At 40.8% G+C, this 57,671-nt stretch carries 53 protein-coding genes and 2 tRNA genes (1 of these 55 running past the window's edge); 29 read left to right on the top strand and 26 right to left on the bottom strand.

Annotated elements, in window-relative coordinates; translation table 11 throughout:
• From MB09_RS13585 to MB09_RS13565, 5 genes are all read right to left on the bottom strand, one after another.
• A protein-coding gene (locus MB09_RS13585) for a SulP family inorganic anion transporter (RefSeq protein WP_045081471.1) crosses the window boundary here: on the bottom strand, positions 1-1,003 show its 5' portion. It extends 614 nt beyond the left edge of the window; the window shows 1,003 of its 1,617 coding nt (coding positions 1-1,003); its start codon is at positions 1,001-1,003; the stop codon falls past the left edge of the window.
• A gap of 77 nt (positions 1,004-1,080) precedes the next feature.
• Positions 1,081-2,958 (bottom strand): mechanosensitive ion channel family protein, encoded by a 1,878-nt coding sequence (locus tag MB09_RS13580; protein WP_045081470.1) that lies wholly within the window; start codon positions 2,956-2,958, stop codon positions 1,081-1,083.
• Positions 2,959-2,999: 41 nt separating this feature from the next.
• A complete protein-coding gene (locus MB09_RS13575; protein WP_045081469.1) occupies positions 3,000-4,595 on the bottom strand; it encodes a phytoene desaturase family protein in 1,596 nt (531 codons plus the stop codon).
• A 117-nt stretch (positions 4,596-4,712) separates the two neighbouring features.
• Positions 4,713-5,108, bottom strand: a complete 396-nt coding sequence (locus MB09_RS13570) for a PUR family DNA/RNA-binding protein (protein WP_045081468.1) — start codon at positions 5,106-5,108, stop codon at positions 4,713-4,715.
• A 66-nt stretch (positions 5,109-5,174) separates the two neighbouring features.
• Positions 5,175-6,932 (bottom strand): ABC transporter ATP-binding protein, encoded by a 1,758-nt coding sequence (locus MB09_RS13565; RefSeq protein ID WP_045081467.1) that lies wholly within the window; start codon positions 6,930-6,932, stop codon positions 5,175-5,177.
• A gap of 184 nt (positions 6,933-7,116) precedes the next feature.
• On the opposite strand from MB09_RS13565, the gene MB09_RS13560 reads away from it, so the two are divergent.
• The 4 genes from MB09_RS13560 (at position 7,117) to yajC (ending at position 10,100) form a co-directional block, all read left to right on the top strand.
• Positions 7,117-8,214 (top strand): Leu/Phe/Val dehydrogenase, encoded by a 1,098-nt coding sequence (locus tag MB09_RS13560; RefSeq protein WP_045081466.1) that lies wholly within the window; start codon positions 7,117-7,119, stop codon positions 8,212-8,214.
• An 85-nt stretch (positions 8,215-8,299) separates the two neighbouring features.
• Positions 8,300-9,244, top strand: coding sequence for a transcription antitermination factor NusB (gene nusB / locus MB09_RS13555; protein WP_045081465.1), 945 nt, complete (start codon positions 8,300-8,302; stop codon positions 9,242-9,244).
• A gap of 54 nt (positions 9,245-9,298) precedes the next feature.
• A complete protein-coding gene (locus tag MB09_RS13550) occupies positions 9,299-9,781 on the top strand; it encodes a DUF1573 domain-containing protein (RefSeq protein ID WP_045081464.1) in 483 nt (160 codons plus the stop codon).
• 28 nt (positions 9,782-9,809) lie between these two features.
• Positions 9,810-10,100, top strand: a complete 291-nt coding sequence (yajC, locus tag MB09_RS13545; RefSeq protein ID WP_045081463.1) for a preprotein translocase subunit YajC — start codon at positions 9,810-9,812, stop codon at positions 10,098-10,100.
• Between the two features lie 82 nt (positions 10,101-10,182).
• On the opposite strand, the gene pepT is transcribed toward yajC, so the two are convergent.
• Positions 10,183-11,445 (bottom strand): peptidase T, encoded by a 1,263-nt coding sequence (gene pepT, locus MB09_RS13540; protein ID WP_045081462.1) that lies wholly within the window; start codon positions 11,443-11,445, stop codon positions 10,183-10,185.
• Positions 11,446-11,530: 85 nt separating this feature from the next.
• On the opposite strand from pepT, the gene MB09_RS13535 reads away from it, so the two are divergent.
• The 10 genes from MB09_RS13535 (at position 11,531) to guaB (ending at position 24,205) form a co-directional block, all read left to right on the top strand.
• A complete protein-coding gene (locus MB09_RS13535; protein ID WP_045081461.1) occupies positions 11,531-12,589 on the top strand; it encodes a quinone-dependent dihydroorotate dehydrogenase in 1,059 nt (352 codons plus the stop codon).
• 84 nt (positions 12,590-12,673) lie between these two features.
• Positions 12,674-13,288 carry a LysE family translocator gene (locus tag MB09_RS13530; RefSeq protein ID WP_045081460.1) on the top strand — a complete coding sequence of 205 codons (615 nt, stop codon included), beginning with the start codon at positions 12,674-12,676 and terminating at the stop codon, positions 13,286-13,288.
• A gap of 64 nt (positions 13,289-13,352) precedes the next feature.
• Positions 13,353-14,216 carry a hydroxymethylglutaryl-CoA lyase gene (locus tag MB09_RS13525; RefSeq protein WP_045081459.1) on the top strand — a complete coding sequence of 288 codons (864 nt, stop codon included), beginning with the start codon at positions 13,353-13,355 and terminating at the stop codon, positions 14,214-14,216.
• Positions 14,217-15,758 carry a bifunctional metallophosphatase/5'-nucleotidase gene (locus tag MB09_RS13520; RefSeq protein WP_052671404.1) on the top strand — a complete coding sequence of 514 codons (1,542 nt, stop codon included), beginning with the start codon at positions 14,217-14,219 and terminating at the stop codon, positions 15,756-15,758.
• A complete protein-coding gene (locus MB09_RS13515; protein WP_045081458.1) occupies positions 15,759-16,241 on the top strand; it encodes a heme-binding domain-containing protein in 483 nt (160 codons plus the stop codon).
• 115 nt (positions 16,242-16,356) lie between these two features.
• Positions 16,357-17,577 carry a DUF4856 domain-containing protein gene (locus MB09_RS13510; protein WP_045081457.1) on the top strand — a complete coding sequence of 407 codons (1,221 nt, stop codon included), beginning with the start codon at positions 16,357-16,359 and terminating at the stop codon, positions 17,575-17,577.
• Positions 17,578-17,646: 69 nt separating this feature from the next.
• Positions 17,647-18,768: an imelysin family protein gene (locus MB09_RS13505; protein WP_045081456.1), complete on the top strand. Its 1,122-nt coding sequence runs from the start codon at positions 17,647-17,649 to the stop codon at positions 18,766-18,768.
• A complete protein-coding gene (locus tag MB09_RS13500) occupies positions 18,768-20,132 on the top strand; it encodes an HTTM domain-containing protein (protein ID WP_045081455.1) in 1,365 nt (454 codons plus the stop codon). The genes MB09_RS13505 and MB09_RS13500 overlap by 1 nt, the downstream gene beginning before the upstream one ends.
• A 9-nt stretch (positions 20,133-20,141) precedes the next feature.
• Complete coding sequence (locus tag MB09_RS13495) at positions 20,142-22,574, top strand: TonB-dependent receptor (RefSeq protein WP_045081454.1); 2,433 nt, start codon at positions 20,142-20,144, stop codon at positions 22,572-22,574.
• A gap of 158 nt (positions 22,575-22,732) precedes the next feature.
• Positions 22,733-24,205, top strand: coding sequence for an IMP dehydrogenase (gene guaB, locus MB09_RS13490; protein WP_045081453.1), 1,473 nt, complete (start codon positions 22,733-22,735; stop codon positions 24,203-24,205).
• 263 nt (positions 24,206-24,468) lie between these two features.
• Here guaB and MB09_RS13485 read toward each other — a convergent pair whose 3' ends face one another.
• The 3 genes from MB09_RS13485 to MB09_RS13475 form a co-directional block, all read right to left on the bottom strand.
• Positions 24,469-24,984, bottom strand: coding sequence for an OmpH family outer membrane protein (locus tag MB09_RS13485; RefSeq protein ID WP_045081452.1), 516 nt, complete (start codon positions 24,982-24,984; stop codon positions 24,469-24,471).
• A 70-nt stretch (positions 24,985-25,054) separates the two neighbouring features.
• Entirely contained in the window at positions 25,055-25,498 is a 444-nt protein-coding gene (locus tag MB09_RS13480; RefSeq protein ID WP_045081451.1) for a DinB family protein, read from the bottom strand.
• Positions 25,495-25,737, bottom strand: coding sequence for a hypothetical protein (locus MB09_RS13475; protein ID WP_045081450.1), 243 nt, complete (start codon positions 25,735-25,737; stop codon positions 25,495-25,497). The genes MB09_RS13480 and MB09_RS13475 overlap by 4 nt, the downstream gene beginning before the upstream one ends.
• 206 nt (positions 25,738-25,943) lie before the next feature.
• On the opposite strand from MB09_RS13475, the gene MB09_RS13470 reads away from it, so the two are divergent.
• The 6 genes from MB09_RS13470 to MB09_RS13445 all read left to right on the top strand — a co-directional run bounded on the left by MB09_RS13470 (position 25,944) and on the right by MB09_RS13445 (position 34,261).
• Positions 25,944-27,902: a peptidylprolyl isomerase gene (locus tag MB09_RS13470; protein ID WP_045081449.1), complete on the top strand. Its 1,959-nt coding sequence runs from the start codon at positions 25,944-25,946 to the stop codon at positions 27,900-27,902.
• Positions 27,903-27,970: 68 nt separating this feature from the next.
• Positions 27,971-28,756 (top strand): peptidyl-prolyl cis-trans isomerase, encoded by a 786-nt coding sequence (locus MB09_RS13465; RefSeq protein ID WP_240484842.1) that lies wholly within the window; start codon positions 27,971-27,973, stop codon positions 28,754-28,756.
• The gene (locus tag MB09_RS13460) at positions 28,713-30,185 is read left to right on the top strand and encodes a peptidylprolyl isomerase (protein WP_045081447.1); all 1,473 of its coding nucleotides are present in this window, start codon (positions 28,713-28,715) and stop codon (positions 30,183-30,185) included. The genes MB09_RS13465 and MB09_RS13460 overlap by 44 nt, the downstream gene beginning before the upstream one ends.
• A 13-nt stretch (positions 30,186-30,198) precedes the next feature.
• Positions 30,199-31,152, top strand: coding sequence for an AAA family ATPase (locus MB09_RS13455; protein ID WP_045081446.1), 954 nt, complete (start codon positions 30,199-30,201; stop codon positions 31,150-31,152).
• Between the two features lie 211 nt (positions 31,153-31,363).
• The gene (locus MB09_RS13450) at positions 31,364-33,628 is read left to right on the top strand and encodes an aconitate hydratase (RefSeq protein ID WP_045081445.1); all 2,265 of its coding nucleotides are present in this window, start codon (positions 31,364-31,366) and stop codon (positions 33,626-33,628) included.
• Between the two features lie 72 nt (positions 33,629-33,700).
• Positions 33,701-34,261 carry a TlpA family protein disulfide reductase gene (locus tag MB09_RS13445; RefSeq protein WP_045081506.1) on the top strand — a complete coding sequence of 187 codons (561 nt, stop codon included), beginning with the start codon at positions 33,701-33,703 and terminating at the stop codon, positions 34,259-34,261.
• Positions 34,262-34,271: 10 nt separating this feature from the next.
• Here MB09_RS13445 and MB09_RS13440 read toward each other — a convergent pair whose 3' ends face one another.
• The 6 genes from MB09_RS13440 to MB09_RS13415 all read right to left on the bottom strand — a co-directional run bounded on the left by MB09_RS13440 (position 34,272) and on the right by MB09_RS13415 (position 39,556).
• A complete protein-coding gene (locus tag MB09_RS13440) occupies positions 34,272-34,856 on the bottom strand; it encodes an SET domain-containing protein (RefSeq protein ID WP_045081444.1) in 585 nt (194 codons plus the stop codon).
• Positions 34,857-34,976: 120 nt separating this feature from the next.
• Positions 34,977-35,681 (bottom strand): lycopene cyclase domain-containing protein, encoded by a 705-nt coding sequence (locus tag MB09_RS13435; protein WP_045081443.1) that lies wholly within the window; start codon positions 35,679-35,681, stop codon positions 34,977-34,979.
• Between the two features lie 3 nt (positions 35,682-35,684).
• Positions 35,685-36,134 (bottom strand): sterol desaturase family protein, encoded by a 450-nt coding sequence (locus MB09_RS13430; RefSeq protein ID WP_045081442.1) that lies wholly within the window; start codon positions 36,132-36,134, stop codon positions 35,685-35,687.
• Between the two features lie 78 nt (positions 36,135-36,212).
• On the bottom strand, positions 36,213-37,055 hold the full coding sequence (locus MB09_RS13425; protein ID WP_045081441.1) for a phytoene/squalene synthase family protein: 843 nt from the start codon (positions 37,053-37,055) through the stop codon (positions 36,213-36,215).
• Complete coding sequence (locus MB09_RS13420; protein WP_045081440.1) at positions 37,052-38,515, bottom strand: phytoene desaturase family protein; 1,464 nt, start codon at positions 38,513-38,515, stop codon at positions 37,052-37,054. Before MB09_RS13420 ends, MB09_RS13425 begins: the two co-directional genes overlap by 4 nt.
• 141 nt (positions 38,516-38,656) lie before the next feature.
• Entirely contained in the window at positions 38,657-39,556 is a 900-nt protein-coding gene (locus MB09_RS13415) for a MerR family transcriptional regulator (protein ID WP_052671402.1), read from the bottom strand.
• A 356-nt stretch (positions 39,557-39,912) separates the two neighbouring features.
• Between MB09_RS13415 and MB09_RS13410 the strand changes: the two genes are divergently transcribed.
• Positions 39,913-40,383 (top strand): c-type cytochrome, encoded by a 471-nt coding sequence (locus MB09_RS13410; RefSeq protein ID WP_045081438.1) that lies wholly within the window; start codon positions 39,913-39,915, stop codon positions 40,381-40,383.
• A gap of 101 nt (positions 40,384-40,484) precedes the next feature.
• On the opposite strand, the gene MB09_RS13405 is transcribed toward MB09_RS13410, so the two are convergent.
• Positions 40,485-40,567, bottom strand: a tRNA-Leu gene (locus MB09_RS13405).
• 69 nt (positions 40,568-40,636) lie between these two features.
• A tRNA-Lys gene (locus tag MB09_RS13400) sits at positions 40,637-40,709 on the bottom strand.
• A 204-nt stretch (positions 40,710-40,913) separates the two neighbouring features.
• Here MB09_RS13400 and MB09_RS13395 point away from each other — a divergent pair.
• Positions 40,914-41,435 carry a shikimate kinase gene (locus MB09_RS13395; protein ID WP_045081437.1) on the top strand — a complete coding sequence of 174 codons (522 nt, stop codon included), beginning with the start codon at positions 40,914-40,916 and terminating at the stop codon, positions 41,433-41,435.
• Here MB09_RS13395 and MB09_RS13390 read toward each other — a convergent pair.
• Positions 41,427-41,930 (bottom strand): phosphoribosyltransferase family protein, encoded by a 504-nt coding sequence (locus MB09_RS13390; RefSeq protein WP_045081436.1) that lies wholly within the window; start codon positions 41,928-41,930, stop codon positions 41,427-41,429. The two genes, MB09_RS13395 and MB09_RS13390, sit on opposite strands and share 9 nt — an antisense overlap.
• 23 nt (positions 41,931-41,953) lie before the next feature.
• The gene (locus MB09_RS13385; protein WP_045081435.1) at positions 41,954-42,340 is read right to left on the bottom strand and encodes an RNA-binding S4 domain-containing protein; all 387 of its coding nucleotides are present in this window, start codon (positions 42,338-42,340) and stop codon (positions 41,954-41,956) included.
• A 77-nt stretch (positions 42,341-42,417) separates the two neighbouring features.
• Here MB09_RS13385 and MB09_RS13380 point away from each other — a divergent pair, with 77 nt between their 5' ends.
• Positions 42,418-43,341, top strand: a complete 924-nt coding sequence (locus tag MB09_RS13380; protein ID WP_240484840.1) for an FKBP-type peptidyl-prolyl cis-trans isomerase — start codon at positions 42,418-42,420, stop codon at positions 43,339-43,341.
• A gap of 86 nt (positions 43,342-43,427) precedes the next feature.
• Here the strand turns inward: MB09_RS13380 and MB09_RS13375 are convergent, their stop codons facing one another.
• Both MB09_RS13375 and MB09_RS13370 read right to left on the bottom strand, forming a co-directional pair.
• A complete protein-coding gene (locus MB09_RS13375; RefSeq protein WP_045081505.1) occupies positions 43,428-44,381 on the bottom strand; it encodes a transketolase family protein in 954 nt (317 codons plus the stop codon).
• Positions 44,382-44,398: 17 nt separating this feature from the next.
• Positions 44,399-45,244 (bottom strand): transketolase, encoded by an 846-nt coding sequence (locus MB09_RS13370; RefSeq protein WP_045081433.1) that lies wholly within the window; start codon positions 45,242-45,244, stop codon positions 44,399-44,401.
• A gap of 307 nt (positions 45,245-45,551) precedes the next feature.
• On the opposite strand from MB09_RS13370, the gene tgt reads away from it, so the two are divergent.
• The 6 genes from tgt to MB09_RS13340 all read left to right on the top strand — a co-directional run bounded on the left by tgt (position 45,552) and on the right by MB09_RS13340 (position 52,737).
• Complete coding sequence (tgt, locus tag MB09_RS13365) at positions 45,552-46,682, top strand: tRNA guanosine(34) transglycosylase Tgt (RefSeq protein WP_045081432.1); 1,131 nt, start codon at positions 45,552-45,554, stop codon at positions 46,680-46,682.
• Position 46,683: 1 nt separating this feature from the next.
• On the top strand, positions 46,684-47,763 hold the full coding sequence (locus MB09_RS13360; RefSeq protein WP_045081431.1) for an LptF/LptG family permease: 1,080 nt from the start codon (positions 46,684-46,686) through the stop codon (positions 47,761-47,763).
• On the top strand, positions 47,750-48,652 hold the full coding sequence (locus MB09_RS13355; protein WP_045081430.1) for a DMT family transporter: 903 nt from the start codon (positions 47,750-47,752) through the stop codon (positions 48,650-48,652). The genes MB09_RS13360 and MB09_RS13355 overlap by 14 nt, the downstream gene beginning before the upstream one ends.
• A 51-nt stretch (positions 48,653-48,703) precedes the next feature.
• Positions 48,704-49,657 carry an acetyl-CoA carboxylase carboxyltransferase subunit alpha gene (locus MB09_RS13350; RefSeq protein ID WP_045081429.1) on the top strand — a complete coding sequence of 318 codons (954 nt, stop codon included), beginning with the start codon at positions 48,704-48,706 and terminating at the stop codon, positions 49,655-49,657.
• A 168-nt stretch (positions 49,658-49,825) separates the two neighbouring features.
• Positions 49,826-51,379 carry a replicative DNA helicase gene (dnaB, locus tag MB09_RS13345; RefSeq protein ID WP_045081428.1) on the top strand — a complete coding sequence of 518 codons (1,554 nt, stop codon included), beginning with the start codon at positions 49,826-49,828 and terminating at the stop codon, positions 51,377-51,379.
• Between the two features lie 98 nt (positions 51,380-51,477).
• Positions 51,478-52,737, top strand: coding sequence for an asparagine synthetase B (locus tag MB09_RS13340; RefSeq protein ID WP_084709141.1), 1,260 nt, complete (start codon positions 51,478-51,480; stop codon positions 52,735-52,737).
• Between the two features lie 34 nt (positions 52,738-52,771).
• Here MB09_RS13340 and MB09_RS15630 read toward each other — a convergent pair whose 3' ends face one another.
• The 5 genes from MB09_RS15630 to thrS all read right to left on the bottom strand — a co-directional run bounded on the left by MB09_RS15630 (position 52,772) and on the right by thrS (position 57,050).
• The gene (locus MB09_RS15630) at positions 52,772-53,719 is read right to left on the bottom strand and encodes an OmpA family protein (RefSeq protein WP_084709133.1); all 948 of its coding nucleotides are present in this window, start codon (positions 53,717-53,719) and stop codon (positions 52,772-52,774) included.
• 108 nt (positions 53,720-53,827) lie between these two features.
• Entirely contained in the window at positions 53,828-54,172 is a 345-nt protein-coding gene (rplT, locus tag MB09_RS13325; protein WP_045081426.1) for a 50S ribosomal protein L20, read from the bottom strand.
• A gap of 96 nt (positions 54,173-54,268) precedes the next feature.
• Positions 54,269-54,466: a 50S ribosomal protein L35 gene (gene rpmI, locus MB09_RS13320; protein ID WP_045081425.1), complete on the bottom strand. Its 198-nt coding sequence runs from the start codon at positions 54,464-54,466 to the stop codon at positions 54,269-54,271.
• Between the two features lie 66 nt (positions 54,467-54,532).
• Complete coding sequence (gene infC, locus MB09_RS13315; RefSeq protein ID WP_076692462.1) at positions 54,533-55,045, bottom strand: translation initiation factor IF-3; 513 nt, start codon at positions 55,043-55,045, stop codon at positions 54,533-54,535.
• A gap of 58 nt (positions 55,046-55,103) precedes the next feature.
• The gene (gene thrS, locus MB09_RS13310; RefSeq protein ID WP_045081423.1) at positions 55,104-57,050 is read right to left on the bottom strand and encodes a threonine--tRNA ligase; all 1,947 of its coding nucleotides are present in this window, start codon (positions 57,048-57,050) and stop codon (positions 55,104-55,106) included.
• Positions 57,051-57,671 lie beyond the last annotated feature (621 nt).

Below are 57,671 nucleotides of genomic sequence, written 5' to 3'. Positions count from 1 at the left end.
CAATGGCCGCCGTTGCTCCAGAAAGCCTTCCGCGACCGCCAGAGCTCACGTTGATAATGGATTGCCCAATCATGGCACAACCGCCCATCCCACCGAAAAGTCCGTTTAGTATGTTCGCCCCGCCTTGGGCCACACACTCGCGATTGCCGCTGCCCCGGGTTTCGGTCATTTCATCAATTAAATTCAGCGTCATCAACGATTCAATCAAACCAACCGCTGCCAATAAAAATGCTGTGGAAAGTATCAAGTCCCAATGGCCGGTAAGGGTATCGATAAACGTAAAAATCTGGGTCTGGAAAACGGGCAGGGAACCTTTTAAACCGCTTCCGCCGCCGTCGCGAATAAAGGAGCCAACGGTGCTCACGTCAAGATTTCCGAAGATGGTTATACACGCCACGATAATAATGGCGATTAAGGCGGCCGGAAGTTTTTTGGTAAGTTTCGGCAAGCCGAACATAATGCCCATCGTTAGCCCGACCAATGCCAGCATCACCCACAAATCCGGTCCTGTAAGCCATTGTGGCACGGTGCCACGGCTTTCCTTAAATAGCCCTAATTGCGAAAGAAAAATTACAATTGCCAATCCGTTTACAAACCCCATCATTACAGGATGTGGAATGAGCCGAACAAATTTTCCCAATCTAAAAACCCCGGCCATAATTTGAATGGCGCCCACAAAAAGAAGCGTGATAAAAAGCCACTGCAAGCCTAAGTATTCCACGGGTTCAGCCAAGGATAGGCCTACTTCGTTTCCTTTTTGGATTAAATGGACCATCACTACCGCCATTGCGCCCGTGGCTCCGGAAATCATTCCCGGACGACCCCCGAAGAGGGCGGTTACTATTCCCATAATAAAGGCGCCGTAAAGCCCTACTAAGGGGTCAATGCCCGCAACAAAGGCAAAGGCAACAGCCTCGGGCACCAAAGCCAAGGCTACGGTAAGGCCAGAAAGTATATCGTTTTTTGGGTTTTGTGTGAAGGATAAAAGGTATTTTGCAAGCATTTGGTTTTTTTTAAAGGCGGCAAATATACGGTTTTCAAAATAGACGAGCCTTTCTATTGTTCAGTGGAAGAAAGTAGTTACGCTCCGTCTGTTTTTTTTGTCTTCACATTAAAACTGGGCGCTTTATAATCCTTCGGTCTATAGCTTGAGGGAATGGTGGTCTCATTGCCATCGCGTGCGGCACGATAATGCGGAGACATAATCTCAATACCACGCTCGTTAAAAACATCCTGAATATTTTGATGGAGTACCGAATAAATAAGACCCTGTCTATTTGCTTCGCGTACGTGGGCGTGAATTTCATAGGCTACATAAAAATCATCCAGACTGGTCTGAAAAACAAAAGGGGAGGGTTCCTTTAAAACAAGCTCGGTCCGTAGGGCAGCATCTATTAAAGCGGTATGTACATCCTGCCACGGAACGTCGTAACCAATGGTAACCGTGCTATGTATTATTAGCCCTTTTTCCTGTGCGTCACTGCTGTAGTTTATGGTATGGCTGTTCATAACAGTGGAATTTGGAATGGAGATAATTTCGTTGAAAGGAGTTCTAATACGAGTTACCAGAACTGATTTCTCAATCACGTCGCCCGATACATCGCCAATTTTCACCCTGTCGCCAATTGTAAAAAGACGCATATAGGTCAAAATCAAGCCAGCGATAATGTTGGACAATGAACCTGCCGAGCCGAAGGTAAACAGAAAACCCAAAAACACGGAAACCCCTTGAAATACGGGAGAATCACTTCCGGGTAAATAGGGGAATAAAACAACGAACATAAAGGCAATCAGCAGAATTCGTACTATTTGATAGGTAGGTTCCGCCCAATCGGGATAAAAACCGTTGATTTGAAGATTGCCGCGGGCTATTTCGTCCTTTAAGAAACGTATTCCCCGTTGAATATATCTGAAAACCAAGACAATTACAATTATCGTAATAAGATTGGGCAGGTAATTCCAAAACGACGTCAATATGCCTTTTACCGGATTGAGAATGTAACCGATAAGGGTGCCGGCAAAATGCTCGGTCCAAGGAAATATGCCAAATAGAATGGGAAGCGCAATGTATATAGCCGTAATTATGACAATCCATTTCAGAATTCGGTTCAGTATTAAGAGAGCGTTTATCTGTCTTTTGGCATCAAACAGGGTGTAATTTTTTATTTGCACTCCTTTGATTCTTTTGTCTTCCTGCAGTTCAATTTTTATTGCCGTCCAAGCAAAAAACTTTGAAATATACTTGACCAGAGCGGCAATAATCAGCAATACCAAAATTGCCAGCCCTATTTTTTTAGCAAGGTTGAAAAAGTTGGTTTCATCCTTATATTTTAAAACGGCCGCACTTATTTTATCCTTGTATTCTTTGGCCAGGGCCTCTTTTGTGGTGTCGTTCCACAAGGCATCGTTCTCAATAAGCGTCATTATGGTTTGATCGCCAAAAACGATATCCAACTCGTTTTCAGACTTTTGGATTTCAAGGGACGTTTCATCAAAATTGAGATTATCGGTAAGCTTGTCTATACGCCTGTTTATAGCTTCTGCCCGGTCCTTGGGTGAAAAACTGCCCAATTTTGAGTAAAGCACGAATAGGGTATCGTTGAAAAATCCAAAAACCGGAAAGCCTTTGGTAACCTTTTTTAAAGAGTCAATTTTTATCTTTTTGTCTTCAAGCCGTCTTATTTCCTTTTCATTCAGGGCAATAAGCTGTGCCTGCAACTCTTCTTTTTTAAGGTTGTCCGTGGTTTTTAGGGCACTCAGTTCGGCCTCAAGCTCACTTTTTTTGATGGAATCGGCTACTCGCTGGCGTTCTATCTCAGCCAAGCGTTTGTTATAGTTTTCCAATAGCACGATATTCAGAGAATCCGCTTTTACCGAGGTAGTGTCTTCTTGGGAAAAACCAAAAGATGCGGAGAAAGCAATTGCCAGAATAGCCAGACCAATTTTTAAGCGTTCCATAGGCTGAAATTTTGGGCTAAAAGTAATTAAAAACTAATTGATTATTGCCTGCTTTTAATTTCCCGAAAAATTTTCCACGAACCAAACTTCAAAATGGCGGTTGCGCACAACAAACCGGAAAGCATCGCGCCCGCCACACCAACTAAGGTAATATCCTGGCCTGCTAAGAAAAGGCCTTTTATTTTAGTTTTCGGTCTTAAAAATGGAAGCGCAAATCGTTCTGGCGAATGTGCCAAACCGTAAATTTCGCCACTTTTATAATTGGTGAAATTTTCGGTGGAAAGCGGGGTTGAAACTTCGGAAGCCACAATGGTTCCTTCAATCTGTGGAAAAAACTTGTAGAGCACCTTAAGCATTTCGGTTTCAAAATTCTTTTTTAGTTGAAGGTATTCCTCGCCGCGTTTCATCCAGTTTGAATCTTTATAATCTTCAAACCAATCCATATTTCCCACGGAAATTGCTTGGATTGTCGCCGTCCCCGGATTTTGGGTTTCCCAATTGGGGTCTTTTGCGGAAGGAAAGGAGATGTATGCAAAATTTTCCGGCGCATTTTCCAAAGTAGCTTTGTCAAAAATTGCGTCAATGCCGTCGTGTTTGTAATACCAAAGATTGTGTTTCGGAAGGTTGAGGGCCTCGCTTGATTTGTTCAGCCCAAGATATAAACAGATGTGGGCGCTGGCAGGTTGCACATTTTTTAGATTGAAATTGCAAACATTTCTGTCAGTTTCAGAAAGCAAATGATTGAAGGTGTTGTTTACGCCCACATTGCTTATCACGCTTTGGCAGGGAATAAATTTTTCGCCAAGCTCGATTCCTTTTACCTTATGGTTTTCGGTAACGATTTTGGTGACATCGGCGTTTATAAAAATTTTGCCGCCGTGCGCTGTAAAGACTTCCAAAGTTTTTTCACAAATTTGGTCGGCGCCGCCGATAGGGTAGTAGCCGCCTTCCAAAAAATGTCCAATCACCATCGCATGTGCCGCAAAACTGCTATTTTTTGGCGACAGTCCGTAATTGCCACATTGGGCGCAGAGTACGGCAATCAACCGCTCGTTTTTGGTGAGTTCGTTCAAAACCTCCCAAGTGGTTTTTTGGGAAAATCTGGCATATCGTTTTCTGAAAATCCAACCGACCGATTTACTGAACCACGGCTCAAAAATTTTTTCGAAGAAGAAGGCACCGCCGCGCTTGTTTGTTTTTTCAATCAGGGAAAGATAGCTGTCAATTGCCATTTCCTCTTTGGGAAAATAGGCGAGAAATTGTTTTCTGAAATTTTCCTTTCCGGCTTTAAAAAGATATTCCGTGCCATCAATATTTGCCACATCGTACACTTCGCCCATCGTTTCCCACTGCAAATTTCCATCCGTCAAAAAGTCGAAAAAACCGCGTAATGAAGACCCTTCTGCCATATTGCCCACGTAATGCACGCCAACATCCCACTGAAAGCCATCCTTGCGTTTAAAGCTGTGTGTGAAACCGCCGGGGACGTAGTGGCGTTCAAAAATTGCCACTTTTTTTCCGGCCTTTGCAAGCCAGGTTGCAACGGTGAGCCCGCCCATTCCGCTTCCAATCACAATATGGTCCAGCCCCGAAAAATCCAGATTTGGTTTGTAGGGTTGGTACAGCTTGTTTACCATAAAAGTAGCTGGGAAAAAGTTTTATTCCTGAAAAATAAGCAAAGTATTTGAGCTTCTGAAATAAAAAACCGGCAGCGGTTTTTGACCGTGCCGGTTCTATTTTTAAAAGTTTGAAACTTATATATCGTCAAATTCAATATCGGTAAAGTTGCTGGTGTCCGGTTGCCCGTTTTCTGAAGCCTTTTCAGCATTGGCCGCAACGTCATCGGTTTCTTTTTTATAATCTTTTTGGTGACGCTCGCTTATAACCTCTTCACCTTTTTCGTCGATTACGTAATTTATCATTTCCTCAAGGTTGTCCTTAAACTCGCTGAAATCCTCTTTGTAAAGATAAATTTTGTGCTTTTTGTAATGGTAGGAACCATCATCATTTGTAAATTTTTTGCTTTCGGTAATGGTAAGGTAGAAATCGCCTGCCTTTGTGGACCTTACGTCAAAAAAATAGGTGCGTCTTCCCGCGCGCATTACTTTTGAAAAAATCTCTTCTTGCTCCATCGTATAGTGGTCACTCATAATTTCTGTTTTTTGCTAACGTTTTGCCAAAAATCCAAAAAAAATCCAAACCAGCCAAAGTAAAATTTACATTTCTTTTTCCAAAAGTTGTTTTGCGTAAAGTTCCTTGTAGTAGCCTTCGCTGTTCACCAATTTATTGTGCGTGCCCTGCTGTATGATTTTTCCGTCTTCCAGCACAATTATTTTATCGGCATTTTTTACCGAAGATATACGGTGGCTCACGATAATCGTGGTTTTGTTTTCTGAAATTTTATGGAGGTTTTGGAGTATTTCTTCTTCAGTTTCCGTATCAACCGCTGACAGGCAATCGTCAAAAAGAAGTATCTGTGGGTCTTTAATAATGGCGCGGGCAATGGAAACGCGTTGTTTTTGGCCGCCGCTCAAGGTAATGCCGCGCTCGCCCAACACGGTGTCGTACCCTTTGGCAAAGCCGATGATGTTTTTATGCACGGCGGCGTTCTTGGCAGCTTCAATCACCTCTTCTTCCGAAGCGTCCTCTTTCCCAAAGCGAATGTTGTTGCGAAGCGTATCGCTGAAAAGAAAAGCATCTTGGGGCACGTAGCCAATGCTATTGCGCAAATCCTCCAAATTTAACTGACGGATGGGCGTATTGTCTATTTTCAGCATCCCTTCCTCCACATCGTAAAGCCTTCCTATCAATTCCAAAATCGTCGATTTTCCCGAACCTGTGTTTCCAACAATCGCCGAAGTTTCACCGGGTTTTACCGTAAAGGAGACATCCTTTAGCGCCGTAATCCCTGTGTCTGGATAGGTAAATGATAAATGGTCGAATTCAATATTTCCCCCAATCGGAGTATTTTCTGCCACCAAATTTTCGATGGAAGGTTCAGTCTCCAAAAATTCGTTGATTCGTTTTTGTGAAGCCTCTGCCTGTTGCACCATGGAAGTAACCCAGCCAACCACGGCAACGGGCCAGGTGAGCATATTCACATATATCAAAAATTCAACAATGGTTCCAAATTCGGCAATCTGGCCGTTTATATAACGAGTTCCGCCTATATAAATTACGAGTATATTGCTAATGCCGATAAGTAAAATCATCAGAGGAAAAAACAGAGCCTGCACCTTTGCGAGGTCTATGTTCTTCACTTTGCTGCCCTCGGCGAGTTCTTCAAAATTGGCGTTGGTACGTGGCTCTATTCCGTAGGCCTTTATTACCGCAATCCCGCTAAAACTTTCCTGTGTGAAGGTGGTGAGTTTTGAAAGATACTGCTGTACAATGGTTGTGCGTTGATTGATAAGCACACTCAACCTATAAATTGCAAGTGAAAGAATAGGCAATGGCGCTATTGCATATAAAGTTAAGATGGGAGCCTTGTAAAACATATAGCTGATTACAACCACGAAAAGCGTTAAGGTAGTAATGCTATACATTAGCGCTGGGCCCACGTACATTCGTACTTTGGAAACGTCCTCGCTTATGCGGTTCATCAAATCGCCCGTGCGGTTTTGTTTGTAAAAGCCGAGGGAAAGTTTTTCGTAATGTTTAAAAATTTCATTCTTAAGGTCATATTCCACGTAGCGGGAAACCACAATAAAGGTCTGCCGCATCATAAATGTGAAAAATGCCGAGAGCAGGGCCGCGCCAAGAAGTAGAAGTATATTTATGAGCAGTTCGTGCTTTACAACGGCAATGTCGGTAATTTCACCATTCATATACTGCTTTACCGCCGTTACGGAATCGCCCACTTTCATAGGGACGACCAATTTAAAAACGGTAGCGATGATAGTTATAAAAACGCCCAAGAGCAGGCGTCCTTTATATTTCAGAAAATATTTATTTAGATATTTTAATTCTTTCATGTACTCTTTTGAGTTATTGGGTTACTGGGCTGTTAATGTGTTCAAGTTTAAATAACCCAATAACTTAGTAACGTATTAACTATTCAAAAATTCTTAATTTAACGACCATTGCTTTGTGGAATTGACAACAATAAGTTACTTTTGCACCGCCATTTTATAGGATGGTTAAAATAATTTAAAAGCTATGGTAACTGAAGTAATTAAAACAAGCGAACTTCATAAAGTTGACCCCGTTTTCGGGCAAATGTCCTTTGACAATCACGAGCAAATCGTTTTTTGCAACGACAAAGATACTGGTTTAAAAGCAATAATTGGTATCCACAATACGGTTTTGGGACCTGCCTTGGGCGGCACCAGAATGTGGAACTATACCAGCGAGTGGGAAGCACTGAACGATGTTTTGCGCCTGTCGCGCGGAATGACCTATAAGAGTGCAATCACTGGCCTAAACTTGGGCGGCGGAAAGGCTGTCTTGATAGGCGATGCGAAAACACAGAAAACCCCGGAATTGATGCTGAAGTTCGGCGAGTTTGTTCACTCCCTTGGCGGAAAATATATTACTGCCGAAGATGTGGGAATGGCAACTTCAGATATGGACTTGGTGCGCACGGTTACGCCATACGTTACCGGAATTTCAGAATCCAAAGGAGGCGCCGGCAATCCTTCCCCGATAACCGCGTATGGTGTTTTTATGGGAATGAAGGCTGCCGCAAAGTATAAATTTGGAAGCGATATCCTGGAAGATAAGGTTATTTATGTGCAGGGAATCGGAAACGTGGGGGAAGCCCTGGTGGAAAACCTGAGCAATGAAGGTGCGAAAGTATATGTTTCAGACATTAACCAAGAACGCTTGGAGGAGGTACGCGATAAATACAGCGTGAATATCTACGGAGGCGACAACATTTATGCGGAAGAAATGGACATCTATGCGCCTTGTGCCTTGGGTGCTACCATTAATGATTTCACCATTAATCAGTTGAACACAAAAATTATAGCAGGTGCCGCAAACAACCAACTTGCCGAAGAGCAAAAGCACGGAAAGATGCTTCGCGAAAAGGGAATAGTTTACGCTCCTGACTTTTTGATTAACGCGGGTGGAATAATAAACGTTTACGCAGAACTTGAAAATTATGACCGAAAGGAAATAATGCGCAAGACGGAAAATATATACAACACCACGCTTGAAATCTTGAAAAAAGCCGATGCCGATAATATTACAACGCATCAAGCGGCATTCAATGTGGCACAGGCCAGAATTGATGCAAGAAAAAACGAAAAATAGGTTTCCATTTTTTTAAAACACTATCTTTGCAGCGCACAGGAATTTTCTTGTGCGTTGTTTCTTTAAACCAGTTCTTTCAAAAAATATGCTTACAAGAAGACATATCCGAGTAAAAGTTTTGCAATCCGTTTACGCCTACAGCCAGCGTGCAAACCCGAATATAGATTCGCAGGAAAAATTTTTGATGCACAGTATAGATCAAATGCAGGATTTATACTTGTTGATGTTGCAGATGCTATTGGCTCTTCGCGAACAAGCGGAAAGTTTTCTTGCCAGATCGCAAAAAAAGCATCTTGCCACTGCTATTGAAAAGAACCCCAGCCGTACTTTTGTTGACAATAAGTTATTGCAGCTTATAGCTTCAAATTCTACCTTCAATGATGTTATAGCGAAAAAGAAGCTAGACTATTGGGCGATGGATAGTGAGTATGTAAGCATTATCTTAAACGAGCTTCGGCAGTTGGAGTGGTATGAAACTTACCTTTCAAAAAAGGAAACCACTTATAAGGAGGATCAGGATTTTATTATAAAGGTGTTTAAGGAGGTGATCGCTCCCAATGACAAACTTTATGAATATTTGGAAGACAAGCGTTTGACGTGGATTGATGATTTCCCATTGGTGAATACCGCCATAGTTAAAATGCTCAATAATCTTTCGGAAAAAAATGCTTCCGAACTCTTGGTGCCGGATCTTTATAAGAATAGCGAAGATCGCGATTACGCCCTGCAACTTTTCAGAAAAGTAATCCTCAATGAGGACAAATTGAACGCCCAGATTGAAGGCAAGACCCCAAACTGGGACCAAGATAGAATTGCCGATATAGATTTAATAATCCTAAAAATGGGCATTGCGGAATTTTTATTCTTTCCGTCCATTCCCGTTAGGGCCACAATTAATGAATATTTGGAAGTTTCCAAAGAATATTCCACTCCTAAAAGCAGCATATTCGTCAACGGTATTTTGGACAAAATAGTTAAGGAATTTGAGGAAAATGGCAAACTTAATAAAATTGGCCGCGGGCTTCAATAAAAGCAAAAAAATACATACTTTTGGCGTGCTAAAAACATAAAAATCTTAATTATCATGAAAAAATCAGTTTTAATAGTAGCAATACTATCTGTTTTTGCCTTTTCTTCTTGTAAAGACAATGCCGCAGACAAAGTAAACGAGGAAAACATAGCCACTGCAGAGGCACGCGATGCCGAATCTGGTAAGTTTCCTGTAATTTCCTTCGAAGAAAGCCAGTTCGACTTTGGAACTATAGACCAAGGTACCAACGTAGAGCACGTATTTAAATTTAAGAACACGGGCGAAGCACCCTTGATGATTGTAAACGCAAAAAGTAGCTGTGGTTGTACCGTACCACAATATCCAAAAGAACCAGTTGCTCCTGGAGAAACAGGTGAATTGTTGGTGAAATTCAACGGTAGCGGACAAAACCAAGTAAGCAAGACCGTAACGCTTACCACAAATACTAAAGCAGGTACCGAAACCTTGACAATCAAAGCGTTCGTAAACCCTAAAAATGGCGCTGCACAAGCACCCGTAAAAACCCCAACTTCCTAATCTTAACTTTTAGGAATAAAAAATTGCTATGGAACAAATTCAAAGTTTTTTACCTATAATATTATTGTTTTTGGTGATGTATCTCTTTTTGATACGTCCCCAAATGAAAAAGGCCAAACAGGAAAAACAGTTTGCCGCCCAATTGAAGAAAGGCGATAAAGTGATAACCACTGGCGGAATACACGGTAAAGTGCTAGAGCTTTATGAAGATGGTACCTGCCTTATTGAATGCGGCGCCGGAAAAATAAAGTTTGAAAGAGCTGCCATTTCTATGGAAAGAACGGCAAAACTTAACGCCCCCGTAAAAGAGAAGAAATAGCAATAAAAATTATAAATTGAAAGCACCAAAATCCAAGTATCGATTTGGAATTTGGTGCTTTTTTATTTTTGCAATTTACCAATTACTCTTCCTCTTTCTTGAATTTTGAAAGATCCTGCGCCGTAATTTGGGCAATATTCACAATTACCTCCACGGCTTTTTGCATACTTTCCACAGGTACATATTCATACCTGCCGTGAAAGTTGTGGCCGCCCGCAAAAATGTTCGGGCATGGAAGCCCCATAAAACTTAGCTGCGAACCGTCCGTTCCACCGCGAATGGGTTTGATGATAGGTTCAATACCCGCTTGCTCCATGGCTTGTTTTGCAATTTTCACAATGTGCATAACCGGCTCAATCTTTTCGCGCATATTGAAATATTGGTCTTTTATTTCAACAGTTACCACTTCCATTTCGTGCTGCTCGTTCAGGTCGTCAGCAATTTTTTGCATCATATCCTTTCGGGCCTCAAAATGCTTACGGTCGTGGTCGCGAATTATGTATTGAATTTTAGTTTCATCAACCGTTCCTTTAATGCCATGCAGGTGAAAAAAGCCTTCCCGCCCTTCGGTATGCTCAGGGGTTTCCAGCCTTGGGAGCGAATTGATATAGTCCGTAGCGATGTACATACTGTTTATCATTTTTCCCTTGGCATAACCGGGATGCACAATTTTTCCCTTTACGGTAACCGTTGCCCCGGCTGCGTTGAAGTTTTCATATTCCAGTTCGCCCACTTGGCTGCCGTCCATGGTGTAGGCCCAATCTGCGCCGAATTTTTTCACATCAAATTTATGCGCACCACGGCCTATTTCCTCATCGGGCGTGAAGCCTACTCGGATTTTGCCGTGCTTAATCTCGGGATGGTTTATAAGATATTCCATTGCGGAAACTATTTCGGTAATTCCAGCTTTATCGTCAGCGCCCAAAAGCGTAGTGCCATCTGTTGTAATGAGGGTCTGGCCTTTGTAAAGCAATAAATCTTCAAAATAATCTGGAGAAAGAACGATATCCTGTTCTTTGTTCAGCAGAATATCCTTTCCATTGTAGTTTTCAACTATTTGCGGTTTTACATTAGCGCCAGTAAAATCTGGCGAAGTATCAAAGTGTGAAACGAAACCAATAACAGGAACAGGATGTGAAACATTGGCGGGCAAAGTAGCCATTATATAGGCGTTTTCGTCAATGGTTACGTCTTCCATTCCAATCTGCTTGAGTTCTTCGGCAAGTTTATTGGCGAGGTCCCATTGTTTTTTGGTGCTGGGCGTGGTATCGCTGTTTGGATCGCTTTCGGTATCTATGGTTACGTAGCTTTTGAAGCGGTCAATAAGGTGTTGTTTTTCAATCATAGCTTTTCTTTTACAATGCAAAATAAAGCATATTCAAAATAACAAATACATAGATTAGTGTATTTTTGTACCACATTTTTCAACCATGTACAAAACCATCATCCGTCCCATTTTTTTCATCTTTGATCCTGAAAAAATTCACCATTTCACTTTTTCACTGATTCGGTTTTTCCATAAAATTGGCTTCGGAAGTATTTTTAAAAGTATTTATAAAATTGAAGACCCAAAACTGGAGCGCGAACTTTTTGGATTGAAATTTCCAAACCCAGTGGGGCTTGCCGCGGGTTTTGACAAAGATGCGAAGCTTTACAAAGAACTTTCAAATTTCGGTTTCGGTTTTATTGAAATAGGAACCGTCACCCCAAAACCCCAACCGGGCAATGAAAAGCCGCGTTTGTTTCGTTTGAAAGAAGATTCCGCAATTATTAACCGAATGGGTTTTAACAATGGCGGGGTGGAAGAAGCGGTTGAAAGATTGAAGGCAAATTGTCATCCTGAGCCCTTCGACTCCGCTCAGGAAAGGCTGCATCGAAGGGTTTTAATAGGCGGAAATATTGGGAAGAATAAATTTACGCCCAATGAAGAAGCCGTAAACGACTACATTATCTGTTTTGAGGCGCTTTTTGATTATGTGGATTATTTTGTGGTAAACGTAAGTTCACCCAATACGCCAAACCTGCGCGCTTTGCAAGAAAAGAAGCCGTTGACCGATTTGTTGCAAACGCTTCAGGATAGAAATAATTCAAAAGAAAAACGCAAACCAATTCTTTTAAAAATAGCGCCAGATTTGACCGATGAACAGCTTTTGGACATCATTGAAATTGTTGAAACCACGAAAATTGATGGTGTTATTGCAACCAACACCACAATTTCCCGCGAAGGAATTACTTCCGAAAACAAAAAGGAAATGGGCGGTTTAAGTGGAAAGCCTTTAAATAAAAGAGCTACGGATGTAATTCGTTTTCTTTCGGAAAAAGGCAACCGTGCATTCCCCATTATTGGCGTGGGTGGGATTCATTCCGCCGAAGATGCTTTGGAAAAACTAAATGCCGGCGCAAGCTTGGTGCAGCTTTATACGGGTTTTATTTACGAAGGTCCTGGGTTGGTTAAGCAAATAAACAAAGCGATACTGAAAAGGACGTAGGACGGTCCCCTCCCGACCTTCCGCCGCGGCGGAGAGGAGATTGATCCAGTTTTTTTCAAACCGTCCTGTTTCAAACCGTCATTTATGCTCGAAACATTAATTTCTTTTTCAATCGCCACTTTAGCGCTCGCCATCTCACCGGGACCGGACAATATTTATGTGCTTACGCAATCCTTGGCCAATGGTACCAAAAGCGGCATTGCAACCACCGCAGGATTGATAAGTGGCTGCATAGTCCACACTACTCTTTTGGCATTCGGCATTTCTGCGATTATAATGACTTCCGATGAAATTTTTTACGGAATAAAAATTTTGGGAGCTTGTTATTTGCTCTACTTGGCGTACAAAGTCTATAAAAGTGACGAGCATATTTCAATAGCTGAAAACGCTCCGAAAAAAACGTATGCACAACTTTTTAAAACAGGAGTAATCATGAATCTGGTAAACCCAAAAGTGATGATTTTCTTTTTGGCGTTTTTCCCTGGTTTTCTTTGGAATGAAGATGGAAACACCGTGCTGCAATTTTACATTTTGGGAATAACTTTTATGATGGTTTCTTTTATAACTTTCAGTAGCATAGCCCTCGCGGCGGGCAAGATTTCATCTTTAATCTCCGAATGGAAAAGTATGGGAATTGTTTTAAAGTGGCTTCAGATAGTTGTTTTTGTGGGCATTGCCATTTTTATCTTGCTGCCCTAATTCCATAATTCTTTTTTAAAATTGAAAGATTCCTGCCTTCGCAAGAATTCATATCTTTGGGGCAATGCAGCAAGTAAAAATAATAGAATGTCCGCGCGATGCCATGCAAGGCATCAAAACCTGGATTCCCACGGAACAGAAAGTGAAGTATATACAATCGCTCTTGCGCTGTGGTTTTGACACCATAGATTTTGGGAGTTTTGTTTCGCCAAAGGCGATTCCGCAGATGCAGGACACTGCCGAAGTACTTTCAAAATTGGACCTATCCACCACAAAAAGTAAACTACTTGCCATAATCGCCAATCTGCGGGGTGCAGAAGATGCCGTAAAGCACCCTGAAATTGATTATTTGGGATACCCTTTTTCTATTTCGGAAAACTTCCAAATGCGCAATACGCACAAAACAATTGCCGAATCCTTGGTAATACTTCAGGAAATTTTAAACCTTGCTTATAAAAATAATAAGGAGGTAGTTGCCTATTTAAGTATGGGCTTCGGAAATCCGTATGGCGATCCCTGGAATGTGGATATTGTAGGGGAGTGGACGGAGAAGCTTTCCACAATGGGGGTGAGGATACTTTCCCTTAGCGATACCGTGGGATCATCTACACCTGATATTATTTCATATTTATTTGCTAACTTGATCCCCAAATATCCCCACATAGAATTTGGCGCGCACTTGCACACCACTCCTCAAGCCTGGCACGAAAAAATTGATGCAGCCTATAAGTCTGGTTGCAGAAGATTTGATGGCGCCATTCAAGGCTTTGGCGGTTGCCCAATGGCGAAAGATGAATTAACGGGAAATATGCCAACCGAAAAGATGCTCAGCTATTTTACTGCTGAAAAGGTTTCGAGCAACATCAACCCCATGTCTTTTGAGAGCGCGCACAATGAAGCAACTAAAATTTTTACAAAATATCATTAAATGAGAAAGTTTTTACTTTTAGCTGTAGTGGGCTATTTTTTTTCGAGCTGCGAAATTTTTCAACAAGTATATCCTGAAGACCCCATAAAAGGGGCGGGTGCCATTACCCTCAAAATTATTCAGATAAATGATGTGTATGAAATTGCGCCATTAAATGGGGGTGAATATGGTGGATTGGCCCGAGTGGCCCATATTCGCGATTCTATAAAGGATAGATTTCCAAATACGTATTTATTTTTGGCCGGCGACTTTTTAAACCCCTCCCTAATAGGCACGCTAAAGGTGGATGGTGAACGCGTAAACGGAAAGCAAATGATAGATGTGCTGAATGCGATGGACATCGATCTGGTTACTTTCGGCAACCATGAGTTTGATCTCAGCGAGCAGGATTTGCAAAAGCGATTGAATGAATCCAACTTTACCTGGACAACGGCAAATGTGCGCCATGTTACGGAGAAAGGGCTAGTGCCTTTTGCCACTAAGTGGGAATATTCTACCGTACCCACCTCAGATTTTTCCACCTTTAACGCAATTGATGCCGATGGCAATAAAATGAAATTTGGAGTATTTGGCGTAACCCTTCCCTCCAATCCAAAAGATTATGTTTCCTATGGCGATATTTATGAGAATGCGGAACGGGCCTATGATTTGGCGATTAAAAAAGCTGATTTTGTAGTAGGGCTTACCCATGTTTCGTTAGAGGAAGATATTGAAATAGCCCGAAGATTAAGATCGTTACCCTTAATAATGGGAGGGCATGAGCATTATAATATGCTTGAGAAAGAAGGTAGAACTATAATAGCAAAAGCAGACGCCAACGCAAAAAGTGTTTATGTGCATACCCTAATCTACAATCTCCGAACCAAATATCTCCACATCAATTCTGAATTGATGATGGTTACAGATAAGATAGCATCGTCGGCCAAAGTAGAACGGGTGGTTAGCAAATGGACAGATCTTGTAAACACACGGTTAAAGGAAGTAGTGGAGAATCCCCAGGAGGTAATATATAGAGCTACCTCGCCCTTAGACGGTACCGATAAAGCCAATAGAAGCAAGCAGACCAATGTAGGGGAATTAATTACCCGGGCAATGGCCTATTCCTACGGGAATAAGGTTGATGGCGCTTTGGTGAACGGCGGTTCCATAAGAATAGACGACAGATTGGTAGGCGATATAACCAGTATCGATATATTTAGAGTACTTCCTTTTGGCGGAAGCGTACTAAAAGTAGATTTAAAGGGAAATTTATTAAAGGAAGTTTTGGAATACGGCAAAATGCAAAGCGGTGAAGGGGCCTATCTTCAACGATATAACTTTTCGCAGGATGCCGATGGCACGTGGTTGGTTGGCGGTAAATCCATTAGTGACAACAAAACCTATACGGTTGCCTTTAGTGATTTTCTGTTGAAAGGTTTGGATATTCCCTTTTTAACGCCCCAGAACAAAGGGATTGTAAAAATCTATGAACCCGAGGATAATGAAACTGCGGCAGATATTCGCAAAGCAATCATTTTCTATTTAAATTCGCAGAAAAAATAAATGTTGAAAAGAGTAATAAAAATCGTATTAATAGTAGCCCTTATTGCTTTAGTGGCCATTCAATTTATTCGTCCCGACAAGAATACGGGCGGTTATGAAAGTGTCGCACTTTTTGAGCGGGAAACTACGCCTAGCGCCGAAGTGGCATTAATTTTAAAGGAAACTTGTTATGATTGCCACAGCGACCAGACGCAATATCCCTGGTATTCCGAAATTGCACCATTTTCCTTGTGGTTGGATGAACATATTGAGCATGGAAAGGAACATTTCAATGTTTCTGCCTGGAGTACATATTCCATCAAAAAAAAGGAGCACAAGTTAGAAGAACTTGTTGAAATGGTCGAGGATGGTGAAATGCCTTTAGAGTCTTACGCTATAATCCATGGAGGTCTATCTGACGAAGAAAAGAAACTACTACTGCAATGGGCAGGCGTGGCTCGGCTTAAATACAAACACCAACTGGAGGTTTCTACGAATAAATAATTATTCCGAAGTTTATTTAAATTTGTTCTAAATAAACTTGTGAGGTTTATTTTTGACTATTATTTTTGCGGCTGAAAAACCAATCTATTTTAATTCAGTCTAAATAATATTTTAAATGAAAAATTTAATTCTCACCACATCAATTCTATCAGTGGCCCTGTTTGCTTCCTGCTCTTCAGACGATGATCAGCCTATAGTTCAGAACACGGTTGAGGCGCCGGCAACCTATAACTTTATGCGAGGAACGGAATCAACGGTTAGTTTTGATGGCCAAACCACCAGGATTTTAATGGCGCAGGAGACGGCAAATGCATTTACAGATTTTGAAAACACTACGGAAGCCTCATTGCTGGCAATGTACAATCACCAAGCGGGAAACGCTGATTTTAGCGAAGCAGATTTGAATGCATCTGATAAAAATCTTAGAAGCAAGACCGCGGCGTCTTATGATTATTTCTTTATGAATACTTCTGAAAGCGCTGCCATTAAAGCCACCTTCGAAGCATATATATCCTCCCAAATCAACGAGGTGTTTCCAAATAAAATGATAGCCGCAACTCCTGGCGTAGCAGGACAAATTGCTGATGGCACCAGAACGCGCTACGTAAATGCCAAAGGATTGGAATACAATCAGGCCTTCGCAAAAAGCCTTTTGGGCGCTGTTATGGCAGACCAAATGCTGAACAATTATCTAAGTGTCGCGGTGCTTGATGAGGGTAATAATCGCGAAGACAATAATAACGACATTACCGAAGAAAACAAACCTTACACCACTATGGAGCACAAGTGGGATGAGGCATACGGTTACCTTTATGGAACTTCTGCAAATCCTGAAAACCCGAATTTAACCATTGGCGAGGACGACAAATTCTTGAATGAATACGTGGGCCGTGTAAATGATGACCCGGATTTTTCCACTATTGCCGCTGAAATATTTGATGCTTTTAAATTGGGCCGCGCCGCAATTGTTGCAAAAAATTATGAAGTTCGTGATGAGCAAGTTGCAATCATCCGCGAAAAGATTTCTGAAGTAATTGCCGTTCGTGGTATTTATTACCTACAGGCCGGTAAAAATAAAATTGTTGACGGCGATCGTCAGGGCGCTTTCCACGCCTTATCGGAAGCTTATGGTTTTGTTTACAGTTTACGTTTTACAAGAATGTCTGATAATAACACACCATTATTTACAAAAAATGAGGTTGATACCCTATTGAATATGTTGATGGATTCTTCCGACAATGGATTTTGGGATATTACTCCAGAAACCTTGGACACAGTGTCTGAAGCTATGGCGGCAAAGTTCGACTTTACCGTAGCCCAAGCAGGAAGTTTATAATTTAGTTACATTAGTTTCCAATCGGTCGGTATTTCTGGCCGATTGTTGTTTTAATAAAAATCGATTAAGATGAAGTTTTTAAAATTTGGAATTTTTTTGGCTCTTGTGGCTGCCACTATTACTGCTTGTTCAAGCGATAGCGATGGCCCGGAAGAAACCGATGATGCTTTTGACCGTGGCGCAATGCTCGCCAACTGGGCAGATAATATCATCATTCCCGCATATACCAGTTTCAATTCCAAAGTAGGGGAAATGGAAGCCGCAACAAGTGCATTCACCGCAACTCCAACCGTGGAAAACCTGCAAGCGCTGCGTACAGTTTGGAAAGAAGCTTATGTGTCTTTCCAGAATGTTTTAATGTTTGAAATAGGAAAGGCTGAGGAAGTACGTTTCCGAAATCGTTTGAACGTTTATCCTACAAACGTTTCTCAAATAGAAGACTTCATCGCAACGGGAAATTATGATTTTGCATTGCCTTCCACCATCGATAAACAAGGCTTTCCTGCGTTGGATTATATGCTGAATGGCCTTGCTGAAACCGATGCTGAAATAGTGGTTTTTTATACTTCAAATCCTAATGCCGAAGGCTATAAAAATTATTTAACCACACTTTCCCAAACTATAAAAACTTTGAGTAACGAGGTGCTTACAAGCTGGACGGCCGGTTATCGCGATGCGTTTGTGGCAAACACAAGCTCATCAGCTTCCGGTGCTGTTGATAAACTTACAAATGATTACATCTTCTATTTTGAAAAAGCGCTTCGGGCTGGAAAAGTAGGTATTCCTGCTGGTGTTTTTTCAAACGGAACTTTGCCACAAAACGTAGAGGCATTTTATAAAAAAGATATTTCAAAAGAACTTTTATTGGAAGCCATCAATGCCAGTGTAAATTTCTTTAATGGGAAAAGTTTTAACGGAAATTCCAACGGAGCAAGCTTCAAAACATATTTGGATTATCTGAACACTATCAAAAACGGTGAAAATCTAAGTGCTTTGATAAACAATCAATTCACGGTCGCAAAAAATAAGGCAAACGAGCTAAATGCAAATTTTGTGGAACAAATAGAAACTGACAATTCAAAAATGCTCGCTACATACGATGAATTGCAGCGCATCGTAGTTTTGTTAAAAGTAGATATGATCCAAGCGCTGGACGTGACCATAGATTACGTTGACGCTGACGGCGACTAATGTTTACAGCAATCCAAAAATATTTTCAAAAGAACACACAGGCCGCGCCACTCGCGGTCTTTCGTGTTCTTTTTGGTTTTATGATGTTTTTGGGAATAGTGCGATTTTGGGCGAATGGATGGATTGAAAAATTATACATACAACCGAAATTTTTCTTTAGCTATTACGGTTTTGAATGGGTAAAACCAATAGGAAATTACACCTATATAATTTTTGCAATTTGTGGAATTGCCGCCCTCTTTGTGGCTTTGGGCTATAAATATCGTGTAGCTATTATCGTCTTCTTTTTAAGCTTCACCTATATTGAGTTGATGGATAAAACCACGTATCTCAACCATTATTATTTTATTAGCTGCGTTGCGTTTTTGATGATTTTTCTTCCTGCAAACGTTTATTTTTCAGTGGATGCTTATAAAAACCCGAGGAAGGCTTTTCAAATGGTTCCAAAATGGACTATAGATAGCATCAAACTAATATTGGGCATTGTCTATTTTTATGCAGGTTTGGCAAAACTGAACAGCGATTGGCTCTTTAATGCTATGCCTTTAAAAATTTGGCTTCCCTCAAAATACGATCTTCCTTTTCTGGGAGATTTAATGCAGCAACCCTGGGTACATTACACTTTTAGTTGGAGCGGCGCCCTGTATGATTTGGCTATTCCTTTTTTATTGCTTTACAGGCGTACGCGTTGGTTTGCTTTTGCATTGGTCGTAACTTTTCACGTAATGACGCGGGTTTTGTTCCCTATTGGGATGTTTCCGTATATAATGATCGTGAGCACACTTATCTTTTTTGACACGGGCTTTCACAGAAAAGTAATCCGTTTTATTTCAAAATTATTGCGAATTTATTATTCCAAAATGGTCGCTCTTTCGCAAACAAGGAAATACCGTTTCAAAAGAAATATTGCCTTGCCGATTCTTGCCGTGTTTTTTATGATTCAGCTATTGTTTCCGTGGCGCTATTTGGCGTACCCCAACGAGCTTTTTTGGACAGAGGAAGGCTACCGTTTTTCGTGGCGTGTTATGTTGATGGAGAAAGCGGGCTATGCACAATTCAAAATAAAAAATACCGAAACGGGTGAGCAATTTCTAGTGGACAATACAGACTTTTTGACGCCTTTCCAAGAAAAACAGATGAGCACCCAACCCGATTTTATATTGGAATACGCACATTTTTTGGGTGAACATTTTGAGGCGCAAGGCCACGAAAATGTAGCTGTTTACGCTGAAAGCTATGTAGCACTCAACGGAAGATTGAGTCAGCCTTACGTTGACCCAAATGTAGATTTGATGAAACAACGGGAATCCTTCCGAAGAAAGAATTGGATTCTGCCATTTAACGATACCATTAAAGGACTTTAAAATACTACAATGTTGAAAAACGCCCTATTTCTAATCTTTCTTTTTGTAAACCTTTCCGTGTTTGCACAATTTTCCGTTTCGGGAAAAGTGGTTTCAAGTGAAACCAAAACGCCGATAGCTTACGCCGAAGTTTATATTTTGGATCTCGGAAAATCTAAGGTAAGCGACGAAGCGGGAAATTTTGAATTTTCTGATATTCCCGCGGGAACCTATGAATTTGCGGTTTTCAATCTGGAATATGAAGTATTGAAAAAGCAGTTCACAATTTCAGAAAATACAACGATAAACTTCGAATTGGAAATGCTCGGCGAACAGCTTTCCGAAGTACTGATCACAAAACGTAAAGAGGAAATTTTCGCTTTGCGGAATTTAAAACAGGTGGAAGGCACAGCCATTTACGCCGGAAAAAAAAGCGAAGTGGTAGTGATGGACAACCTGACTACAAATACTGCCACCAACAATGCAAGACAGATTTATGCACAGGTTGTAGGCTTGAATATTTATGAAAACAACGATGGCGGTTTACAGTTGAACATTGGCGGTCGCGGCTTGAACCCAAACAGAACCGCGAACTTTAACACACGGCAAAATGGTTATGATATTTCAGCAGATGTTTTGGGTTATCCCGAAAGTTACTACACCCCGCCCGCCGATGCCATTAGCGAGATTGAAGTGGTTCGTGGCGCGGCTTCGCTTCAGTACGGAACGCAGTTTGGCGGATTGATAAATTTTAAGTTGCACCAACCCAATCCGAAGAAAAAAATAGAATGGATTTCCCGACAATCCTTAGGTTCGTATGAACTTTTCAATAGTTTCAACAGCCTAAGCGGCACCGTGGGGAAGTTTGGCTATTACGCGTATTACAACTTTAAAACGGGCGATGATTTCAGGCCCAATTCTGAATTTGATTCGCACAACGCCTACGCCCATTTGGAGTATAATTTTTCAGAAAAAACAACTCTCGCTTTTGAAATGAGTTACTTAAACTATTTGGCGCAACAGCCGGGTGGACTTACCGATAGGCAATTTGAGGAAGATCCAACTTTCAGCAACCGGACACGAAACTGGTTTAAGGTAGATTGGAAACTCTATTCGCTGCGTTTGGACCACAGTTTTTCTGAAAAGACTGATTTCAGCCTAAACCTTTTTGCCCTCGACGCGTATAGAAAATCTGTTGGTTTCCGGGAAAACAGGGTTTCGCAGCAGGATGATTTGGATGCGCCGCGTGAATTGATTTCAGGAAATTTCAACAATTGGGGCGCGGAGGCTAGACTTTTAACGCACTATAATCTATTTGGAAAAGAGAATGTGGTGCTTTTTGGCGGAAAGTATTACCAATCAAACAATAGCGAACGCCAAGGGCCGGGAACCAACGATAGTGACGCCAATTTTGAATTCGCATCTTCTGAATATCCCAACTACCCGCGCCAAAGTGATTTTGAGTTTCCGAATTTAAATTTTGCTGCTTTTGGAGAAAATATTTTCAACATTTCGTCCAAGTTTTCGGTTACGCCCGGTTTTCGGTTTGAATATATAAAAACGCAGAGCGAAGGGGAATACAAAAAAATAAATTTTGACATTGCAGGCAATCCTATCTTGAACGAGAACATTGCCGATAACCGCGAATTTGACCGAGCTTTTGTGTTATTGGGAGTAGGGTTGAGTTATAAACCCTTAAAGTCGTTGGAAATTTATGGGAACGTCAGCCAAAACTACCGTTCGGTTACTTTTAATGATATTAGAATAACCAATCCGTCATTAGTAGTTGATCCAAACATTACCGATGAGCAAGGTTACACTTTTGATTTGGGCGCACGCGGACGGTTTGGTAAATATCTTTCGTATGACATCGGTGGTTTTTTCTTAAGCTATCAGGATAGGTTAGGGGTTATCGTGCGCGAGGTGAGCGATATTCAAGAGGAACGCTTCCGCGGAAATATTGGAGATGCGGTTACCTATGGTTTGGAAAGTTTTGTGGATTGGAACATTATGGAAACTTTTTCGGCGAATAGATATTTGAGGATGAATTATTTCGTGAACCTGGCATTAACCGATAGCGAATACACTTCATCCGAAGAGAATAATGTGGAAGGCAAAAAAGTGGAATTTATTCCTGCTATAAACTTAAAAACCGGACTTGGCTTCGGTTATAAAAACTTTTTGGGAAGTCTGCAATACACTTATTTGAGCAAGCAATTTACCGATGCCACCAACAGTGAGCGCGATTTTGAAAGTCAGAGTGGCATCGTGGGCGAAATTCCGGCTTATGATATTTTGGATCTATCCTTGGCATATACTTTTGGCCGTTTTAAGTTGGAAAGTGGAATCAACAATGTTTTAAACAACAGTTATTTTACGCGCCGCGCTACTGGGTATCCCGGGCCGGGAATTCTTCCCAGCCAGCCGCGTACTTGGTATGCTACGCTTCAGATAAAGTTATAATTGAAAATGGCTGCGAGATTTTTGAACATATCTCTATATTTTTAATAGCTGCAGGATAATTCACAATTCTTAATTCAAAATTCTGAATTAAAAGATGTACATTTGCACGCAATTAATCCATAACCACTTTCGCTCTTTCGGAAGTTAAATTAATTGCAATGACCGCACACGACAACAAAATTCTTGGGGAAGGCCTTACTTACGACGACGTACTTTTAGTGCCTGCCTATTCCGAAGTTTTACCCCGCGAAGTTTCCATCGCCACAAAATTTTCACGAAATATTACTTTGAACGTTCCCATTGTGTCCGCCGCTATGGATACGGTTACGGAAAGCGCCATGGCCATTGCTATTGCTCGGGAAGGAGGTATTGGGGTGCTTCACAAAAACATGACCATTGAACAGCAGGCTGCCGAAGTACGGAAAGTGAAACGAGCTGAAAGCGGCATGATAATAGATCCGGTTACGCTGAAAAAAGGCAGCACCGTGGGCGATGCGCAAAAAACGATGCGTGAGTACAGCATCGGGGGTATTCCAATTACTGATGATGCGGGGAAACTTATAGGAATTGTCACCAACCGCGACCTCCGTTTTGAAAAAGACCTAAAACGTCCTTTGAGCGAGGTAATGACTTCCGAAAACTTGGTTACCGTGGCGCAGGGCACTTCTTTAAAGGAAGCGGAGATTATTCTTCAACAGAACAAAATTGAAAAACTACCTGTAGTGAGCGATGACGGAAAATTGTTGGGGCTTATTACATTTAGGGATATTACAAAACTTACCCAAAAACCTATTGCCAACAAAGATAAGTATGGAAGACTACGCGTGGCTGCGGCCCTTGGCGTAACACCCGATGCAGTGCAAAGAGCGGAGGCTTTGGTACACGCTCAGATTGACGCCGTAATTATCGATACTGCTCACGGACACACTAAGGGCGTGGTTGAGGTTTTGAGACAGGTAAAACAAAAATTCCCAGATCTCGATGTAATAGTGGGAAACATCGCTACCCCAGAAGCAGCTAAATATTTAGTTGATGCTGGTGCCGATGCCGTGAAAGTAGGTATTGGACCGGGTTCAATTTGTACAACTCGTGTGGTTGCTGGAGTAGGGTTTCCACAGTTTTCTGCGGTGCTGGAAGTTGCGGCGGCTTTAAAGGGAAGCGGAGTTCCCGTGATAGCCGATGGAGGTATTCGATACACGGGCGATATTCCCAAGGCGATTGCCGCGGGAGCCGATTGTGTAATGCTCGGTTCATTATTGGCCGGAACGAAGGAATCTCCAGGTGAGACTATAATTTATGAAGGAAGAAAATTCAAATCCTACCGCGGAATGGGTTCCGTGGAAGCAATGAAACAGGGTTCCAAAGATCGTTATTTTCAGGATGTGGAAGACGATATCAAAAAATTGGTTCCCGAAGGCATTGTGGGCCGTGTGCCGTACAAAGGTGAGTTGGTGGAAAGTATGACGCAGTTCATTGGTGGCTTGCGGGCCGGAATGGGATATTGCGGGGCCAAGGATATTGAGACCTTAAAGGAAAACGGGAAGTTTGTGAAAATTACCTTTTCCGGAATTGCCGAAAGTCATCCGCACGACGTAACTATTACAAAGGAAGCGCCTAATTACAGTAGATAGTTGGATAATCAGATATTTTTATAAAGCACCGATTTATGGTGCTTTATTGTTTTAAGGTAGATACCAACGCTTCAAAATAATTGATTATTTTTTCAAGGTCGGAGGTATTTTTCTTCCTCAATTCTGCTTTGTATAAAATTTGCTGGTTTTCGCAACTAATTTTGGAAGCGGGAACTCTTCAAATATACTTTTTTGATTAAATAGAAGCATAAAAAAACGTGAGATTTAAAACCTCACGTTTGTCTATAAGTCAATAAAAATTTCTATTCACCTTCCGCTTCGGCAGTTATTGTGATGCCAAGTTCTGAGAGGATGGGAAGGGTAAGATCATAATTGGGATCTAGGTAAACTAATTCCGGAGTAGTTTCCATCACCTGGGTATAGCCTTGTGCCTTTACAACTTTATCCAGGGCTTCGCCTATTTTTTTATAGAGCGGACTCAGGTATTCCTGTTGCTTTATTTCCATTAGTTTGGCACCGTTCTGCTGAAATTTTTGGATGTCGGCGTCCAAGGCTATGAGCTCCGTCTGTTTGGTCTTTTTTTCCTCTGGGGTAAGGGAGGCCTCATTTTTCTTATAAGCCTCTGCAAGTTTTTTGTACTCGTCCACTTTTTTGTTCAAGTCTAAATCCAGTTGTGCTCCGTAGGTTTCCATTTGGGTCTTAACGGTTTCCATTTCTGGCATTTTTGACAGGATGTAATCAATATCAACAGCGCCCACTTTGCTTTGGGCGAAAGCGGAAATGCTTAAAAGGAATACGGCAATCTTCAGAAATTTCATTTTGCTTTATTTTTAAATAATTTAGGAGAGCAATATTACTATAAATATTGCAAATATACAGGCAGTTGGCCTATCGTTTGTAAAAAATATAGTCGGTAACCAAGGGTGGCACCCCTTCCTGTTTTAAAAGATTTACAATCTGACCACGATGATAAGTGCTGTGGTTAATTATGTGGAAGAGAATTTCGGAAACGCTATTCACAAAGGTTTGGCCTTTGGTATTTTGATAGCTAATTTTTTCGTCAAAATCTTCTTTCTCGATAATTTGAAGACTTTGGCTAAAATTTTCAGTCTCAACCTCCTGTAATTGATTTAGGGCTAGCGCTCCCCAGACGGAAAAACTCGGCGAGCTTCCCGATATTCTGTGGTTCCAAATGTGGTGGGCGTTCAGGGTGTGGCAGATTAAAACACCTGCTCGCCCCGTAAAAAGGGATGGATTGTCCTGCACTGCTGAAATGACCGACAGGTTGCTATGGTGCGTATATTGAAAAGTATCTTGAAAAAACGTTTTCATCCCCCGTCAAATAACTGCCCGCGAGTGGGCTTGAGTGTTTGTCTCAAGGTGTCCATTAACTTTTTTTCCACCACCATATAGGCGATATGGTGCATTGGGGTTAATTCTTCCGCTCCCGTAAAGCTGTGCTGCAGGTGCTCGGCCTCGGCATATTCGTTTAAATGTTTGGCGTGGTGCTGGGCAATGTGTTTCGCATTCGGTCCGTGAAAATCCCAAATTAGTTTTATTCTTTCAGGCATTTAAATAGCGTTTGAAGGAACTGTCGTCCCAAATTTTGACTTGTGGCTTGCCGGTTTTTAAACCTTCGGCAAGATACGGGTTTTCAGCAATATTTTTAAAATGTAAAAACACTATAATTATATTAAATTCGTTTGCATTTCTGAGGTATGTTAACGAAGCTTTTTGCTATTTTTGCCACGCTTCAATAAAAATAAATATTCAAAAAATGATGAAAAATTTTCTTTCCCTGTTCATTTTGGTCTTTTTGGGTGCCACCACCGTTTTTTCTCAAAACAAGAAAGAGGTGCTAATGACCATAAACGGCGACCCTGTTTATACCAATGAATTTAAGCGTGTTTATAAAAAGAATTTGGATCTGGTTCAAGATGAATCCCAAAAGGATATAGATGGGTATTTGAATCTATTTGTAGATTATAAGCTGAAAATTGTGGAGGCCCAAGCCCAAAAGCTAGATGAGGAAAGTACTTATAAGCGTGAATTTTCGAAGTATCGTGACCAATTATCCAGAAATTATCTTTTTGAGGACAAGGTTACGGAAGAACTTGCCAAGGAGGCCTACGAACGCGGAAAGTTTGATATTGCCGCCTCGCACATATTAATCCGTACCGATTACGAATCGGTGCCGCAGGATACGCTTGCCGCTTATAACAAGATAAAGTCAATCAGGGAAAGAGCCCTAAAAGGTGAAGATTTCACAACCTTGGCAAAAACGTACTCAGAAGAGCCTGGCGCCAGCGAAAGAGCTGGCGATCTGGGATATTTCTCTGTTTTTACAATGGTCTATCCCTTTGAAACTGCGGCCTACAATACCCCGGTAGGTGAAATATCTGATATAGTAAGAACCAGTTTTGGCTACCATATTATTAAAGTGAAGGATAAACGGGCCAAACTTCCTAAGATTGGCGTTTCGCACATTATGATTTCTGACAAAAAGGGCGCGCGTACTTTTAATCCAGAAGAACGTATTAATGAAATTTACACCATGTTAAAGCAAGGCGAGTCTTTTGAAAGCCTGGCAAAACAATTTTCTGATGATAAAAATTCCGCGGTTAAAGGTGGAAAATTGAATCCCTTTACCAAAGGAGACCTGCGGGCCACAGAATTTGAGGATGCGGCCTATGAACTTAAAAATGTGGGCGATATCAGTAAGCCCGTAAAAACGGATTTTGGTTGGCATATTATTCGTCTGGATGAAAAATTGCCTATGGAAAGCTTTGAGGAGCAAAAACCAATGCTTGAAAAAAAGGTCTCGGAAGGCGATCGTTCCAAATTGGTGACTACTGCCACCAACAATAAGATTAAAGAGAAATATGGCTTTAAGAAAGAAGCGAGCTTTCTGCCTTATTTTGATACTTATGTTAGTGATGAGGTGCTTAAGAGAAAATGGGTTATGGAGCCAATCCCGGCATCTGAGGAAAAGACGCTTTTCACCATTGGAAACAAAAAAGTAGGCTATACCGATTTTGCCAAATATATCGAGAATCGCCAAAAATCAACAAGACCTTACAAACAAAAGGAAGCTTTGTTGGTGGAACTTTACAACGAGTTTGAGACAGAGCAGCTAAAAGATTATTTCAAGGAAAAACTTGAAGAGGATAACGAAGATTATGCCGCCGTACTCAACGAATACCGCGATGGGCTATTGATTTTTGACGTAATGAACAAAAATATCTGGGACAAGGCGAAAACCGATACCTTAGGCCTTGAGGCATATTATAATAAAACCAAGGAAAACTATCAATGGAAACAGCGCGTTGATGCGGATATTTATTCGGCAACTTCTGAAAAAATCGCCGAACAAATCCAAGCTATGTTGGCAGCTGGCAAAACTGCCGAGGACATAAAAGCCACGCTCAATACCGAAGATAAAGTAGATGTTTTGATTACTCCCGGAATTTTCGAAATAGATCAGCACGAATTGCCAAAAAATCTTGCAATTAAACAAGGAGTTTCAACTATTTACCCCAACAATGATTCTTTTGTGGTAGTAAACATCAAGGAAATATTAGCACCCGGCCCCAAGTCGTTGGACGAGGTAAGAGGGAAGGTTTTAAGCAATTACCAAAATGATATTGAGGCTTCATGGATGGAAAGTTTACGAACTAAATACAAGGTTGACATTAACAATAAAGCTTTAAAACGAGTTAAAAGAGACTTGAAGTGATACGTCACATTTTTCATATAATTTTATTTTGCACCCTTTTGGTTTCCTGTGAATACTTTAAGCCAAAGATGGAGGAGAACGTAGTGGCGCGTGTAAATGACAATTTTTTATATGAAAAGGACATCCAGAAACTTATAAGTGAAGATACTACCCCCGAGGATAGTATTCTAATTGTCAACAACTATATAAACCGTTGGGCCACCCAGCAGTTGCTTATAGACCAAGCAAGAATAAATCTGAGTGCAGACCAATTGGAACAGTACGAAAAACTGGTGCAGGAATACCAAAACGATTTATTAACGGAAGCCTATAAAAATGTAATTGTAAGCAAGCAACTGGATAGCACCATTACCGAACAGGAGTATCGCGACTATTACGAGACCAATAAAGAAAATTTCAGATTAAAAGATTTGTTGGTCAAATTGCGCTACGTGCAGTTGCCGGTCAATTATGAAGGTTTGGCGTCCGTACGCGAGAAGCTGGGAAGATATAACGAAAAGGATAGAAAGTCACTTAACAGCCAGGACTATCAATTTATTTCCTCAAACTTCAATGATTCGGTTTGGGTGAGAAAAGAAATTTTGCTAAATACCTTGCCCGCAATTAGGGACAACAGTGAGCAAGTGTTAAAAAAATCCAATTTTACACAATTGCAAGATTCATTAGGAGTATATTTGGTGAAAATTGAAGATGTGCTCAATCCCAATGATACCGCGCCTCTTTCCTATGTTAAGCCTACTTTGAAACAAATAATTCTGAATAAAAGAAAGCTGGAACTCATAAAAAAACTTGAAACAGATATTACAAGAGATGCTATTGAAACAAATAATTTTGAAATCTATAAAAATGAATAAACTTTTATTGGTATTGTTACTTACTTCTGCAATGCTACAAGCACAAACAGTGGTAGAGCCGGACAGTACCGGGGTTGCGAAAGCTAATGATTCCTTGGTGATGCAGCAAGCTGTAAAGCGCGACACTTTAAAACCTTTTAAAAGGTACAAGGCAGAAGGTGTAAGCGCCGTAGTTGGCGAATACGTAATTCTTGATAGCGATATCGATAAGGCCTACGTGGAAATGCAATCGCAGGGCATGTCTATTGAAGACATAACCCGTTGCCAATTAATGGGCAAGTTGATGGAGGATAAACTATACGCGCACCAGGCCCAGCAGGACAGCATTTTAGTTCCCGATGCCGAAATAAACGGAATGATTGATCAGCAATTGCAATATATGATCAGTGAATTGGGCAGTGAGGAAAAAGTTGCGGCATACTACAGAAAAGATAACATTGCCGATCTAAAAAAGGAACTTTTTGAAGCCAATAAGAGCATAAAATTGGCAAGCTTAATGCAGCAAAAAGTAATTGAAAAAGTAGAGGTTACCCCAGAAGAGGTACGTACTTTTTTCTTTTCCATTCCCGAAGAAGAACGCCCCGTTTTTGGAGCGGAGATTGAAATTGCGCAAATTGTTATTGACCCCGAAGTAACCAAACAGGCCATAGACGAGGTCATAGCCAGACTAAACGCAATTCGTGCAGATATTATTGACAACGGCTCCAGTTTTGCAACTAAAGCGGTGCTTTATTCCAAAGATCCGGGTTCTGCTTCAAAAGGAGGCCTTTATCAGGGCGTAAGACGCGATTCGCCTTGGGCAAAGGAATTTAAGGATCAGGCTTTTTCACTTTTGGAAGGCGAGATCAGTGAGCCTTTTGAAACGGAATTTGGCTGGCATATTCTTTATGTTGAAAAGATCCGCGGGCAGGAGGTAGATGTTAGGCATATTCTAATGTTTCCCGAAGTATCACAAAAATCGATCGATGAAGCACAGAAAAAGATAGAGGACATCAAAACCGAAATAGAGAATGGCGAAATTACCTTTGCCGAAGGTGCCAGAAAGTACTCAGACGATAAGGAAACCAGAAATAATGGTGGCCAATTGGTTAACCCCATAACATTTGACACTAAGTTTGATCTTACCAAAATGGATCCTACCCTCAGCGCCCAAGTGTATAATTTAAAAGAAGGGCAGGTTTCTGAAATTTTCACAGACCGTGACCGTACCGGAAAAAGCAGTTTGAAGATCCTTACCGTTACTAAAAAATACCCCGAGCACAAAGCCGATTATGCCAATGATTATGAGCGCATCAAACAATTGGCCTTACGCGAAAAGCAGATTAAGGTAATCAACAAATGGCAGAACGAGAAAATAAAAGATACGTATATTAGCATCAATCAAGATTACCAGGATTGTGACTTTGCTGGAGATTGGTTAAAAAAATAATATAGAAAACAATATGTCAGACGTAGCAGCGGTATCGCAACTGGTTTCCAAATACAACGCCCTTAAAAAAGAAATAAAAAAAGTAATAGTAGGTCAAGATGAAGTAGTTGAGCAGGTTTTGCTTGCCATCTTTTCCGGCGGGCACGCTTTGCTTATAGGTGTTCCCGGGCTTGCGAAAACCTTATTGGTAAACACTGTTGCGGAAGCGCTCGGTCTCAAGTTCAAAAGAATTCAGTTTACGCCAGATTTGATGCCGAGCGATATTTTGGGTTCTGAAATTTTAGATCAAAACCGTGAATTCAAATTCATAAAAGGGCCCATTTTCGCCAACATCATCCTTGCAGACGAGATTAACCGAACGCCTCCCAAAACCCAAGCGGCCCTACTGGAAGCTATGCAGGAGCGTGCAGTAACCGTTGCTGGCCACCACTATAAATTGGATCTTCCCTATTTTGTACTCGCTACCCAAAACCCGATAGAGCAGGAGGGAACCTACCCCTTGCCCGAGGCGCAGTTGGATCGGTTTATGTTTGCCATAAACCTGGAATACCCTTCTTTTTCTGAAGAGGTCGAGGTAGTAAAGCAAACCACTGCCGGAGAAATAGAAAAGGTGAATGCCCTTTTCACTGCGCAGGAAATCATAGACTTTCAGCAATTGATCCGAAGAATTCCGGTAGCGGACAATGTTGTGGAATACGCAGTAACACTCGTTGGAAAAACCCGTCCCAATAGCTCCACCGCGACTGATACCGTAAAAAACTATATTGATTGGGGCGCAGGGCCACGCGCCTCGCAAAACCTCATTTTGGCAGCCAAGACAAATGCAGCCTTGCACGGAAAATTTTCTCCGGATATTGAGGACGTGCAGAAAGCCGCAATCGGAATCCTTCGCCATAGGCTTATAAAAAACTACAAGGCCGAAGCCGAAGGGTTAAGTATTGAGGAAATAATCAAGAGCCTATATTAAGCGGAATATTTCCCATCTTTTGAAATTATAAAACATTCTTTTATAATATTCTGAATTTCTTAATTTTTCACAGTTAACTTTATCATATCGGCAATTATATTCAACAATATTTGGTATTTACTGAATTATGTTCATTAAATAGGCATTTTCATTAAATATTTTTTAAATATTCTAAATTTTTGTATTTTCGCAAACAACTAAAAATACAATTATGGCTTTTGATATTGATATGATTAAAAAGGTTTATGCCCAGATGGCGGAACGTGTGGATAAAGCACGTGAAATCACGGGAAAACCACTTACACTTTCCGAAAAGATTTTATATTCCCACCTTTGGGATGGCAATCCAGATAAGGCTTTCCAGCGAGGAAAGGATTATGTGGATTTTGCCCCAGATAGAATAGCGTGCCAGGATGCAACCGCCCAAATGGCGCTTTTGCAATTTATGCAGGCTGGTAAAAAAACAGTTGCAGTACCAACTACCGTTCACTGTGATCATTTAATTCAGGCCAAACAGGGTGCCGCGCCCGATTTAAAGCGCGCAAATGAAACCAGTAACGAGGTTTTCGACTTTTTGGAATCGGTTTCAAACAAATACGGAATCGGCTTTTGGAGACCAGGAGCAGGAATTATCCACCAAGTGGTTTTAGAAAATTACGCCTTCCCCGGAGGAATGATGATAGGTACCGATAGTCACACCGTAAACGCAGGTGGCTTGGGAATGGTGGCTATAGGCGTGGGCGGTGCTGACGCCGTAGATGTAATGGCAGGAATGCCTTGGGAGCTAAAATTTCCGAAGTTAATAGGCGTAAAACTTACGGGGGAACTGAATGGCTGGACAGCTTCAAAAGATGTTATTTTGAAAGTGGCCGGAATCCTTACCGTAAAAGGTGGAACGGGTGCCATTGTTGAATATTTCGGTCCGGGTGCAAAAAATCTTTCCTGTACCGGAAAAGGGACCATCTGTAATATGGGTGCCGAAATAGGCGCGACTACTTCAACTTTTGGTTATGACGACGCCATGGAGCGCTTCCTTAGAGCAACAGATCGTGCAGAAATTGCAGACGAAGCCAATAAAATCCGTGAATATTTAACCGGTGATGATGAAGTTTACGCAAATCCCGAGAAATATTTTGATCAAGTTATAGAAATTGACTTAACGGCATTGCGTCCACACTTGAACGGTCCTTTTACGCCAGACTTAGCGACGCCAGTGGGCCAATTGGGTGAAAAAGCAAAGAAAAATGAATGGCCCTTAAAAGTGGATTGGGGCTTGATAGGTAGCTGTACCAATTCTTCCTATGAAGATTTAACGCGGGCGGCGTCTATTGCGCAACAGGCCATCGATAAAAAATTAAAACCAAAGAGCGATTTCGGAATAAATCCCGGTTCAGAGCAAATCCGTTTTACCGCAGAGCGCGACGGACTTTTGGACGTTTTTGAGAATCTGGGAGCCACCATTTTTACAAACGCCTGCGGACCGTGCATTGGCCAGTGGGACCGAAGCGATAGAAAAGGCGATGAAAAGAACACCATCGTGCATTCATTCAACCGAAACTTTTCGAAACGCGCTGACGGAAACCCCAACACACACGCGTTTGTTGGCTCGCCGGAAATGGTTGCCGCAATCGCTATTTCGGGCCGTTTGGATTTTGACCCGATGAACGATACGCTTTTAAATGAAGACGGACAGGAGGTGAAACTTGACGAACCCCGTGGATTGGAATTGCCGCCAAAAGGCTTTGAAGTGGAGGATAACGGATATTTGGCACCCAAGGAAGATGGAAGCTCGGTTGAGGTGAAAGTAGCGAAAGACAGTGAGCGCCTTCAATTATTGGAGCCTTTCCTTCCTATTAAGGATTCGGAATTGCAAGGTGTAAAATTATTGATTAAAGCTTTCGGAAAATGTACCACCGACCATATTTCAATGGCTGGTCCGTGGTTGCGCTACCGGGGGCATTTGGACAATATTGCCAACAATACATTAATTGGCGCCGTAAACGCTTTCAATAAACAAACCAATTTTGTAAAAAACCAATTTACCGGCGAGTACGGCGGGGTGCCAGATGTGCAACGCGAGTACAAAGCAAAAGGCGTAAAAACAATAGTTGTGGGTGACCATAATTATGGCGAAGGTTCTTCGCGCGAGCACGCGGCCATGCAGCCACGTCACTTGGGTGTTGCGGCGGTTTTGGTAAAATCATTTGCGCGAATACACGAAACCAACTTAAAAAAGCAGGGAATGTTGGCACTTACCTTTGCCAACGAAGCTGATTATGATTTGATTCAAGAAGATGATACCTTCAACTTTGTGGATATTTCAGAATTTGCGCCAAACAAACCGCTTACAGTTGAAATAGTCCATAAAGATGGCAGCAAGGATACAATTAAAGTAAACCATACCTATAACGATGCACAGATTAAGTGGTATCGCGAAGGATCTGCTCTGAATTTGATAAAAAAGCAGAACGCTTAAAAAGGGTTTAAATACTACTAAACCTAACAGGATTTTAAAACCCTGTTAGGTTTTTTTATAATATTAATGTTGATGAAATTTATAAAGAAACATTGGGGCAATATCTTGTTTTTTGCATTTTTGGCGTTGCTGATTATCCCGCAAACGCGAATGCCAATTCAGGTTTTTGTGCAGCGGCTTATTTCCTTTTCGCCTTCGGAAAAAAAGGTGTCGGACCGCGAGACATTACAGGATTATCAATGGAATTTACTGGAAATGGAAGGTGGGGAGATTAATTTTTCACAATCGGAAGGGAAGGTTACCATTGTAAATTTTTGGGCTACTTGGTGCCCGCCCTGCGTTGCCGAAATGCCCTCGTTTCAGAAATTATATGATAGCTACGGGGATAAAGTAGATTTCTATTTCGTCACTTCGGAAGAATCTGAAAAAGTGAATAGATTTCTTCAGAAAAACAGCTACTCATTGCCCGTTTTTCTTCAAAAATATGAAGCGCCAAAACAATTGAGGTCACAGGCCCTGCCGACTACTTATTTAATTTCAAAAACCGGGGAGATTATCATTGATGAAGAAGGCGCAGCAGACTGGAACAGTAAAAAAATGAGGGCTCTATTGGACAACCTGCTTACCGAATAGTCCCTAAAAACTAGCCCGGAAAATGGTTTTTTAGAATTGAGTCCATTTCCTTTTTTCCCTCGGCAATTGCAGTAATCGTATTCCATAATTTTGGGGTTAGCAAGGATTTTAGTGGCTGCTCAACTTTAGGAATTTTTGGAAAATTTTTCAAGAGCTGCTTATCCCAGGTTTGGTGGTGGTTCAAAAGATCGTTGGGATACACCGTCTTTCGGCGGGTTCCTTCATCTATGCCCTTAAAAGGTTCAGACACATTTAAGTAGCCGTAATCGTCCGTCAGCTCTTCCCCAGGCTGAATATCGCGGATTGCAATTTCAAAATCATAGGCGGTAGATAAACAATTGCTCTTAAAACTGTGGTTTACGTAGCGGCCATAGTCCCAGCACAGCACAAAGTTGCCTTTGCCGTTTCTGTAACAATAAGTTTCAAGAATCTGTTGGTAAAGCGGATTCATTTTCTTTAGCTTGGCTGGCGTAAATTCCCGATCCAGATCGTCCAAGGCCCAGGTTATTGTGCCGGCGGGTATAAATTCGGTAGCAACCACGCCGTAACCTATTTGATCGCTGATAAATTTAAGCTCAGTTTTAGGATGTATCATAACAACTGCGGTTTTTAGGATTAAATGTAATGTAAAAACGCATTCTATTTACATTTCGCAACCTATTGTATATGAAATTTTATTGCTGTTAATTTGCCGATTTTTTCAGAAAAAATCAAATTAGGGTATTTCCTCTTGGGAAGGATATTTTTCGCTGAATTTTTCCATCAGAACAAAAACTGTCAACAGCATTGTTAAGGCATAAATACTGTCCTCAATGGGAACGGTACCAATACGGATGCCCAAATTTTCGGCATCGTTGTACCAAACCACTTGTTCATGGATCCAACTGCCGGTGAGAAACCCATTCACTATAAAAAATGGCACCAAAAGAATGAGGAATACGGGGAAGAAAACTTGTAGCGTTTCACGTTTATAGTTATAAACCAAGGCCAGTAACACAATGGCATAACCGAAATTGACCGCGGTGTACCAACGGTCGTAAAAATAGAGCAGGGAGACAATCAAAATGGTCTGCAATGAAAAATAGACTATTCCGGTTACTTTTTTTGAAAGGGAAAATTTTGGCAGTAAATTTTTAAAGGCGTAGATAGTGAAAAGACAAGCATAGGGAATGCAGATAAAGAAGAGCCATTCTTCAATTGGCAAGTTTCCCAAATGTATTCCTGAGAGGTATTTTTCGTTGAAGCCCCAAAACCCCTGCTGTGTAAAGATGATGTCCCACGGAATAAAAAAAGCCATTATGATAAAGGTGGCGGGAAAAAAATATTTCCAAAGTTTATAAAACTTCAATTTTGGGTGAAAACTAAAGAGAAACGGGACACTCAGCGAGGCGATGTCCAATAAAAGATAGAGATGCCACATGCTTTATTTTTTAAAATATTTCAGTGGCGGAAATAGCATCCCGAAACATTCGCCTTTATCCTTTCCCAAATGTTTGTGGTGTATTTTGTGCGCACGCCTGATACCACGGGCGTACCAGTTATTGGCGTTTCGGAACATTTTAAAACGCTGGTGTATAAAAATATCGTGCACAAAAAAGTAGGTAACCCCATAGGCAAAAATGCCCAAACCGATAGGCAACCCTGCCCAAAAGCCATAATAGCTCCATCCTATAAAACAACTGATGCTGACCAGGGCGTAAAACAAAAAGAAATAATCGTTCCGCTCCCACCAGCTGCCGTGGTCTTTGTGGTGATGGTCTTTGTGCAATTTCCATAAAAAGCCGTGCATAATATATTTATGGGTAAACCACGCCATAAATTCCATAATGCAGAAGGTGGAAATGAAAATTAATATCCAAAGAACTGTTGTCATTGTTGTTTTTTACTTTGTTAATTCGTGATTCGGGATTTGTTATTTGGGGTGTTGAGTTCTCTCAAAACGGAGCACTTATCACTTCACCAAATTTAATTGATATTTTACATAGCTGCGCGTTAAAAGCCCAATTTTTTCAACGTTTGGAACGCGTATCCGCGCGTTTTTTATTTCGATGGCGGGGGTTTGTTGAAGTTTTTTCAGCAATCTCTTATAATATCGATATGCCACAAAAACCCCGAGTTTGGAATCGTGCGGCAATTGGAGAATGCCTTGGTACCCTCTATTAAAGTTTTCTTTTATCTCTTCAATAATTATCATTTTTGATTCCTCATCCAAAGAGTCGAGATTGGTATTTGGAAAATAGGTTCGGCTCAGGTTTTCGTAATCTTCTTTCAGGTCGCGCAGAAAATTTACCTTTTGAAAGGCAGAGCCCAGATTCATGGCTGATTCCTTCAGCTGGTTATATTTCTCAATATCACCTTTCACAAAAACTTTTAAACACATTAAGCCCACAACGTCTGCAGAGCCGTAAATATAGTCATTGAATTCTTCCGTAGTGGAATACACGCTTTTAGTGAGGTCCAAACGCATACTCGCCATAAAAGTATCTATTAGCTCTTTTTGAATATTGTATTTATAGATCGTTTCCTGAAATGAATTTAATATAGGATTTAAACTGATTTTATCCAAGAGCGCTTCTTCCAAAGCATTTTCAAAGCGGTTGAAAAGGATTTCTTTATTGTATTCGTGAAACGAATCTACAATTTCATCGGCGAAACGCACAAAACCATAAATGTTGTAGATGTCCTGGCGTATGGCGGACCCAAGCATTCGTGTAGCCAATGAAAAGGAGGTACTGTAAGTTTTGGTTACCTCTTTGCTACATTTTTTGGATACGATGTCAAAAAGTTCTTTCACTGTATGTTTTCTTTATCGATTAAACCGGCTACCAATTTCCCCGAAATCAGAGCCGGAGGAACGCCGGGGCCAGGCACGGTAAGTTGTCCTGTAAAAAAGAGGTTTTTTACTTTTTTGCTTTTCAGTTTCGGCCTTAAAAAAGCGGTCTGCATTAAGGTATTTGCGAGGCCGTATGCGTTTCCTTTGTAACTATTATAATCTGAAATGAAATCGTTGATGCAAAAGGATTCTTTAAATATAACGTATTTTTTGACCTCCTGTGCTGTAATTTGTTCAAACCGCGCCATTATTTTTTCGAAATATTCCTCACGTATTTCAGGGATGTCATCCAGACCCGGAGCCAACGGAATTAAGAATATTCCCCCCTCTTTTCCCTCTGGAGCCACACTATTATCCGTCTTGGATGGGAAACTCGCGTAAAAAAGCGGTTCGTCGGGCCATTTGGGAGAATCATATATTTCTTCAGAATGTTTTTTGAAATCTACATCAAAGAATAATGTATGATGATCTACATGCTTTATTTTGGTATCGAACCCAACGTAAAAAAGCAGGGCGGAAGGGGCGAAGGTTTTTTTGCTCCAATAGTTTTCGGAATACTTACGGAACCTTTTTTCCAGGAGTGTTTCGGTGTGGTGATAATCGGCACCGCTCAAAACTACATCTGCTTCAATCATTTCACCGTTGGAAATAAGCCCACTGGTTTTTCCGTTCTCAACAATTATTTTTTCAACGTTTTCATTTGTCTTTATAGTTACGCCCAATTCTTCCGCAAGTCTTTTAATTCCGTCAATTACGGAGTACATGCCATTTTTTGGGTGAAATGTGCCCAAGCCAAAGTCAGCATAATTCATAAAGCTGTAAAACGAAGGTGTATCCGAAGGTTTTGCTCCCAGAAAGAGAACCGGAAACTCTAAAATGGATATAAGCTTGGGGTTTGAAAATTCGCGGCGCACATCTTTGCTTATCGTGCTAAAAAACTGGCCTATCTTTTTCATGGTTGCAGCGGTGACCAATTCCATTGGCGAAACGCCCGGCCTATAAACCAAGTCTTTTATGGCGATATTGTAATTGTCCAAGGCTTGAGCCATAAATTTTTTGAGCTTTATCGAACTTCCTGCTTCCTCATTTTCGAAAGCCGTACATATTTTTTCAAGCGTATCCTCTATAGTTATATATTCATTGTTCGCAAAATATACTCGATATGCTGGATTTAACTTTTCCAAGGCGTAAAAATCAGAGGGACGCTTTCCAAAATCTTTAAAGAAACGTTCAAAAACATCGGGCATCCAGTACCAAGTGGGGCCCATGTCGAAAGTGAAGCCGTCCTTTTTTAACTGGCGGGCCCTTCCGCCAATAGTTCCATTCTTTTCATAAATGGTTACTTTATTTCCTGCCTGTGCCAAATAACAAGATGCAGCGAGCGAAGAAAAACCGGAACCAATAACTGCGATGTCTTTCATATTGTTTAACAAATCTACATTTTATTTAAACAAAAATGAAATTTGCACGATTTATTTTCATACTTGAATTCAAATTTTGGGAAAGAATTAAGGAAATAGAATGACTTAGATCTAAAACTAGATGATCGGAGAGTCTTTTTTTTATGATTGTTGGAATTTTTCGATATGGTCCGTGAAAAGGGTTATATCTCTGAAAAATTTAAGATTTTTAGTGTTCTTGCTGCTTTTTTCTGCCTTGTTTCCCAATACCCAGAGTTCGCATGATCCTTTGGAGCCTACTTCGGTTTGAAAATCGGAAAGATATTTTTTAAGATTATCATTCTCTGGTTGGATTGTAAAATAGGTGACAAAAATTACCCGCTGCTTACTGTTCAAAATATGCGTCAAGCTTTCCAAGGGAATATTCGCTCCCAAAAAAATGGTGTTGTACCCTGCTGAAATCAATTCGTAATTGGCATATAGCAGCCCAATCTCGTGTATTTCCTGATATGGTAGATAGAGGGTGAATAGAGGGCCTGGTTTAGTGCTAATTTTTTTTTCTTTATCTGAAAAACTAATTATGGTATGTTTAATTTTTTCGGATATGAAGTGCTCGTGGGATGGATCAATAGTTCCCGAATGCCACAATATTCCCATTTCATTTAGTAATGGTACAAATATCTTAACGAAAACTTCCCTAAAGGATTTTGTTTCCAATAGTTTTTTCAAGGTGGCGTCAAAAAGTTGGCCATCAAATTCAAACATGGCCGATTTAAAGACATTCAGCATGTATTCAGAATCGAGGCCATTAATGTTCTCTTTAATCAATGCCTGAATTTGCGCAGAATCTAAACTCGCAATTTTTGAGATTTTATACCCAGCATTGTATAGATAGGCGACGTTCAATAATTTTTTAAGGTTCTGTAGGTCATACTTTCTGATGTTTGTATCGGTACGGTCCGGTTCAAGCAGGTTGTACCGTTTTTCCCAAATCCTAATTGTATGGGCTTTAACGTTTGAGAGGTTTTCAAGATCCTTTATGCCAAAATGTGTTTTGACCACTGAAGAGATATTTATTATTACAAGGTGAAAGTACTAAAAAGATGTGAGATTGTTTAAAAAAAAGTGAAACTCTCTAAACACAATTATAAAATTTGTTTTTGGAAAATATAAAACTATATAAGATCAACCCGTTCTTTAAATATAGAGGAATTTTATAAAATCGTTTCAACCCAGCATTTATAGCATTTGAAAGAAGAACTCATTCCCCCGGTAAACACAAAATTTACTTTCTAAAGGCGTATCTACTACAATTCTACTCTGATTAAGCAAACGTTAATAATATGGTGAAAAACAACGATGCATTGTAATTTTAGGTTAGAGATTGGAAAACACAATATTAATTTAATACTACGACTATGAAAACTTATAAAATCTTCTACATGTTAATTCCGTTTTTATCTTTAGTCGCCTGTAATTGGGGGCATCAAGTAAAAGATGATGGCAATAAAGTAGAAAACAATGATTCTATTAATGCAATGGTTGAAGCGCCGTCTGAGGTCAAAACAGGTGTCGGACTAATAAAGGAGCCTGTGGAGCTAGGAATGGAAATAAATAAAGAAATGGCAGCCAAGGGGGAAGAAATCTTTAATAAACAGTGCACTATTTGTAATGAAATACATAATAGTAATAGAGGGCCGGCGCTCGGCGGAGTTTTGGAAAAACGTTCTCCACAATGGGTAATGAATATGATATTGAATCCCGATGGGATGATAGAGAACGATCCACAGGTTAAGGCATTAAAAGCTGTTTACGAAACGAGAATGGTTGATTTAAAGCTTACGCAAGAAGAAGCGCGGCAAGTGGTAGAATATTTAAGGACCTACTAGACATTTTACAGCAGTAGAAAAATACTATTTGAGGGAAATTTTAATTCTACAAGTCCAGAATTATACTTTTAGAACCGTTTAAAGTTATTCTTTAAAAAATGTACCCGGGATGGGACTTGAACCCACACGCCCAAAGGACACATGGCCCTCAACCATGCCTGTCTACCAATTCCAGCACCCGGGTGGATACTTAGTTCATTAAAGTATAAAAGAACTAAAACAAAAAAAGTTAAACCAAAGGCTTAACTTTTTGTGACCTGGCTGGGGCTCGAACCCAGGACCACCTCCTTAAAAGGGAGGTGCTCTACCAACTGAGCTACCAGGTCTTCCTTAATGCGGGTGCAAATATACTATCATTAAATTAAATTTTCAAAACGAAAATGAATTAAATTTGAGGAAAATTCAAAACCTTTGAAATACAGGGCCTCACAAATGATATTTTTTCTCTAAAATTTTAGTTTGAATAAAAAATTCATAAAGTATTGATGCTAATTATGCCAAAATATGTGAATTTCGTAATTTGAAAATCTATGAAAATAATTTTGATGGGATATATGGGAAGCGGAAAGTCATCCGTTGGAAAAAAATTAGCTTCAGCACTCCAGCTTCCATTTAAAGATATGGATTCCGAAATTGAAAAAGCAGAAGGATCATCTGTCTCAGAAATATTCGCGAAAAAAGGAGAAATCTATTTCCGAAGGGTGGAAAATCAAATTTTAAAAAACTTACTTCAACAGGCTGACAGTTTTGTTTTAGCAACTGGTGGGGGCACCCCCTGTTACGGAGATGCGATGGAGGTGATATTAAAGACTAGCAAGGTTATTTCAATATATCTAAAAGCGCCAATTCCCACACTGGTTAGACGGCTGTATGATGAAAAGGATGGAAGGCCTCTTCTGGCGCATCTAAATTCAGAGGAGGTATTGGAAGATTTTATAAGAAAACATCTTTTTGAGAGGGCATTTTATTACAACCAAGCCCATATGACAGTGGAAGCCGGTGAGGAGAATACCGATAAGATTGTGGAAAATATTATAGCTGGATTATTCTAGTACGGCCCTGTCATTATTCTTCTCAAAAATCACGGAGACATTTTCATTTAAGGAAGTGGAAAGAGAAATTCCCTTAAAATCTGCCTTTACAGGATATTTTTTATGATTGCGATCCACGAGAACAGCAGTTTTAAATTGTTTTAGCGGAACTTCTAGAAAATGCTTTACTCCATATATCAAAGTGGTTCCCGAGTGTAGTACGTCATCTACCAAAAGGAGCGATTTATTTTTGTATTCTTCTTGCTTCAGTGAAGTTTCGATTGGTCGAGTTGGATTTTTTTTATCAATTACTACTTCGCAGAGCATCACCTTTATGGGGGAAATTTTTTCAACCTCTATCTTTAACTTTTTTGCTAGAAGGAACCCATTCGTTTGTATGCCCGCAATTACTACTTCCGTTTCATCAACGTTGGTTTCGTAGATTTGATAGGCAATTCTTTTTATTTTATGCGCAATCTGTTTTTTATCGAGAATAACGGTGTTTATTTCTTGCATCTGCTCTATTTTAAATATGGTTGTTACGCGTCTGTTTCATCTTCGGTGATTTCAGTAAAATCATCCAGATCCCTGCGATCTTTCTTAGTTGGGCGGCCAACGCCTTTTTTGCGATAATAAGTTTTTGCGTATTGCAGCATTTCATTAGTTTCAAATGCTTCTTTGGGTGTGGTATCTTTTCTGTACAAATCCACCAACTTCGCGCCAACCCTGCTTTCGGGGAGATCCAGCACCTCAAGCTGGTAGTTGATTTGATTTTTCCGAAGGTTAATGGCATCTCCGGGATAAACGTCTCTGGAAGGTTTCACAATATTCCCGTTCACACGTACAGCGCCTTTTTTGCACGCTTGGGTAGCCATGTTTCTGGTTTTTAAATATCGAACCGCCCATAAATATTTATCAATCCTCATAATTATAATGCCCAAAACAACGTTAATGTAAGGTGCAAAAATAACGGAAAATTGTATCTTGCGCCCACAAAAAATTAATGATGATAAAAATAAAATACGCCTTTGCGCTTTTAATTGTAATCCTTGCTGTTACGGTTTCCTGTAAAAAAGATGATGATGATGGACCAATAGGACCCCCTCCAAGAGATCGGGGTGAAGAGGCAATTCGCGCCCAAGACTCTATAGAGAAGTTTCTGCAGACGCATTATTATAATTATTGGGAATTTCAATCAGATCCGGATAATTTCAAATTAAGATTTGGTAAGATCGAGACTGAAAATGATACCGTCGTTCCGTTGATTGACCAGGTTGTTTCCAAAGAAGTAAGGGACGTGGTGGATAATAGTGTTGTTTATAAACTATACTACCTAGAGGTTCGTAAAGGCGGTGGCGAAACGCCCCATTTTTCAGATTATACCACCAATACTTATGACGGGAGGCTTATGAATTTGGATTTATTTGATAGTTCAGTTATCCCAGTGCGTTTTAGTTTGGTAGAATCGCCCGGTTCACAAGGCATAATCAGAGGATTGCAACAGGCAATGATTGAATTTAAGGGCGCTTCCAATATTATTTCCAATCCCGATGGAACTCTTACCTTCGAGAACTATGGCATTGGGGCGGTTTTTATACCATCTGGCTTGGCATATTTTAATTTTGGCGCTCCCGGTGGTTTGGACCCTTATGAACAGGTTATTTTTTCGTTTGAATTATTTGAATCTGAAGTTGCGGACCACGATAATGACGGCATACCTTCGTATATGGAAGATATAAATAATCTTGACTACCAATATTTGATGGATGATGATACGGACGGTGACGGTATTCCAAATTATTTAGACGATGATGATGATGGAGATGGCAGATTGACCAAATTTGAAATAGAAATTATTAACGGCGTTCTTACCTTTCCCGACACTAACGGAAACGGAACTCCGGATTATTTGGATCCAACTATTTAGAAATAATACTTTTTAAGTAACATATAAAAAGCCCCGCTTTATTTAAGCGGGGCTTTTTCATTTAAACGCAATATTTAGGCTACGTCTTATTTGCGTGCAATCACCTTCTTTACTGCGTTTACGATAGCGGTGGCGTTTAGACCGTATTTATCCATCAATTGTTCCGGGGTGCCCGATTCGCCGAAGGTGTCATTTGTGGCAATGAATTCTTGCGGGGCAGGATGCTGGGTGGAAAGTAAACGTGCAACACTTTCTCCCAATCCGCCAAGAAAATTGTGCTCTTCAGCTGTAACTACACAACCAGTTCTTTTAACGCTTTTTAAAATCGCTTCATCATCCAAAGGTTTTATGGTGTGAATGTTTATAACATCGGCTGAAATTCCGTTTTCGTTTAAAGTTTCCGCGGCTTGCAAAGCTTCCCAAACTAAATGACCTGTAGCAATAATGGTTACGTCATACCCTTCCTGTAATTGAACTGCTTTTCCTATTTGAAAATTTTGGTCGGCAGGAGTGAAATTTGCAACTTTTGGTCTTCCGAACCGTAAATATACAGGGCCTTCGGAGTCCGCAATTGCAATGGTTGCAGCTTTGGTTTGGTTGTAATCGCAGGTATTGATAACCGTCATTCCCGGAAGCATCTTCATCAACCCGATATCTTCCAGAATTTGGTGCGTTGCTCCATCCTCACCTAAGGTCAATCCCGCGTGCGAGGCACAAATTTTTACATTTTTTCCGCTGTAAGCAACACTTTGACGAATCTGGTCGTAAACTCTTCCCGTAGAAAAATTCGCAAAAGTTCCGGTGAAGGGAATCTTCCCGCCAATGGTCATTCCCGCAGCAATGCCTATCATATTTGCTTCGGCTATACCCACTTGAAAGAAGCGCTCCGGATGGTTATCCTTAAACTCGTCCATTTTAAGCGAACCCGTAAGGTCTGCACAAAGTGCAACCACATCTTTGTTTTTCTTTCCAAGTTCCGTGAGTCCGTCCCCAAAACCTGAACGCGTATCTTTTTTACCTGTATCTGTATATTTTTTCATCTGAACTATTTTCAATTTTAATAATCTCCCAAGGTTACAGGATTCTGTGAAAGCGCTGTTTCCAACTGCTGATCGTTTGGCGCTTTTCCGTGCCAATCGTGGGTGTGCATCATAAAATCAACGCCATTGCCCATTACTGTATGCAACAAAACACAAACGGGTTTACCGTTACCTGTTTTTTCTTTCGCTTTTTTCATACCTGTAACAATGGCTTTTAGGTCATTTCCTTTTTCAATATCCATCACATCCCAGCCGAAAGCTTCAAACTTGGCTTTCAGATTTCCGAGCGGAAGTACATTCTTTGTAGCACCATCAATCTGCTGCCCGTTTAAATCTACGGTTACAATCAAATTGTCCACATTATTTCCGGCGGCATACATTATGGCTTCCCAGTTTTGGCCTTCCTGCAATTCGCCATCGCCGCAAAGAGTGTAAACTATGTGTTTGTCTTTGTTTAGCTTTTTGGTAAGTGCCGCTCCAATAGATACCGAAATGCCCTGTCCCAAAGACCCCGAAGCTACACGTACGCCAGGCAAACCTTCGTGCGTAGTGGGATGTCCCTGCAATCTTGAATTTAAAAGACGGAAGGTGTTCAATTCTTCCACGGGGAAATATCCTGCGCGTGCCAAAACACTGTAAAAAACAGGTGAAATATGTCCGTTTGAAAGGAAAAATAAATCTTCCCCAATACCGTCCATGGTGAAGTTTTCATTTCGTTCCATCAGTTCATTGTATAGTGCAACGAAAAATTCGGTACAGCCAAGAGACCCCCCGGGATGTCCCGAATTTACTTTGTGTACCTGTCGTAAAATATCCCGTCGGACCTGAACCACCAAATCCTCAAGTGCTTTGTAATCTGCCATAATGTGTTTTAATTTTCAGTTTCAAAAGTAAGGTATTCAAAGAGGGGTTCAAAGTTGAAATGTAGGCTTTTATTAACGATTTGAGGGTTTTGTTAACATTGTTGCTGGGTGTTTGGATGTGCGATGATGGATGTTTGAAGCCTGATGCTCGATGACCGAAGCGTGGAGGCGTCAGTAATAAATATTATAACTTTTTAAAATTTGAAGATATTCTTCAGTCACTGAATGTCCCGTAAAATTCATAAATATAAAATCGTAAATCTAAAATCGTAAATCCTATCTTTGCCCCCTCAATAAAAATTGCTGCATGCACTTTAAATTAGAAGCCACAGATTTACAAAGCCAAGCCCGCGCCTCGACAATAACTACAGACCACGGAGTAATCGAAACCCCAATCTTTATGCCTGTGGGCACTGTGGGTACCGTAAAGGGCGTGCATCAGCGGGAGTTGAAGGAAGACATCAACCCAGACATTATTCTTGGGAATACTTATCATTTATACTTGCGGCCACAAACTCCGGTTCTCGAAAAAGCTGGCGGGCTGCATAAATTTATGAATTGGGACCGAAATATATTGACAGATAGTGGCGGCTACCAAGTGTATTCGCTTTCGGCAAATAGAAAAATTAAAGAGGAAGGTGTAAAGTTCAAAAGCCACATTGACGGCAGTTACCACGTTTTCACTCCTGAAAACGTGATGGAGATACAACGCACCATTGGCGCCGATATCATTATGGCTTTTGACGAATGTACCCCGTATCCCTGCGAATACAATTACGCTAAGCGATCGATGCACATGACGCATCGTTGGTTGGATCGCTGCATAAAACATTTGGAGAAAACTCCTTTGAAGTATGATTACGGCCAAACTTTTTTCCCGATTGTTCAAGGTAGTACGTATAAAGATTTAAGAAGACAATCTGCGGAATATATCGCTTCGGTAGGAGCGGAGGGCAATGCCATCGGCGGCCTTTCGGTGGGCGAACCCGCTGATAAAATGTACGAAATGACTGCGGTAGTGACTGAAATTCTTCCAAAGGAAAAACCGCGTTACTTAATGGGCGTGGGTACGCCAGTGAATATTTTGGAAAACATCGCTTTGGGAATTGACATGTTCGACTGCGTAATGCCAACCAGAAACGGTAGAAATGGAATGCTTTTCACTTCCGAAGGGATTATCAACATTAAAAACAAAAAGTGGGAGGCAGATCTTTCGGTAATAGACCCAATGGGCATTACTTGGGTAGATACAGATTATAGCAAAGCATATCTCCGTCATTTATTTACCGTGAACGAAATGTTGGGAAGACAAATTGCAACAATCCACAATCTTGGGTTTTATTTATGGTTGGTTCGTGAGGCGAGAAGACATATATTAGCGGGTGATTTTGCCGAATGGAAAACCGGCATGGTAAAGAAACTGGATCAAAGACTATAACATGCTCAGCATACTGGATAGGTACATATTAAAGAAATACTTAGGGACTTTTTCGCTCCTTTTGCTTCTTTTTATACCTATCGGTATCACCGTCCATCTCGCGGAGAAAATTGATAAGATTCTGGAAAACGAGGTGCCGTTGATGGAGGTCCTCATTTATCTGTACAATTTCACCATTTACTTTGCTAACCTGCTTTTTCCGCTATTTTTGTTTCTTTCGGTAATTTGGTTTACTTCAAAATTGGCAAACAATACCGAAGTAATTGCCTTTTTAAGTAGTGGGGTTTCCTATTATCGTTTTCTTCGACCGTACATAATTGGCGCTACCATAGTTTGCATTGCAGCACTTGTTTTTAGTATGTATTTGGCACCGAAGGCCAGCAAGGGTTTCAATGAATTTTCCTATAATTATTTGAAAAAAGGAAAACAGGACAGGGACCAAAGCAATGTTTACACACAGATAAATGATAACGATTATATTTACGTTAGCTATTTCAACGTAACCGATAAAATAGGCAGCAACTTTACTTTGGAACATTTTGAGGGTAATAAAATGACCTATAAAATTTCCGCAGCGCAAATAAAATATAACGAAAAGGATAGCACCTATTCCCTATTTCATTACAACAAAAGAAAGATAGGAGAGTTCGATGACGTTTTGGAAAGCAAGCCGAAGCTCGATACCGTTTTTTCTTTTGATCTTGAAGACTTAACTCCCGTAACCTACATTGCCGAAACATTGAATTTTACCGAGCTAAACGATTTCATCAAAAAGGAAAAGGCTCGCGGATCTTCATACATTAACCGTTATGAGGTGGTCCGGTACAAACGGTGGAGTTTGCCGGTTTCTGCATATATTCTAACCATAATCGCCGTGGCCGTTTCCTCTGTAAAAAGGCGGGGCGGAATGGGGCTGAACCTAGCCATTGGTATTGGTATCGGGATGGTTTTTGTTTTCTTCGACAAAATTTTCGGCACCATGGCAGAGCAAAGTGATTTTTCGCCCTTCGTAGCCACTTGGTTTCCAAATTTTATTTTCGGAATATTGGCCATCTATCTTTTAAGAAATGCGAAACGATAAGCTCCTCAATTACCTGCACCTTCATTTTATAGTTTTTATTTGGGGGTTTACCGCCGTTTTGGGCGCGTTGATTTCCCTTGAGGCCATTCCGCTGGTTTGGTACCGGATGTTATTGGCTGCAGGTTTCGTCTTTCTTTTTTTGATCTTCAAAAAGGAAAATTTAAGGTTCTCACTTAGAACGCTGGGCAAGTTTTGCTTTGCGGGAATTCTTATTGCCCTGCATTGGCTCACTTTTTTTGGGGCGATCAAAGCTTCAAATGTTTCGGTGACGCTCGCGGTGCTTTCCACGGGAGCATTTTTTGCATCGCTTTTGGAACCTTTGCTTTACGGAAGAAAAATTATTTTATACGAAGTATTGTTCGGACTAATAGTGGTAGTGGGACTTTACATAATTTTCGACGTAGAAGCTTCCTATACCTTGGGCATTATTTTGGCGCTTATTTCAGCATTTTTAAGTGCGCTCTTTTCAGTAATCAATGGAAAATTTGTCTTGCAGCATAAGGCATCGGCAATTTCCTTTTATGAATTGCTCTTTGGGGTTATCGGCATCAGTATTTATCTCGCTTTCGGGGGAAAATTCAACACAGAATTTTTTACTGTTTCGGTCCACGACTGGATTTATCTCATAATTTTGGCTTCGGCCTGTACCGCTTATGCCTTTATTGCTTCCATTCAGGTTATGAAATGGATAAGCCCCTACACGGTAATGCTTACCATAAATATGGAACCCGTGTATGGTATTATTTTGGCACTCATCGTTTTGGGCGATTCTGAAAACATGAGTCCGCAATTTTACTACGGCGCTCTTATAATACTACTTACCGTTATTGCGAATGGAATTATAAAAATAACCCAAGAAAGAAAACGAAGAAGATTGCATAACACCTAAAACAAAATTTTATCTTTGTACACCAACCTTTATAAATAGAAGGAAAAAATTATGGAATATCTTGATTTTGAACTCCCTATAAAAGAATTACAGGAGCAATACACTAAAGCTTGTCTAATTGGCGAGGAAAGTGATGTGGACGTGTCCAATACCTGCAAGCAGATTGAAAAGAAACTGAAAGAAACCAAAAAGGAAATTTACAAAAACCTTACGCCTTGGCAGCGCGTACAGCTTTCCCGCCATCCGGACCGGCCTTACACCATGGACTATATAAATGCCATTTGTGGCGATTCTTTTTTGGAACTGCACGGCGACCGAAACTTTAAGGACGATAAGGCAATGGTAGGCGGCCTTGGAAAAATCGGCGATCAGAGTTATATGTTCGTGGGCCAGCAAAAAGGCTACAATACAAAAACTCGCCAGTTCAGAAATTTTGGAATGGCAAACCCTGAAGGTTACAGAAAAGCTTTGCGATTAATGAAATCTGCTGAAAAATTTAATGTACCTGTGGTATGTTTTGTAGATACACCTGGGGCTTTCCCTGGTTTGGAAGCAGAGGAAAGGGGACAAGGGGAGGCCATTGCCCGTAATATTTTGGAAATGACACGCTTAAAAGTGCCTATTATTGTTGTGATCATTGGGGAGGGAGCAAGTGGAGGCGCTTTGGGAATAGGTGTTGGAGACAAAGTGTTGATGCTTGAAAACACTTGGTACTCCGTAATCTCCCCCGAAAGCTGTTCATCTATACTATGGAGAAGCTGGGAATTTAAGGAACAGGCCGCCGAAGCTCTAAAACTTACGGCGACAGATATGAAAAAACTTAAACTTATCGATGAAATTGTAAAGGAACCTTTGGGTGGTGCCCATAGTGATCGGGAAAAAACTTTTACAACTGTTGCAGGTGCTATCGAGAAGTATTATGCTGACCTAAAAATGTTATCCCCAACCGATTTAGTTAAGAATCGCATGGAAAAATATTTGGAAATGGGCGAGTTCAAAGGTTAAAACGAACAATAGCTTAACTTACCGTAAATCCGAGGTGGAAGCCTCGGATTTTTTTACGGGTTATCAACAATTTTTTGCAGTTTTCAACAGTTCAATTGTTGAAGAATGGTTAATATAGTAAGACAAAAAACAATACATTTCTCTTAACATTTTCTTTACATTCGCTTCATGGAAAAAATCAAACCTCAAACCAGTTTTTCAACCCGCTCTTCGCAGGTCATATCGCTTGAAAAGGGCAAAATACCGCCACAAGCTATTGATTTAGAAGAAGTTGTGCTCGGAGCTTTGATGATTGACAAAAAAGGGGTCGATGAAGTAATAGATATCCTACACCCCGAAGTTTTCTATAAACAAGCACACCAACACATCTTTGAAGCTATTCACGATCTGTTTGAAGATAGCCAACCTGTGGACTTATTAACCGTTTCAACACAACTTAAGAAGCAGGGCAAAATCGAACTCGTTGGCGGAGAGTTTTATTTGATACAATTGACGCAAAAAGTGTCCTCTTCGGCACATATTGAATTCCACGCGCGTATCATTCTTCAAAAATATATTCAGCGAAGTTTGATAAAAATTTCAAACGAAATAATTGAGGATTCCTATAATGAAAGCACCGACGTTTTCGACCTTCTGGATAACGCTGAAGCGAAATTGTACGAAGTAACACAAGGGAACATAAAGCGTTCTTCAGAAACTGCACAGAATCTTGTAATCCAAGCAAAGAAACGGATTGAGGAAATTGCAAATAAAGAGGGGCTTTCCGGAGTGCCATCAGGATTTACGAAAGTGGACAAGCTTACTTCCGGCTGGCAACCGAGTGATTTGATAATCATCGCTGCCCGTCCGGGTATGGGTAAAACAGCCTTGACGCTTTCCATGGCGCGGAATATAGCGGTGGAACACAACATTCCCGTAGCTTTTTTCTCTTTGGAAATGTCTTCGGTGCAACTTATTACCCGTTTGATTTCTTCCGAAACACAATTGAGTTCCGAGAAACTACGTACCGGAAATCTTGAAAAGCACGAGTGGGAACAACTCAACGTGAAAGTAAAAGGGCTTGAAAAAGCGCCACTTTTTATAGATGATACACCTTCGCTTTCCATTTTTGACTTACGCGCCAAAGCGAGAAGGCTTTCATCCCAGCACGGCATCAAACTTATCATTGTAGATTATCTACAATTGATGACCGCTGGCGGAAGCCAAAAAGGGGGGAACCGCGAGCAGGAAATCTCCACTATTTCCCGAAACTTAAAAGCGTTGGCGAAAGAATTGAACATCCCAGTAATCGCACTTTCACAGCTTTCCCGGGCCGTTGAAACCCGTGGCGGCAGCAAGCGTCCGTTGCTTTCCGACCTTCGGGAATCTGGAGCGATTGAGCAGGATGCAGATATCGTTTCCTTCATTTATCGTCCCGAATATTATAAAATTGATGAATGGGACGATGAGGAGCACACGCCAACAGCTGGACAGGCGGAGTTTATTGTTGCAAAGCACCGTAACGGTGGTTTGGATGAAATCCGTTTGAAGTTTATTGGCCATCTCGGTAAGTTTGAAAGCCTCGATACCTTTGATACACCGATGGAAATCCATTCCAGAATGAACGATGCCGCAAATGACGATACTTTTAAAACCAAGAATCTGCCCTCTCCAAACGAAGCTTTTGGAAGTTCGATGAACGATGATTTTTCCATTGACGAGGATAATGATGTGCCGTTTTAAGTAAAATGTCACCTTGGGCGCAGTTGAAAGGCCCTTATTTCGAATTATATTTATTCATATCTAAAACATGGCTTAAAAATTGTCGTTATATTCGCACGATGCAACGTTTTATTTTAGTCATATTCTTAATACTCTTTTCCCTAAAAGCTTCAGCTTCCTACATCCTTATTCCAATGGATGCAGAAAGCCAAAAGGAACATTTAAAAGCCTACGGAATTACGTATTGGGTTTTGGAAAAGCAGCAAAAAGTGAAATGGTTGCTGAATTATCGCGGCGGTTCTTTTTTGATGCCAGATTCTCCCGAAATTCAAAAGGAATGTCAGATTCGTGGAGTTTCTTTTGAAGTGATTTCCGACAGCAAAACCGAACAAATTCTTACTGATATAAGCAGCCCGTCCAAAAATATGGACGCCATTGTTTTGGAGAAAGCGCCCAAAATCGCGGTATATTCCCCAAAAGGAAATCTTCCGTGGGACGATGCCGTGACGATGGTTTTAACCTATGCCGAAATTCCCTATACCGTAATTTACGACGAAGAGGTTATGGGCGACCAACTCATTCTTTACGACTGGCTGCATTTGCACCACGAAGATTTTACGGGCCAGTATGGCAAATTTTACCGAGCCTATCGTTCTGCGCCATGGTATATTGAAGAAAAGGCTAAAGCCGAAGCGTTAGCTGCAAAAATGGGTTACAATAAAGTTTCAGAAGCAAAGCTGGATGTGGCAAAAAAAATACGCGATTATGTTATTGGCGGCGGTTTTATGTTTGCGATGTGTAGCGCTACGGATAGTTTTGACATTGCCCTTTCTGCTGAAGGCGTAGATATTTGCGAACCGATGTTTGACGGCGACCCGAGCGAACCGGGCTATCAAAGCAAAATAGATTACAATAAAACTTTTGCTTTTAAAGATTTTATTCTGGAACGCAGTCCAATGGTCTATGAATTTTCCAGTATTGACATGACCGAAAAGCGCAGGATTGCCAAGGAAAGTGATTATTTTACATTAATGGATTATTCCGCAAAATGGGACCCAATCCCAACGATGCTTAACCAAAATCATACTGCTTTGGTAAAAGGGTTTATGGGGCAAACAACTTCTTTTGACCCTGATGAAATTAAAAGTAATGTTTTAATTATGGGAGAGAACAAAACAAACGGCGAGGCTCGCTATATTCACGGAATAAAAGGAAAAGGTTTCTTTACCTTTTACGGCGGCCACGACCCCGAGGATTACCAGCACAGGGTAGGGGATGCCAAGACTGAACTGGCGCTCCATCCCAATTCTCCGGGCTATCGGCTTATTTTGAACAACGTTTTGTTTCCTGCTGCCAAGAAGAAGAAACAGAAAACCTAAATCTTACAAAGTCCTTATACCTCACACCTCAAACCTATTCCCTGGAAATGCTTTCGTAATAATCCCGCGACGGTAAGACGGTAATTTCCACCCTTCTATTTTGCTGTTTGTTTTCTTCGGAATCATTTGGAACACACGGTTTGCTTTCGCCGTACGGTTTTATCTCGAATTCATATAACGAATCTTCCCCAAAAATTTCAATCAGTCTATTTTTTACTGAAATACATCTATTTTCAGAAAGCAACATATTTGAATTCTCATCGCCATCACTATCGGTGTGGCCTTCCACCAATATGGTTGCCTTATCTACTTTCCGAATAGATTCCGCCAAAGAATCGAGTCCTTGTTTGGCAGTTTCTTTCAAGTCATAATTAGCAACATCAAATAACACATCTGCATTAATCGTAAGTTTTATCACACTATTTATGGCTCCAATAGCATCCAAATCTGCGCCGGCACTTTTGCTTTTGCAAAGGTCTTTTAAATCGGTTATCCGGAGAAAATAGAAAACGGTTTCAGTATCAATACCTTCCTTAATTAAATCAATAGAAGATTTTCCGCCGGCAATTTTTCCCGCATAAATCCAATCCATTCCATTTTCGGAAATCTCAACTTTGGCAGGCTCTTTAGATGGGCCAACTTCAAAAAGATAAAGATCGTCGCCCGGCAGGTTCATAAAACCATTGTCTGTAAATTCTACAGTCAAACTACCGCCGCAACCCAGGGAAACAAAATTTGGAGTTTGGTAATTTTTGTAATTCGGTTCGTGAAGGCATTGTATGCTATCCCTGTATTTTTGAATGGGTGGAGGAGTACCAACTTTATATTCAATCAATTTATCTGCAAAGGAAATTTTTCCTAAAGGAAGATAGATAGATTCATACCTGTCAATTCTGTATAGTTTTCCGGTGCCTTTTTGGGCAAAAATAAAACCTCCCGAAACGAAAAGCATTATAGAGAGAAAAAGTACGGTTCGAGGCATTCGTCTATTTTTAACGAAGATAGTCAAACTTCTTTAGTTGAAGTTTTTGCATAAAAAAACCGCCTCATTTCTGAAGCGGTCTTTAGGCGAAATAATATAGTTAATGTCTTATTTTACTTGTTTTACGATTGCGGCAAAAGCCTCTGGGTGGTTCATCGCCAAATCGGCCAAAACCTTACGGTTAAGCTCGATTCCGCTATTTTTTAAACTTCCCATAAATTGTGAATAAGACATTCCATGCTGTCTTGCGCCCGCGTTGATACGGGTGATCCAAAGGGATCTGAAATTTCTCTTTTTTGCACGACGGTCACGATATGAATAAAGCATCGCTTTGTCCACAGCGTTTTTGGCAACCGTCCATACGTTTTTACGTCTTCCAAAGTAACCTTTGGCTTGTTTAAGAACCTTTTTTCTGCGGGCTCTCTTCGCAACTGAATTTACTGATCTTGGCATAATTTTAATTTTTTTGTAGCAGGCGATCCATCATTGTGAATACTTTTATTGCACTACTCCAGGGTTTAAATAATTGTTTTAACCGGTTAAGCTGTATTACTTCATTCGAAGCATTTGCTTAACATTGCTTTCGTCGGCCTTGTCCACCAACCCGTCATGGGTCAATGCAAGTTTGCGTTTTTTGCTCTTCTTTGTTAAGATGTGGCTTTTAAACGCATGCTTTCTTTTAATCTTACCTGTACCAGTAAGCTTAAAACGCTTCTTGGCACTGGATTTTGTTTTTTGTTTCGGCATGTTTCCTACTTTTTATTTATTACTTCGCTTTATTGTGAACTTCAATTTCTTTTGAAAGATGAAGTATTATTTCTTTTTCGGGGCAATGAACATAATCATTCGCTTGCCTTCCAGTTTTGGCATTTGCTCTACTTTTCCGTATTCCTCAAGATCCCGGGCAAGACGCAAAAGCAAAATTTCGCCTTGGTCTTTGTAGATGATGGAACGTCCTTTAAAGAAAACATACGCTTTTAATTTTGAACCTTCCTGCAAAAATTTTTCGCCGTGTTTCTTTTTGAACTCGTAATCGTGATCATCGGTATTTGGCCCAAACCTGATTTCCTTAATGGTAACCTTGGTCGCTTTGGCCTTTAGCGCCTTTTCACGTTTTTTCTGCTCGTAAACAAACTTTTTATAGTCTATTACTTTGCAAACTGGCGGGTTTGCGTTTGGTGAAATTTCCACGAGATCGAGCTCTTGCTCTTCAGCAATTTCACGCGCTTTTTTTAAAGGATAAACTCCTATTTCAACATTATCACCTACAAGGCGTACTTCTTCCGCACGAATCTTTCCGTTGATTCTGTGTTGATCTTCTTTAATTACCCTTGCAGGGCCTCTACTTCTTTTTCTTCGTATTGCTATGGCTTACTAATTTTAGTTAAACATTAAATTCTTTCGATTCTTCTTTTATTGCTTGTTGAATCAATTCTGAAAAGGCTTTTGGTGTCATTGTGCCTAGATCGCCTTCGCCGTGTTTACGTACAGAAACCGTTCCATCTTTTTCTTCCTGTTCGCCAACAATCAACATATACGGGATTTTGTTCATTTCAGCCTCCCTGATTTTCTTGCCAATTGTCTCGTTCCTATTGTCAACAAGGGCGCGAATTTCGTCATTTTCAAGCAAATTTAAAACTTTTTGTGAGTATTTTTCATATTTTTCACTTAATGATAATATACTCACTTGTTCGGGCATCAACCAAAGCGGAAAATTCCCACCCGTATGTTCCAGTAAAATAGCTACAAAACGTTCCATGCTTCCAAAGGGCGCACGGTGAATCATAACCGGACGGTGGGTATCGTTATCGCTACCTTTGTACTCTAATTCGAAACGTTCCGGAAGATTATAATCTACCTGGATTGTTCCCAATTGCCAGTTTCGTCCAAGTGCATCTTTTACCATAAAATCCAATTTCGGACCATAGAAAGCAGCTTCGCCGTATTCAATTTTATAATCCAACCCTTTTGCTTCGGCGGCATTGATGATTGCTTTTTCGGCTTTTTCCCAATTTTCGAGGCTTCCAATATATTTTTCCGGTTTCTCCGGATCGCGCAATGAAACTTGTGTGTAAAAATTTTCAAAACCTAACGAACCAAAAACGTACAGAACCAAATCAATTACTTTTTTAAACTCATCATCCAATTGGTCCGGAGTACAGAAAATATGTGCGTCATCCTGTGTAAACCCGCGAACACGGGTCAACCCGTGAAGTTCGCCACTTTGTTCGTATCGATAAACGGTACCGAATTCTGCAAAACGCTTTGGCAAATCTTTGTAAGACCACGGCTTGCTATTATAAATTTCGCAGTGGTGTGGGCAGTTCATCGGTTTCAATAAAAACTCTTCGCCCTCACTTGGCGTATGTATTGGCTGAAAACTGTCAGCTCCATATTTAGCATAATGGCCAGAGGTAACATAAAGTTCTTTTTGGCCAATATGGGGCGTAACCACCATTTCGTAGCCGGCCTTTTTCTGGGCCTTCTTTAAGAAGTTCTCGAGTCGCTCGCGAAGTGCCGCTCCTTTTGGCAACCACAATGGAAGTCCTTGCCCCACCTTTTGCGAAAATGTGAAAAGCTCAAGTTCTTTGCCAAGTTTTCTGTGGTCGCGTTGCTTTGCCTGTTCAAGCAATTCAAGAAATTCAGTTAAATCTTTTTGCTTCGGAAAACTGATGCCATAGATGCGTGTAAGCTGTTTGTTCTTTTCATCACCACGCCAATAGGCACCGGCAATGCTCATCAGCTTCACGGCCTTTACGATTCCGGTATTCGGAATATGTCCGCCTCGGCATAAATCAGTAAATGTATCGTGGTCGCAGAAAGTAATTGTTCCGTCTTCCAGATTTTCGATCAATTCTACTTTATATTCGTTGCCTAGTTTTTTATAATAATCCAACGCATCAGCTTTAGAAGATTCGCGGATTGAGAATTCATGTTTTCCGCGAGCTATTTCCAGCATTCTGTCTTCAATCTCTTTTAAGTCCTTTTCAGAAATGGTTTTGTCGCCAAAATCTACATCGTAGTAAAAACCGTTTTCAATGGCTGGGCCAATGGTCAATTTAATTCCCGGGTACAATTGTTCCAGAGCCTGCGCCAGTATATGTGCGGAAGAATGCCAAAAAGCTTTTTTGCCCTCCTCATTATTCCAGGTATAAAGCACCAGGCTTCCGTCTTCAGTTAAAGGGGTGGTGGTCTCAACAGTTGCATCATTAAAGGACGCCGAGATCACGTTTCGCGCAAATCCCTCGCTAATACTTTTGGCCACGTCCATAGGCGTAACCCCTGCATCAAAATGCTTTACACTTCCGTCTGGTAAGGTAATGGCTATCATATACTCAAAAATTTTAGGGTGCAAAGATACTATTAGTTTCGGCGGTGTGCAATAACCACTTTATGGATTGTGATTATTTTTTGGGCGTTCCCCATAACCGTTTTTGCGGTTATGGGGCAGGCTTTCACTACTCGCTTCCCAAGGCGCTAAAACGGCGCCTTGGGAGAGCTCAAACATGCCGTTCAATCCTTAACGCAATAACAAGCCTAAAAATAGTATATATATTAAGGTATAAAAAGCCGTAAATTTATTTTTTTCCTTAAGTAATAGCGTTTCAAACCCTTAGTGATTTACCGGAAAAATATTTCAAAATAATGTATGATTTAATTTGCGGGAACGAAAAAGCGGTCTATATTTGCACCCGCTTAGCAGGACAGATAGAGAAGTCCGGAAAGGCAAAAGCGACGCTCTTAAAAATTTTTGAAATATTTTTTTAAAAAAGTATTGCGGGATTAAAAAAGAGTTGTACATTTGCACCCGCTTAGACAATGAGTGACTACAGAACACGATCTGTCGGCGAGCAAAAGAGAGACAAAAAGTTCATTGAGATATTGAAATTGACAGCGTAGGTCGCCACCTGGAGAGGTGGTCGACCGACAGAGAAAACTAAACTAAGTGAGA

Origin of the sequence: Aequorivita vladivostokensis, assembly GCF_000952855.1 — a bacterium.
Classification (GTDB): domain Bacteria; phylum Bacteroidota; class Bacteroidia; order Flavobacteriales; family Flavobacteriaceae; genus Aequorivita; species Aequorivita vladivostokensis.
Note: the sequence above shows the minus strand (reverse complement) of the source record. Positions and strands in the feature narration are given on the sequence as shown.

Coding starts and splice junctions, on each gene's coding strand:
- MB09_RS13370 (WP_045081433.1), bottom strand. CDS start 45,244: ATGGCAGATTACAAAGCACTTGAGGATTTGGTGGTTCAGGTCCGACGG.
- MB09_RS13520 (WP_052671404.1), top strand. CDS start 14,217: ATGAGAAAGTTTTTACTTTTAGCTGTAGTGGGCTATTTTTTTTCGAGC.
- MB09_RS13445 (WP_045081506.1), top strand. CDS start 33,701: ATGAAATTTATAAAGAAACATTGGGGCAATATCTTGTTTTTTGCATTT.
- MB09_RS13575 (WP_045081469.1), bottom strand. CDS start 4,595: ATGGTAAACAAGCTGTACCAACCCTACAAACCAAATCTGGATTTTTCG.
- rpmI (WP_045081425.1), bottom strand. CDS start 54,466: ATGCCGAAACAAAAAACAAAATCCAGTGCCAAGAAGCGTTTTAAGCTT.
- MB09_RS13495 (WP_045081454.1), top strand. CDS start 20,142: ATGTTGAAAAACGCCCTATTTCTAATCTTTCTTTTTGTAAACCTTTCC.
- MB09_RS13505 (WP_045081456.1), top strand. CDS start 17,647: ATGAAGTTTTTAAAATTTGGAATTTTTTTGGCTCTTGTGGCTGCCACT.
- rplT (WP_045081426.1), bottom strand. CDS start 54,172: ATGCCAAGATCAGTAAATTCAGTTGCGAAGAGAGCCCGCAGAAAAAAG.
- MB09_RS13410 (WP_045081438.1), top strand. CDS start 39,913: ATGAAAACTTATAAAATCTTCTACATGTTAATTCCGTTTTTATCTTTA.
- MB09_RS13355 (WP_045081430.1), top strand. CDS start 47,750: ATGCGAAACGATAAGCTCCTCAATTACCTGCACCTTCATTTTATAGTT.
- MB09_RS13565 (WP_045081467.1), bottom strand. CDS start 6,932: ATGAAAGAATTAAAATATCTAAATAAATATTTTCTGAAATATAAAGGA.
- MB09_RS13435 (WP_045081443.1), bottom strand. CDS start 35,681: ATGTGGCATCTCTATCTTTTATTGGACATCGCCTCGCTGAGTGTCCCG.
- MB09_RS15630 (WP_084709133.1), bottom strand. CDS start 53,719: ATGCCTCGAACCGTACTTTTTCTCTCTATAATGCTTTTCGTTTCGGGA.
- thrS (WP_045081423.1), bottom strand. CDS start 57,050: ATGATAGCCATTACCTTACCAGACGGAAGTGTAAAGCATTTTGATGCA.
- MB09_RS13380 (WP_240484840.1), top strand. CDS start 42,418: ATGATGATAAAAATAAAATACGCCTTTGCGCTTTTAATTGTAATCCTT.
- dnaB (WP_045081428.1), top strand. CDS start 49,826: ATGGAAAAAATCAAACCTCAAACCAGTTTTTCAACCCGCTCTTCGCAG.
- MB09_RS13440 (WP_045081444.1), bottom strand. CDS start 34,856: ATGATACATCCTAAAACTGAGCTTAAATTTATCAGCGATCAAATAGGT.
- MB09_RS13515 (WP_045081458.1), top strand. CDS start 15,759: ATGTTGAAAAGAGTAATAAAAATCGTATTAATAGTAGCCCTTATTGCT.
- MB09_RS13340 (WP_084709141.1), top strand. CDS start 51,478: ATGCAACGTTTTATTTTAGTCATATTCTTAATACTCTTTTCCCTAAAA.
- MB09_RS13480 (WP_045081451.1), bottom strand. CDS start 25,498: ATGAAAACGTTTTTTCAAGATACTTTTCAATATACGCACCATAGCAAC.
- MB09_RS13475 (WP_045081450.1), bottom strand. CDS start 25,737: ATGCCTGAAAGAATAAAACTAATTTGGGATTTTCACGGACCGAATGCG.
- MB09_RS13390 (WP_045081436.1), bottom strand. CDS start 41,930: ATGCAAGAAATAAACACCGTTATTCTCGATAAAAAACAGATTGCGCAT.
- MB09_RS13530 (WP_045081460.1), top strand. CDS start 12,674: ATGCTCGAAACATTAATTTCTTTTTCAATCGCCACTTTAGCGCTCGCC.
- MB09_RS13535 (WP_045081461.1), top strand. CDS start 11,531: ATGTACAAAACCATCATCCGTCCCATTTTTTTCATCTTTGATCCTGAA.
- tgt (WP_045081432.1), top strand. CDS start 45,552: ATGCACTTTAAATTAGAAGCCACAGATTTACAAAGCCAAGCCCGCGCC.
- MB09_RS13455 (WP_045081446.1), top strand. CDS start 30,199: ATGTCAGACGTAGCAGCGGTATCGCAACTGGTTTCCAAATACAACGCC.
- MB09_RS13420 (WP_045081440.1), bottom strand. CDS start 38,515: ATGAAAGACATCGCAGTTATTGGTTCCGGTTTTTCTTCGCTCGCTGCA.
- MB09_RS13485 (WP_045081452.1), bottom strand. CDS start 24,984: ATGAAATTTCTGAAGATTGCCGTATTCCTTTTAAGCATTTCCGCTTTC.
- MB09_RS13470 (WP_045081449.1), top strand. CDS start 25,944: ATGATGAAAAATTTTCTTTCCCTGTTCATTTTGGTCTTTTTGGGTGCC.
- nusB (WP_045081465.1), top strand. CDS start 8,300: ATGCTTACAAGAAGACATATCCGAGTAAAAGTTTTGCAATCCGTTTAC.
- guaB (WP_045081453.1), top strand. CDS start 22,733: ATGACCGCACACGACAACAAAATTCTTGGGGAAGGCCTTACTTACGAC.
- MB09_RS13395 (WP_045081437.1), top strand. CDS start 40,914: ATGAAAATAATTTTGATGGGATATATGGGAAGCGGAAAGTCATCCGTT.
- MB09_RS13550 (WP_045081464.1), top strand. CDS start 9,299: ATGAAAAAATCAGTTTTAATAGTAGCAATACTATCTGTTTTTGCCTTT.
- MB09_RS13385 (WP_045081435.1), bottom strand. CDS start 42,340: ATGAGGATTGATAAATATTTATGGGCGGTTCGATATTTAAAAACCAGA.
- pepT (WP_045081462.1), bottom strand. CDS start 11,445: ATGATTGAAAAACAACACCTTATTGACCGCTTCAAAAGCTACGTAACC.
- MB09_RS13500 (WP_045081455.1), top strand. CDS start 18,768: ATGTTTACAGCAATCCAAAAATATTTTCAAAAGAACACACAGGCCGCG.
- MB09_RS13570 (WP_045081468.1), bottom strand. CDS start 5,108: ATGAGTGACCACTATACGATGGAGCAAGAAGAGATTTTTTCAAAAGTA.
- MB09_RS13510 (WP_045081457.1), top strand. CDS start 16,357: ATGAAAAATTTAATTCTCACCACATCAATTCTATCAGTGGCCCTGTTT.
- MB09_RS13460 (WP_045081447.1), top strand. CDS start 28,713: ATGCTATTGAAACAAATAATTTTGAAATCTATAAAAATGAATAAACTT.
- MB09_RS13580 (WP_045081470.1), bottom strand. CDS start 2,958: ATGGAACGCTTAAAAATTGGTCTGGCTATTCTGGCAATTGCTTTCTCC.
- MB09_RS13450 (WP_045081445.1), top strand. CDS start 31,364: ATGGCTTTTGATATTGATATGATTAAAAAGGTTTATGCCCAGATGGCG.
- MB09_RS13360 (WP_045081431.1), top strand. CDS start 46,684: ATGCTCAGCATACTGGATAGGTACATATTAAAGAAATACTTAGGGACT.
- yajC (WP_045081463.1), top strand. CDS start 9,810: ATGGAACAAATTCAAAGTTTTTTACCTATAATATTATTGTTTTTGGTG.
- MB09_RS13430 (WP_045081442.1), bottom strand. CDS start 36,134: ATGACAACAGTTCTTTGGATATTAATTTTCATTTCCACCTTCTGCATT.
- MB09_RS13350 (WP_045081429.1), top strand. CDS start 48,704: ATGGAATATCTTGATTTTGAACTCCCTATAAAAGAATTACAGGAGCAA.
- MB09_RS13465 (WP_240484842.1), top strand. CDS start 27,971: ATGGAGGAGAACGTAGTGGCGCGTGTAAATGACAATTTTTTATATGAA.
- MB09_RS13525 (WP_045081459.1), top strand. CDS start 13,353: ATGCAGCAAGTAAAAATAATAGAATGTCCGCGCGATGCCATGCAAGGC.
- MB09_RS13375 (WP_045081505.1), bottom strand. CDS start 44,381: ATGAAAAAATATACAGATACAGGTAAAAAAGATACGCGTTCAGGTTTT.
- MB09_RS13560 (WP_045081466.1), top strand. CDS start 7,117: ATGGTAACTGAAGTAATTAAAACAAGCGAACTTCATAAAGTTGACCCC.